This is a genomic window from Amycolatopsis sp. (assembly GCF_035546795.1).
In the GTDB taxonomy this organism is placed as follows: Bacteria; Actinomycetota; Actinomycetes; order Mycobacteriales; family Pseudonocardiaceae; genus Amycolatopsis_E.
In genome coordinates, this window is the sequence record NZ_DASZWC010000011.1 from 1 (window position 1) to 56221 (window position 56221).

57 protein-coding genes, 1 tRNA gene and 1 pseudogene (1 of these 59 cut by a window edge) are annotated in these 56221 nt (G+C 69.5%); 31 read left to right on the top strand and 28 right to left on the bottom strand.

Annotated elements, in window-relative coordinates:
* Positions 1-149 precede the first annotated feature (149 nt).
* The 6 genes from VHD82_RS08250 to VHD82_RS08275 all read left to right on the top strand — a co-directional run bounded on the left by VHD82_RS08250 (position 150) and on the right by VHD82_RS08275 (position 4344).
* Positions 150-566, top strand: a complete 417-nt coding sequence (locus VHD82_RS08250) for a hypothetical protein (RefSeq protein ID WP_325699000.1) — start codon at positions 150-152, stop codon at positions 564-566.
* A gap of 2 nt (positions 567-568) precedes the next feature.
* Positions 569-796 (top strand): hypothetical protein, encoded by a 228-nt coding sequence (locus tag VHD82_RS08255; RefSeq protein ID WP_325699003.1) that lies wholly within the window; start codon positions 569-571, stop codon positions 794-796.
* 22 nt (positions 797-818) lie between these two features.
* On the top strand, positions 819-1529 hold the full coding sequence (locus VHD82_RS08260) for a DUF2637 domain-containing protein (protein ID WP_325699006.1): 711 nt from the start codon (positions 819-821) through the stop codon (positions 1527-1529).
* 96 nt (positions 1530-1625) lie between these two features.
* A complete protein-coding gene (locus tag VHD82_RS08265) occupies positions 1626-2963 on the top strand; it encodes a replication initiator (RefSeq protein ID WP_325699009.1) in 1338 nt (445 codons plus the stop codon).
* Positions 2960-3136, top strand: coding sequence for a helix-turn-helix domain-containing protein (locus tag VHD82_RS08270; RefSeq protein ID WP_325699011.1), 177 nt, complete (start codon positions 2960-2962; stop codon positions 3134-3136). The genes VHD82_RS08265 and VHD82_RS08270 overlap by 4 nt, the downstream gene beginning before the upstream one ends.
* Positions 3136-4344, top strand: a complete 1209-nt coding sequence (locus VHD82_RS08275; protein WP_325699014.1) for a site-specific integrase — start codon at positions 3136-3138, stop codon at positions 4342-4344. Before VHD82_RS08270 ends, VHD82_RS08275 begins: the two co-directional genes overlap by 1 nt.
* A gap of 105 nt (positions 4345-4449) precedes the next feature.
* Here the strand turns inward: VHD82_RS08275 and VHD82_RS08280 are convergent.
* Positions 4450-4523 (bottom strand) — tRNA-Pro (locus tag VHD82_RS08280).
* A 143-nt stretch (positions 4524-4666) separates the two neighbouring features.
* On the opposite strand from VHD82_RS08280, the gene VHD82_RS08285 reads away from it, so the two are divergent.
* The gene (locus VHD82_RS08285; protein WP_325699017.1) at positions 4667-5899 is read left to right on the top strand and encodes a glycosyltransferase 87 family protein; all 1233 of its coding nucleotides are present in this window, start codon (positions 4667-4669) and stop codon (positions 5897-5899) included.
* A gap of 195 nt (positions 5900-6094) precedes the next feature.
* On the opposite strand, the gene VHD82_RS08290 is transcribed toward VHD82_RS08285, so the two are convergent.
* From VHD82_RS08290 to VHD82_RS08315, 6 genes are all read right to left on the bottom strand, one after another.
* Entirely contained in the window at positions 6095-7288 is a 1194-nt protein-coding gene (locus VHD82_RS08290; RefSeq protein ID WP_325699022.1) for a glutamine synthetase, read from the bottom strand.
* On the bottom strand, positions 7285-9006 hold the full coding sequence (locus VHD82_RS08295; RefSeq protein WP_325699241.1) for an IucA/IucC family protein: 1722 nt from the start codon (positions 9004-9006) through the stop codon (positions 7285-7287). The genes VHD82_RS08290 and VHD82_RS08295 overlap by 4 nt, the downstream gene beginning before the upstream one ends.
* A gap of 71 nt (positions 9007-9077) precedes the next feature.
* Positions 9078-10361, bottom strand: a complete 1284-nt coding sequence (locus VHD82_RS08300; protein WP_325699025.1) for a lysine N(6)-hydroxylase/L-ornithine N(5)-oxygenase family protein — start codon at positions 10359-10361, stop codon at positions 9078-9080.
* Positions 10358-11752, bottom strand: coding sequence for a pyridoxal phosphate-dependent decarboxylase family protein (locus VHD82_RS08305; protein ID WP_325699029.1), 1395 nt, complete (start codon positions 11750-11752; stop codon positions 10358-10360). Before VHD82_RS08305 ends, VHD82_RS08300 begins: the two co-directional genes overlap by 4 nt.
* A 145-nt stretch (positions 11753-11897) precedes the next feature.
* Positions 11898-12848 carry an LLM class F420-dependent oxidoreductase gene (locus VHD82_RS08310; protein ID WP_325699032.1) on the bottom strand — a complete coding sequence of 317 codons (951 nt, stop codon included), beginning with the start codon at positions 12846-12848 and terminating at the stop codon, positions 11898-11900.
* Positions 12845-14911: a S9 family peptidase gene (locus tag VHD82_RS08315; RefSeq protein WP_325699035.1), complete on the bottom strand. Its 2067-nt coding sequence runs from the start codon at positions 14909-14911 to the stop codon at positions 12845-12847. The genes VHD82_RS08310 and VHD82_RS08315 overlap by 4 nt, the downstream gene beginning before the upstream one ends.
* Before the next feature lie 173 nt (positions 14912-15084).
* On the opposite strand from VHD82_RS08315, the gene rocD reads away from it, so the two are divergent.
* Entirely contained in the window at positions 15085-16278 is a 1194-nt protein-coding gene (rocD, locus tag VHD82_RS08320; RefSeq protein ID WP_325699038.1) for an ornithine--oxo-acid transaminase, read from the top strand.
* 23 nt (positions 16279-16301) lie between these two features.
* The gene (locus VHD82_RS08325; RefSeq protein ID WP_325699042.1) at positions 16302-16868 is read left to right on the top strand and encodes a phosphatase PAP2 family protein; all 567 of its coding nucleotides are present in this window, start codon (positions 16302-16304) and stop codon (positions 16866-16868) included.
* Here VHD82_RS08325 and zapE read toward each other — a convergent pair.
* On the bottom strand, positions 16768-17784 hold the full coding sequence (gene zapE / locus VHD82_RS08330; RefSeq protein ID WP_325699046.1) for a cell division protein ZapE: 1017 nt from the start codon (positions 17782-17784) through the stop codon (positions 16768-16770). The genes VHD82_RS08325 and zapE overlap by 101 nt on opposite strands.
* 143 nt (positions 17785-17927) lie before the next feature.
* The gene (locus tag VHD82_RS08335) at positions 17928-18857 is read right to left on the bottom strand and encodes a GlxA family transcriptional regulator (protein WP_325699049.1); all 930 of its coding nucleotides are present in this window, start codon (positions 18855-18857) and stop codon (positions 17928-17930) included.
* Between the two features lie 72 nt (positions 18858-18929).
* On the opposite strand from VHD82_RS08335, the gene VHD82_RS08340 reads away from it, so the two are divergent.
* The 7 genes from VHD82_RS08340 (at position 18930) to VHD82_RS08370 (ending at position 25306) form a co-directional block, all read left to right on the top strand.
* Positions 18930-19586 carry an HD domain-containing protein gene (locus tag VHD82_RS08340; RefSeq protein ID WP_325699052.1) on the top strand — a complete coding sequence of 219 codons (657 nt, stop codon included), beginning with the start codon at positions 18930-18932 and terminating at the stop codon, positions 19584-19586.
* Positions 19587-19602: 16 nt separating this feature from the next.
* A complete protein-coding gene (locus VHD82_RS08345) occupies positions 19603-20013 on the top strand; it encodes a RidA family protein (RefSeq protein ID WP_325699055.1) in 411 nt (136 codons plus the stop codon).
* Between the two features lie 22 nt (positions 20014-20035).
* Positions 20036-20782, top strand: coding sequence for a pyrimidine reductase family protein (locus VHD82_RS08350; protein WP_325699058.1), 747 nt, complete (start codon positions 20036-20038; stop codon positions 20780-20782).
* A gap of 10 nt (positions 20783-20792) precedes the next feature.
* A complete protein-coding gene (locus VHD82_RS08355; RefSeq protein WP_325699061.1) occupies positions 20793-21305 on the top strand; it encodes a GNAT family N-acetyltransferase in 513 nt (170 codons plus the stop codon).
* A 6-nt stretch (positions 21306-21311) separates the two neighbouring features.
* Positions 21312-22385 carry an ATP-dependent DNA ligase gene (locus tag VHD82_RS08360; RefSeq protein ID WP_325699063.1) on the top strand — a complete coding sequence of 358 codons (1074 nt, stop codon included), beginning with the start codon at positions 21312-21314 and terminating at the stop codon, positions 22383-22385.
* Between the two features lie 73 nt (positions 22386-22458).
* Complete coding sequence (locus tag VHD82_RS08365; protein WP_325699066.1) at positions 22459-23985, top strand: alpha/beta hydrolase; 1527 nt, start codon at positions 22459-22461, stop codon at positions 23983-23985.
* Between the two features lie 55 nt (positions 23986-24040).
* Positions 24041-25306 carry a glycosyltransferase 87 family protein gene (locus tag VHD82_RS08370; RefSeq protein WP_325699069.1) on the top strand — a complete coding sequence of 422 codons (1266 nt, stop codon included), beginning with the start codon at positions 24041-24043 and terminating at the stop codon, positions 25304-25306.
* Between the two features lie 573 nt (positions 25307-25879).
* On the opposite strand, the gene VHD82_RS08380 is transcribed toward VHD82_RS08370, so the two are convergent.
* Complete coding sequence (locus VHD82_RS08380) at positions 25880-26908, bottom strand: MsnO8 family LLM class oxidoreductase (protein ID WP_325699073.1); 1029 nt, start codon at positions 26906-26908, stop codon at positions 25880-25882.
* A 50-nt stretch (positions 26909-26958) separates the two neighbouring features.
* Here VHD82_RS08380 and VHD82_RS08385 point away from each other — a divergent pair, with 50 nt between their 5' ends.
* Together VHD82_RS08385 and VHD82_RS08390 are read left to right on the top strand one after the other, a co-directional pair.
* Positions 26959-27849: an LLM class flavin-dependent oxidoreductase gene (locus tag VHD82_RS08385; protein WP_325699076.1), complete on the top strand. Its 891-nt coding sequence runs from the start codon at positions 26959-26961 to the stop codon at positions 27847-27849.
* Between the two features lie 36 nt (positions 27850-27885).
* On the top strand, positions 27886-28269 hold the full coding sequence (locus tag VHD82_RS08390) for a hypothetical protein (protein WP_325699079.1): 384 nt from the start codon (positions 27886-27888) through the stop codon (positions 28267-28269).
* 128 nt (positions 28270-28397) lie between these two features.
* On the opposite strand, the gene VHD82_RS08395 is transcribed toward VHD82_RS08390, so the two are convergent.
* Positions 28398-28622 (bottom strand): hypothetical protein, encoded by a 225-nt coding sequence (locus VHD82_RS08395; RefSeq protein WP_325699081.1) that lies wholly within the window; start codon positions 28620-28622, stop codon positions 28398-28400.
* A gap of 166 nt (positions 28623-28788) precedes the next feature.
* Entirely contained in the window at positions 28789-29205 is a 417-nt protein-coding gene (locus VHD82_RS08400) for a CBS domain-containing protein (protein ID WP_325699084.1), read from the bottom strand.
* A gap of 379 nt (positions 29206-29584) precedes the next feature.
* Between VHD82_RS08400 and VHD82_RS08405 the strand changes: the two genes are divergently transcribed.
* From VHD82_RS08405 to VHD82_RS08430, 6 genes and pseudogenes are all read left to right on the top strand, one after another.
* Complete coding sequence (locus VHD82_RS08405; RefSeq protein ID WP_325699087.1) at positions 29585-31687, top strand: catalase; 2103 nt, start codon at positions 29585-29587, stop codon at positions 31685-31687.
* 14 nt (positions 31688-31701) lie between these two features.
* Complete coding sequence (locus VHD82_RS08410) at positions 31702-31830, top strand: hypothetical protein (protein WP_325699090.1); 129 nt, start codon at positions 31702-31704, stop codon at positions 31828-31830.
* Positions 31800-32290: pseudogene (locus tag VHD82_RS08415) on the top strand (SDR family NAD(P)-dependent oxidoreductase); the annotation flags it as partial. The gene VHD82_RS08410 and the pseudogene VHD82_RS08415, both read left to right, overlap by 31 nt.
* Positions 32291-32445: 155 nt before the next feature.
* Positions 32446-33447: a Ppx/GppA phosphatase family protein gene (locus VHD82_RS08420; protein ID WP_325699094.1), complete on the top strand. Its 1002-nt coding sequence runs from the start codon at positions 32446-32448 to the stop codon at positions 33445-33447.
* Positions 33448-33485: 38 nt separating this feature from the next.
* Entirely contained in the window at positions 33486-33896 is a 411-nt protein-coding gene (locus VHD82_RS08425; protein WP_325699097.1) for a hypothetical protein, read from the top strand.
* 279 nt (positions 33897-34175) lie between these two features.
* Positions 34176-34592 (top strand): GAF domain-containing protein, encoded by a 417-nt coding sequence (locus VHD82_RS08430; RefSeq protein WP_325699100.1) that lies wholly within the window; start codon positions 34176-34178, stop codon positions 34590-34592.
* A 145-nt stretch (positions 34593-34737) separates the two neighbouring features.
* Here the strand turns inward: VHD82_RS08430 and VHD82_RS08435 are convergent, their stop codons facing one another.
* Positions 34738-35211, bottom strand: coding sequence for a MarR family winged helix-turn-helix transcriptional regulator (locus VHD82_RS08435; RefSeq protein WP_325699244.1), 474 nt, complete (start codon positions 35209-35211; stop codon positions 34738-34740).
* Between the two features lie 98 nt (positions 35212-35309).
* On the opposite strand from VHD82_RS08435, the gene VHD82_RS08440 reads away from it, so the two are divergent.
* Together VHD82_RS08440 and VHD82_RS08445 are read left to right on the top strand one after the other, a co-directional pair.
* Positions 35310-35636 carry a DUF6292 family protein gene (locus VHD82_RS08440; protein ID WP_325699103.1) on the top strand — a complete coding sequence of 109 codons (327 nt, stop codon included), beginning with the start codon at positions 35310-35312 and terminating at the stop codon, positions 35634-35636.
* 556 nt (positions 35637-36192) lie between these two features.
* Positions 36193-36399: an acyl-CoA dehydrogenase family protein gene (locus tag VHD82_RS08445; RefSeq protein ID WP_325699247.1), complete on the top strand. Its 207-nt coding sequence runs from the start codon at positions 36193-36195 to the stop codon at positions 36397-36399.
* Here the strand turns inward: VHD82_RS08445 and VHD82_RS08450 are convergent.
* From VHD82_RS08450 to VHD82_RS08500, 11 genes are all read right to left on the bottom strand, one after another.
* Positions 36387-37058: an isochorismatase family cysteine hydrolase gene (locus VHD82_RS08450; RefSeq protein WP_325699106.1), complete on the bottom strand. Its 672-nt coding sequence runs from the start codon at positions 37056-37058 to the stop codon at positions 36387-36389. The genes VHD82_RS08445 and VHD82_RS08450 overlap by 13 nt on opposite strands.
* A gap of 5 nt (positions 37059-37063) precedes the next feature.
* On the bottom strand, positions 37064-37555 hold the full coding sequence (locus tag VHD82_RS08455; protein WP_325699109.1) for a nuclear transport factor 2 family protein: 492 nt from the start codon (positions 37553-37555) through the stop codon (positions 37064-37066).
* Positions 37556-37567: 12 nt separating this feature from the next.
* The gene (locus VHD82_RS08460; protein WP_325699116.1) at positions 37568-39055 is read right to left on the bottom strand and encodes an aldehyde dehydrogenase; all 1488 of its coding nucleotides are present in this window, start codon (positions 39053-39055) and stop codon (positions 37568-37570) included.
* Positions 39056-39122: 67 nt separating this feature from the next.
* Positions 39123-39881 carry an SDR family NAD(P)-dependent oxidoreductase gene (locus VHD82_RS08465; protein ID WP_325699118.1) on the bottom strand — a complete coding sequence of 253 codons (759 nt, stop codon included), beginning with the start codon at positions 39879-39881 and terminating at the stop codon, positions 39123-39125.
* Complete coding sequence (locus VHD82_RS08470; RefSeq protein ID WP_325699121.1) at positions 39878-40366, bottom strand: pyridoxamine 5'-phosphate oxidase family protein; 489 nt, start codon at positions 40364-40366, stop codon at positions 39878-39880. The genes VHD82_RS08465 and VHD82_RS08470 overlap by 4 nt, the downstream gene beginning before the upstream one ends.
* On the bottom strand, positions 40356-41084 hold the full coding sequence (locus VHD82_RS08475) for an alpha/beta hydrolase (RefSeq protein ID WP_325699124.1): 729 nt from the start codon (positions 41082-41084) through the stop codon (positions 40356-40358). The genes VHD82_RS08470 and VHD82_RS08475 overlap by 11 nt, the downstream gene beginning before the upstream one ends.
* Positions 41077-42288 carry an acyl-CoA dehydrogenase family protein gene (locus VHD82_RS08480; RefSeq protein ID WP_325699127.1) on the bottom strand — a complete coding sequence of 404 codons (1212 nt, stop codon included), beginning with the start codon at positions 42286-42288 and terminating at the stop codon, positions 41077-41079. The genes VHD82_RS08475 and VHD82_RS08480 overlap by 8 nt, the downstream gene beginning before the upstream one ends.
* Positions 42285-43418: a CaiB/BaiF CoA-transferase family protein gene (locus VHD82_RS08485; RefSeq protein ID WP_325699130.1), complete on the bottom strand. Its 1134-nt coding sequence runs from the start codon at positions 43416-43418 to the stop codon at positions 42285-42287. Before VHD82_RS08485 ends, VHD82_RS08480 begins: the two co-directional genes overlap by 4 nt.
* Positions 43415-45025 carry a class I adenylate-forming enzyme family protein gene (locus VHD82_RS08490; RefSeq protein ID WP_325699133.1) on the bottom strand — a complete coding sequence of 537 codons (1611 nt, stop codon included), beginning with the start codon at positions 45023-45025 and terminating at the stop codon, positions 43415-43417. Before VHD82_RS08490 ends, VHD82_RS08485 begins: the two co-directional genes overlap by 4 nt.
* Entirely contained in the window at positions 45026-46411 is a 1386-nt protein-coding gene (locus tag VHD82_RS08495) for an MFS transporter (protein ID WP_325699136.1), read from the bottom strand.
* Between the two features lie 46 nt (positions 46412-46457).
* Entirely contained in the window at positions 46458-47699 is a 1242-nt protein-coding gene (locus tag VHD82_RS08500) for a CoA transferase (RefSeq protein ID WP_325699139.1), read from the bottom strand.
* A gap of 159 nt (positions 47700-47858) precedes the next feature.
* Between VHD82_RS08500 and VHD82_RS08505 the strand changes: the two genes are divergently transcribed.
* Together VHD82_RS08505 and VHD82_RS08510 are read left to right on the top strand one after the other, a co-directional pair.
* Positions 47859-48602 carry a dienelactone hydrolase family protein gene (locus VHD82_RS08505; protein ID WP_325699143.1) on the top strand — a complete coding sequence of 248 codons (744 nt, stop codon included), beginning with the start codon at positions 47859-47861 and terminating at the stop codon, positions 48600-48602.
* Entirely contained in the window at positions 48602-49447 is an 846-nt protein-coding gene (locus VHD82_RS08510; RefSeq protein WP_325699146.1) for an enoyl-CoA hydratase-related protein, read from the top strand. Before VHD82_RS08505 ends, VHD82_RS08510 begins: the two co-directional genes overlap by 1 nt.
* Positions 49448-49489: 42 nt before the next feature.
* On the opposite strand, the gene VHD82_RS08515 is transcribed toward VHD82_RS08510, so the two are convergent.
* From VHD82_RS08515 to VHD82_RS08525, 3 genes are read right to left on the bottom strand one after another with little or no spacing between them, the layout of a single operon-like run.
* Positions 49490-50614 (bottom strand): 2-methylaconitate cis-trans isomerase PrpF family protein, encoded by a 1125-nt coding sequence (locus VHD82_RS08515; RefSeq protein ID WP_325699149.1) that lies wholly within the window; start codon positions 50612-50614, stop codon positions 49490-49492.
* Positions 50615-50629: 15 nt separating this feature from the next.
* On the bottom strand, positions 50630-51511 hold the full coding sequence (locus VHD82_RS08520) for a fumarylacetoacetate hydrolase family protein (protein ID WP_325699151.1): 882 nt from the start codon (positions 51509-51511) through the stop codon (positions 50630-50632).
* Positions 51508-52563, bottom strand: coding sequence for a cupin domain-containing protein (locus VHD82_RS08525; RefSeq protein ID WP_325699154.1), 1056 nt, complete (start codon positions 52561-52563; stop codon positions 51508-51510). The genes VHD82_RS08520 and VHD82_RS08525 overlap by 4 nt, the downstream gene beginning before the upstream one ends.
* A 151-nt stretch (positions 52564-52714) precedes the next feature.
* On the opposite strand from VHD82_RS08525, the gene VHD82_RS08530 reads away from it, so the two are divergent.
* The 3 genes from VHD82_RS08530 (at position 52715) to VHD82_RS08540 (ending at position 55851) form a co-directional block, all read left to right on the top strand.
* The gene (locus VHD82_RS08530; protein WP_414637473.1) at positions 52715-54340 is read left to right on the top strand and encodes an FAD-dependent oxidoreductase; all 1626 of its coding nucleotides are present in this window, start codon (positions 52715-52717) and stop codon (positions 54338-54340) included.
* Position 54341: 1 nt separating this feature from the next.
* Positions 54342-54950 carry a PaaI family thioesterase gene (locus VHD82_RS08535; protein ID WP_325699159.1) on the top strand — a complete coding sequence of 203 codons (609 nt, stop codon included), beginning with the start codon at positions 54342-54344 and terminating at the stop codon, positions 54948-54950.
* 94 nt (positions 54951-55044) lie between these two features.
* A complete protein-coding gene (locus tag VHD82_RS08540; protein ID WP_325699162.1) occupies positions 55045-55851 on the top strand; it encodes a FadR/GntR family transcriptional regulator in 807 nt (268 codons plus the stop codon).
* 51 nt (positions 55852-55902) lie between these two features.
* Here VHD82_RS08540 and VHD82_RS08545 read toward each other — a convergent pair whose 3' ends face one another.
* A protein-coding gene (locus VHD82_RS08545; protein ID WP_414637474.1) for an NAD-dependent succinate-semialdehyde dehydrogenase crosses the window boundary here: on the bottom strand, positions 55903-56221 show its 3' end. Its footprint extends 1145 nt past the window's final position; 319 of the gene's 1464 nt are visible here — the last part of the coding sequence; its start codon lies beyond the right edge, outside the window — the gene reads right to left on this strand; the stop codon is at positions 55903-55905.

The following is a 56221-nucleotide window of genomic DNA, read 5'->3' on the forward strand; positions in this document are numbered from 1 at the left end:
CGCACCCCAATCCGCGTGCGGGCCGGACTGGTCACCGACGAGGACATCACCGAACTCGTCAACACCTGCACCCCGCACCACCCCGACGACCGCCCCGCCGGTGTCGTCGTCCCCTTCGCCGCCTGACCGTCCAGAAAGGACACAACAATATGACCGCCGCACTCACCCCGCTGGCGAACGTGCCCAAACTCGCCGCCACCCTCATCCGCTACGTGCGGGCCACCCCGGCCCCGGAACCGGCCACCGTGACCATCCACCCCGGACAGAACCAGGTGTCGCTCCAGCCCGCCTACAGCCCGGATCCGGTGCACGCCCTCGGGGCGCTGCTGATCTGGACGCACCGCCTGACCGGCGTGACCGGCGACTGGTGGCACACCACCGGCGGGGACCTGCACATCACGCTGACTGGCCGTGGCCCGCACGGCATCACCTTCTCCGTCTACGGCGGTATCCCTCACCGGGTGGTGCAGCGTCTCGTGCGGCTCCCGCGGGGGGAGCGCGAATCGGTCACCCCCGACGAGTTGTACCGCCTTGCCCTCGAACTCCGCACCCGACAGGAGGTCTGATCGTGATCACCCTCGCGTTCCTGTGGTCCTGGACCAAACTCACCGGACTCGCCGCGCTGGCCGTGGTGCTCGAACAGATCTTGATCCCCGGTTTCTGGGTGTTCGCCCTCGTCGCCGGGATCACCATCGGCCTGTGGGTCGTGATCACGGCCGCTCTGCTGCGTGAATGGCGTGCCCAAGCCGCCGGATACCACCACCAGCTCACCAGCATCCGCCGCGACCGCTCCTAACAAGACAAGGAGACCCCCGCCAATGTCCACAACAGACATCCGGCCCCGGCGACGGCCAAGCCTCACCGAGGTGATCCGGCTGGCCGTCACGATCATCCTGGGCGGCATCGGCGCGGCGGCGGGCTTCACCCACACCCACGATTGGGCCGTCCACAACGGACAAGCCGGATGGCTCGCGTGGGCCGACGCCGTGGTGATCGAGGGCATGGCCATCGTCGCCGGGTTCGAACTCCACCGCGACCACCACAACGCCAACCGTCGCCGAATCTCGTTCCCCGCCGTCGTCCTCGTCGCGGGGATCACCATCCAGATGGCCGCACAGGTCGCCCTCGCACCCCGCACCCCCGCCGGGTGGCTACTCGCCGCCATGCCCGCCCTGGGGTTCCTGGTCGTGGTCAAGCTCCTCATGCGCCGCGCACCCACCGACACCCCCGACACCACCCCGGCGGCCGCAGAGGCCACGTCGGAGCCCGTTCCCACCCCTGCGCAGCCCGAACCGGTAGCACCGGAGATCCGCCGGCCGAATCCGCAGCCGCCGTCCCCGGCGGAAGGCACCGCCGTCCTGCCGCGCGTGAAGCTCCCGGCCCCGATGGCCGAACGCGTTCACGCCTTGGCGGCCGAGATCCGGCACGCCGGACGGGACGTCACCCCGGCCGATATTCAGCGGGTCGTGAAGGTCCCCGATGACCTGGCCGCCCGGATCGTCGCCGATCTGGCCCCAGCCATCGCCTGACCGCCCGTTCGCATCCCCCGCGTGGGGCGGGAGTACGGCACCACCGCACTTCCGCCCCGCCTCGTCACGTCGTCTCACGGAAAGGAACGACCTCCGTTGCTGACGCTGGAAGACCGCATCACCCACCGCCTACGCTCCACCGACTACCAGGCTTGGCGCGCCAAAGTCCACCGCGTCCACGGCTGCGCCAAACCCATCCGCCTCACCGGAACCCACCGACTCGAAGACGCCACCGGGACCGCCCTGCACCACTTCGCCGGAGAGTTGTTCGTCCCGTGCGGGAACCGCCGCGAATCCGTCTGCCCGGCCTGCTCCGACCGCTACGCCGCCGACGCGTTCCACCTCGTGCGCGCCGGGCTTCTCGGCGGCACCAAAGGAATCCCCGAATCCGTCACCACCAAGCCGCGGGCGTTCGTCACCCTCACCGCCCCCTCATTCGGGCCGGTGCACGCCCGGCGAGTCACCACGCGCAGCAGGGTCCGCCCGTGTGGCTGCGGGGAATACCACCGCGAAGCCGACACCCGTATCGGCACCCCGATCGACCCCGACACCTACGACTACGTCGGCTCCGTGCTGTGGCAGGCCCATGCCGGGGTCCTGTGGCAGCGCTTCGTCATGCGGCTGCGGCGAGAACTCGCCAAACGGGCCGGAATCCGTGCCCGGGAGTTCGGCGAGGTGGCCCGAATCTCCTACGGCAAGGTCGCCGAATACCAGCGGCGCGGCCTCGTGCACTTCCACGCCATCATGCGCCTGGACGGCCCCGAAGGCCCCACCGATCCCGCCCCCGCGTGGGGCAGCGCGCAACTACTCGAAGATGCCGTGTACGCCGCAGCGGCGGCCGTCACGGTCACCACCGAACGCCCCGATGGAACACCCCTCGAACTGGTCTGGGGCGAACAGGTGGACGTGCGGCGTGTCCAACCAGGACTCTCGGCAGAGGTCGAAGACGACAACGGGCAGATCAGCGAACCCCGCCTCGCCGCCTACATCGCCAAATACGCCACCAAAGGCACCGGCAAAACCGAAGCAGCCGACACCCCGATCCGGTCCGAACTCGACATTGCCCGGCTGCGGGTGTCTGAGCATCACCGGCGGATCATCCAAACTGCGTGGGAACTCGGCGGCCTGGAATCCTATGTGGACCTGAACCTGCGGCGATGGGCGCACATGCTCGGCTTCCGAGGTCACTTCCTCACCAAATCCCGCCGCTACTCCACCACCTTCAAAGTCATCCGGGGCGACCGGGCCGCCTACCGGCTGGCCGAAACCCTCGAATCCCTCGGGCTCGCACCCGAGTCCGTGACGGTCGTCAACGACTGGCGTTTCCACGGCGCCGGATACCGCGACGACGCAGAACGCGAACTCGCCGCCGGAATCGCCCAACGCATCCGCGACGACCGCAAACACCGCTACAGCAAGGAGAACCAGCAATGAGTGAGAAGCTTCTGTCTATTTCGGACTTGTCCGAGTACCTCGGAGTTCCGAAGGGCACGCTGTACCAGTGGCGCACCAAAGGGTATGGCCCGCAAGGTCGACGGGTCGGGAAGTACGTCCGCTACCGCCCCGAAGACGTTGATGCGTGGATCGACGGGCAGGGGGCGGCCTGATGGCGCGCGCGTGGGTCTACGACCGGATGAACACCAAGGACTACCAGGACGCGGTGAAGCGAGCCAAAGCCAAGGGCCGTCAACCTCCGTCTCGGTGGCTGGTCCAGTACTACGACCGCACAGGGAAGCTGCGGTCCGAGGTCGCGGCCAACAAGACGAAGGCAGGAAATCGCCGGACAGAGCTGGAAAGCTCGCTCACGGCCGGGACCTATGTGGACCCTGCGGCTGCCAAGGTCACGGTCGGCGCGATGGCTGACAAGTGGCTGGATGCCCGGCACGACCTCAAGCCTTCGACGTGGTGGAAGTACCGGGGTCTCCTGGACAACCACGTCCTTCCGCGCTGGGGAACCTCGCCCCTGAGTGCACTGGAGCGGGAAGACATCGCGACCTGGGTGACCGACCTCCTCAAGCCGAAGGCCGAAGAGGGGAGTGGCCTGGGTGCATCGCAAACCCGCCACGCCTACCGGGTGCTCGCGATGGTCTTGGACTGGTGCGTCCCTCGTCGCATTCCGTCGAACCCCGCTCGTGGGGTGAAGCTGCCGATCCCGTCCGAGGCTGAGCACGTCTACCTGACCTACGACGAGATCGAGGCCCTGGCGGACGCGGCTGGGAGTCTGAAGACGAAGTACGACGTGCCGACCGCGTCGGCGGCCGTGAACCGCGCGATGATCCTGCTGCTGTCCTATACCGGCCTGCGGTGGGGCGAGGCCGCCGCACTGCGCATTGGCAGGGTGGACCTGATCAAGCGGCGGCTCCGGGTGCTCACGACCTTCTACGAAGTGAACGGCGTCCAGAGCGAGGGCCTGCCGAAGACCGGCAAGCACCGGACCGTGCCGATTCCGGCGTCCCTCGTGCCGGAGCTGAAACGGGTGATCAACGGTCGCACGGACAACGAGCTGGTGTTCCGCACGGCGCGGGGGCATTCCCTGCGGGCGAACAACTGGCGGGTGCGGGAGTTCAACGCTGCGGTGAAGGTCGCCAAGCTGACCGACAAGGGACTCACCCCGCACAAGCTCCGGCACACCGCTGCGTCGCTCTCGATCGCGGCCGGGGCGGACGTGAAGGTCATCCAGCACATGCTGGGTCACAAAGACGCGGCGATGACCCTGAACATCTACGGGCACCTGTTCCCGGATCGGCTGGACGAGGTCGCGGACGTGCTCGACATCCGCCGTAAAGCAGCCATCCGGAAGCGCCGCGCGGCCTGAAACGAGAACCGCCCCGGTGTGGCATGAATGTTGCATGCCCCGGGGCGGTTCTCTCGTTCTTCGCTTTTAGCAGCCCGTCTACCTGCGTAAACGTTCCGCTGACCGTCGGGACGACAGGATTTGAACCTGCGACCCCTTGACCCCCAGTCAAGTGCGCTACCAAGCTGCGCCACGTCCCGGCCGGCACCTCATCGCGTGAGGTGTTGCCGACAGCCTATAACGCCCCGTCAACGCGCGTTCAACCAGGGGCGTCCACGGCGGCTGCCTGCGGGAACGTACCGCGGCGCGGGGACGGTCACGCGACGCCCTAGAGTGTGGCGCGATGCGTAAACACCTGTGGGTCATCCCTGTGCTGTGCGCTGTGTGGCTGTTCTTCGCGTTCCGCGGGATGTTCACGGCCATGCCGACGCGGCCCCAGATCGACCTCGAGGTCTACCGCTACGGGGTCCAGGCGTGGTGGGACGGCCACGACCTTTACGGACCGCTCCCGGCGGTCGCCAACGGCGCGCAGTTGCCGTTCGTGTACCCGCCGTTCGCCGTGCTCATTCTGAGCCCGCTCGTGCTGCTCCCGTGGGACGCGGCGGTGGTCACGCTCTACGTCATCAGCACGCTGTGCCTCGGCCTCACGTTGTATCTCGTCTCCAGGGTGGCGGTGCCGCAGCTCGGGCGCATGGGGGGCTTCGTCGTCGCGTCGGTGGCGTTGCCGTTGACGGTGTTCCTCGAGCCGGTGTCGCAGACGTACCAGTTCGGCCAGGTCAGCCTGATCATGATGGCCCTCGTCGCCATCGACTGCCTCGCCGGGAAGACGCTCTGGCCACGCGGGTTCGGCATCGGGCTGGCCGCGGCGATCAAGCTGACGCCCGCCGCGTTCATCCTGTTCTTCCTGGTCCGCCGGGACTACAAGTCCGCGATCCGGGCGGGCATCACGTTCGCGGTGGCGGCGGGCATCGGGTTCATCACCGACTTCAAGGCCTCGGTCCAGTACTGGTTCAAGGGCGGGCTCTCCGGCGGCGGCGTCAGCGGCACGGCGTTCAAGACGAACCAGACGATCGAGGCCACGTTCGTCCGCATGGGCCTCCCGGGCGCGGCGGAGAAGGCGCTCTGGATCGTGGTGGTCCTAGCCCTGCTGGCGATGGTCGCGACGGCGATGCGGCGGTCCGGGCCCGCGCTCGCGCTGATGGCCAACGCGGGGCTGGCGCTGCTGGTCTCCCCGACGTCGTGGTCGCATTACTACGTGTGGGTCGCGCCGACGCTGCTGGTGATCATCGCGTATGGCGCGCGGCGGGCGTACGAGCGGTCGTGGCTGGCTGCGGCGTGGTTCGCGTGGGGCGTGTTGACGGCGGTGTTCTTCTGGCTGGCACCGTTCCACGACCTGCCGGACACGGACTTCCCGATCGTGCACATCCACTGGGACTGGCCGCAGCAGCTGTCCGCGGCGACGTATCCGCTGGTCGGGGTGGGTTTGCTACTCGCGTTCGCGATCCCGCGGCTGCGCAGCCCACGCCTGGAACCCGCCTTGCCGCCGAAGACCCCGGTCGGCGCCGGACAGCACTGAGGCGTAGTCGTCCTTGTGGTGCCCGCAGTCGCCGGCACCGCCTACCACGACGGAGACCCGCTCGCGCTTCAGCGGCAGGCATCCACCAGGCGCCGGCGGCGCGACGAATCAGTCGCAGGACATCACCTGGATGCTCACACGGGACGATCTCCACGGGTCGCTCTCGGTCAGGAACAACGACCGCTGGTGACCGCCTCACGCGCGCAGGACGCCGCGACGGCGCTGCCAATCCGTGACGGCATCACAGCCCTCATCGACCTCCGCGCGCAGCAGGGCGGCTTGCTGGGCGGCGAGTTCCTCACCCAACAACGAAGGCACCCGCTTTCCCAACGCCGCCAACGCCTCCCACGGCGTCGTGCACAGCGCACCCACCTCCTCGCCTGCCGGAGGCGGCGCAAGGCCCTCCTCGATTCCGGCGCGGCCGGCGGCAAGCAGGGCCGCGACGACGAGGTGCACTTGCGCATCGGCACCGGCGAAACGGAATTCCAGGCGTGACGAATCGCCGTGACCGGCCACGCGGACGGAACAAGTACGGTCGTCGACGCCCCATTTCAGGACGCGCGGGGAAAACGGCGCGGTCCGCAGCCGCACGTAACTGTTCCAGGTCGGGGCCCATAACGCGGTCAGTGCCCGGGCATCGCGCAGGACACCGGCCAGGAACGAATCCATGGGCGCGTCGCGAATCGACAAATGGACATGACAGGAATTGCCCTGCCCGGACTGCGGGGCCGCCAGGTAGCTTGCCGTGACGCCGTGCCGGGCGGCGACCGAACGGACGATCAGCTGCTGCAGCATCGCGTCATCACAAGCGGCCAGCGCGTCTCGGTGCCGCAGCACGATTTCGTATTGTCCGGGATGGCATTCGGCGCGGGCGGATTCGACGCCGAGCGGTTCCAGCGCCTCGCGCAGATCGGCCAGCAGCGGACGTAATCGCTCAGTGCCGCCGACGGCGTAGTCCACACCGTGCGCTGTCAGCGGCCCATCGGAATCCGACAGGACGAACTCGTGCTCGATACCGACCGAGGGTACGAAACCCAGATCCGCCAAGGCATTCAGCTGCGAGATCAGCACCTGCCGCGGCGCCGCCCGCACCGGTGAACCGTCGGGCCATCCGGCGTCACACACGACGCCGTGCACACCGTCGGGGAGTGCGACCGAACTCGCCAGATCCGGGCGGATGAGCAGGTCGCCGTAACCGCCAGAGTAATACGGCAGCGGCTCGCGCTCGGGTGTCCACGCGAAAACGTACGTGCACAGGCCGTAGCCGCGCTCCAGGACCTCCTCGTCGAAGAACCGGCGCGAGAGTTCCACCGCGGCGAACCGGGCATGCGGATCGGGAACCAGCAGCAGGACCCGGGAGGCCGAGTCCGGCAGGGAACGTGGTCTCACCAGGCACCGGCCTGGTCGGGGGCGTGCAGCGGGTTCGGCGCCCGGCCCCAGCGCACATCGAACTCGTCGTCCCGTTCCACCTTGTCGAAACCCTTGCCCGCCAGGTGTTCCCGGTTCAACGTGACCCGCTCGACCTCGGCCGCGAACAAGCGGCAGGCATCGAACCGGGTGGCGACGTCCGGGTTGCCCGCACGGTAGGCATGCACGATTTCCCTGACCAGTTCCCAGAATCGCGCCCGCGACAGGTCCACGTCGTCGAACAGGATTTCGGCCCAGAACCGCAGCTGCCCGGAGAACACCGAGCTGAACAGCGACTGCGCCAGCAGATGCGCGGGCCAGCGCAGCATTTCCACCTCGGGGTCGAGCGAGGCGTAGCACTCCAATTCCTCATCGAGCAGATCCACGCCCTGCGCGAAATCCTTGATCGCCACGCGCAGCGGACGCCCGCCGGCATCGACGATCAGGATCAGGTTCTGGCCGTGCGGGCAGAAACCGACGCCATAACGCAGCAACCACTGCAACAGCGGGGTCAGCGTCAGATCCAGCACTCGGGTGAGCCACTGCTCCGGTTCGAGACCGCTGCGCCGGATCAGCTCGGTGAGCACCGAGTTGCCGTCAAGGTCACGATACGGCAGGGCGGCGAACGAGATCGCCTGCTCGTCTTCGGCCAAAGTGGACAGCAGGGGCTCGCGCCACAGCGCACCGAGGGTCTCGTGGAACCGGTAGGGAAGTTCTTCCAGGTTCCCGAAAATCGGATGCCGGACGGATACGCTCGCCACCTCGCCGAGCAGTTCGAACCGGTACTGCTCGGACAGCAGCGGGTCTGCCGCCGAGACCTGCTTGAGCCAGCTCGTCACGGCAGGCCCGGCGAGCGTGGCCGCGGAGTCGAGCCCGCGATACACCAGCGTGTTCCGCACCGAGACGGCCGTCTTCACGTCACGACGACCCGGCCTGCTCACGTTCGCGAGCGTCCGGACAGTCTGATGTGGACGGTAGTGGTCGCGGCTGGGCCCGAGGTCGATGAGCACCCCGGTGGCCAGCTCCGCCGCGTAAAGAGTGCCGACGATTTCGTCGGCCTGCCAGGGATGTACGGGCAGCCACAGGTAGTCCGCCGGATCGCCGACCTCCTCGACCCGCTGGGTGAACTCCGTGCGCTGCTCGGCGTCGAGCTCGTCGAGCAGCAGTAGCTGCTCCCCCAGCTCCGCCACCGAGCGGAACTGCGCGTGGTCGCGGTGCACGGCGAACCAGCGGAGCTGGATGTCGGCACCGGATTCGGGCGCGTACAACGCCCTGTCCGCAGCGGAAAACCCGACGCGCCCCTTGTTCAGCACCAGCCGCGGATGCCCCGTCAGGTGCCCGTCCGCGAGGTTATAATCCATTGTGGACAGTTTCTGAGCCGATGGTGCGTCCTGCAGCCGGGTGGCCTCGTTCGCGACCGTGGACGTCAGCTCCGCCAGCACGTCGGCCAGCCGCAGTCCGGTGAGCCCGAGTACCGTGCGCGCGTCGACGACCAGGACCCGGGGGTCTTCGGCCGGAACTCCGTGCCGCAGCGCCGTTCCCGGCTGGACCGACCACGAGTCGAAGGCCCCGCGCCGGGCCTTGAACTCGTACGTCACGGACCCGGGCAGCACAAGCCGCCAGCCGCGATACGCGCCGGGCACCTCGTCCCCGGTGGGCTCGGGCTCGAACAGCCCCTCGTAGGAAAGCTCGCCGAGCATCTTGTGCAGGACCAGGGAACCGGCCTGCCGCCAGGCCTGTCCGTCGTCCAACTGCTCGTCCGGATTGGTGATCACTGCTCCTCCGTACTGCTCAGCCCGAACCGGGTGAACGCCGTGCGCGACGGCAACGGGTAGACCGCGCGCCCGCACACGCTGTTGACGATCGACGCCGCGCGCCACGCGGCCAGCCCGAGATCCGGCGCGCCGACGCCGTGGGTGTGCCGTTCGGCATTCTGCACGTACACCGAACCGTCCACACCGGACAGCCGCAACCGGAAATCCCGTTCGACGACCGGCCTGCCCCGCCCGTCGGTCTCGATGCGATCGGCGAGAGGGCCGAGCAACGTGTCCAGCGGCGTCTCGGCGTAGCCGGTCGCGCAGATTACCGCGTCGGCCCGCCATACGGCGGCGGTGCCCTGCTGTTTGTGGTGCAACTCCAGGGAGATCCGGCCGTCGTGCGCGCCGGCGACGACCTCGACCCCCGGGGTCAGCTCCACGTCGGGCCAGCCGTCGAGACTGCGGCGATACAGCTCGTCATGTATCGCGGCGATCGTGTCCGCGTCGATTCCCTTGTACAGCTGCCATTGCGCCGGCACCAGCTCGTCGCGCACCGGCTCGGCGAGCGCGTGGAAGAACCGGGTGTAGTCCGGGGTGAACTGCTCCAGCCCCAGCTTCGAGTATTCCATCGGCGCGAACGAGGGCGTGCGCGCCACCCAGCGCAGACCGCCCGGCACGGCGCGGTTGCGCAGCAGGTCGAGGAAGATCTCGGCACCGGACTGCCCCGAGCCCACCACGACCACCTCGCCGGCGGCCAGCAGCTTTTCGCGCTCGGCAAGGTAATCCGCGGAATGCAGTACCGGCACCGCCGGATCCGCCGCCAACGCGCGCAAGGATTCCGGCACGAACGGCGCGGTGCCGACTCCGAGCACCACGTTGCGCGCACGCACCGGCTCGCCCTCGGCCGGCTGCAACGAAAAGGACCCGCCGCCAAAGGAAACCGACTCGATCTCGACCCCGAAGTGGCAGCTGTCCAGTCGCTCGCCGGCCCAGCGGCAGTAGTCGTCGTACTCCGCGCGCGCCATGTGGAACTTCTCCGCGAAATAGAACGGGAACAGCCGCCCGCGCTCGCGCAGGTAGTTCAAAAAGGACAGTTCGCTGGTCGGGTCGACCAGCGAGACCAGGTCGGCGAGGAACGGCACCTGGATGGTGGCACCCTCGATCAGCAGCCCCGGATGCCACCGGAACTCCTTGCGCCGCTCGAACATCGCGACCCGCAGCCCCGGCACGCCGTCGGCCAGCGCGGCGAGCGAGAGGTTGAACGGGCCGATCCCGACCCCGGCGAGGTCCACCGTCACGAGGCGACCGCACCTTCGGTGAGGTCGGCGTGCGCGGCCGCCACGGTCGCGTCCAGCACGCCGAGGTAGTCCGCGACGGTCGCGTGTGGGTGCAGCAGGGTGAGCTTCAGCCAGACGTCGCCGGGCGGCATGGTGGCCCGGCCGACGATCGCCGTGCCCGCCTCCAGCAGTACGCGCCGTACCTGCGCCACATCGCCGGACCGCGGCCGGAACAGCACCGTGGACAGGGTCGGGCGGCCCCACAGCTCCAGCGACGGATGCCGCTCGATCGCCGACGCGACCTCCTGCGCGGTGCGGCAGCAGCGCTCGATCAGCTCACCCAGCCCGTCGGTGCCCAGCGCGCGCAGGGTGACGGCCATTCGGAAGGCGTCGGGCCGCCGGGAGGTGCGGATGGAGCGGCCGAGCAGGTCGGGCAGGCCGGCTTCGGTGTCGTCGTCGGCGTTCAGGTACTCCGCGCTCACCGACAGGGCCTGCAGATCGGCGGCTTCGCGGGCGGCGAACAGGCCGGCCGAGATCGGCTGCCAGCCGAATTTGTGCATGTCGAGTGCGACCGAGTCCGCCTCGGCCAGCCCGTCGAACAACGGCCGCAAAGCCGCGCTGCACAAGGCCAAACCGCCATACGCGGCGTCGACGTGCAGCCGCGCGCCGTGGGCGCGGCACACCTCCGCCAGCTCACGCAGCGGATCGATCTCGCCGGTGTTCGTGGTGCCGGCCGTCGCGACGACGACGGCCGGACCATCCAGCCTGCGCAACGCCTCGTCGAGCGCCGCGGGACGCATGCGTTCGCCGTCGCAGTCCACGACCAGCGGGGCCGGGAGCCCGAGCAGCCAGGCCGCGCGCGCGACGCTGTGGTGGGCGTTGCGGCCGCAGACCGGACGGACCGCGGGCTCCTTTTCCCGCGCCAGCAACAGACCGAGCAGGTTCGACTCGGTGCCGCCCGTGGTGACGACGGCGTCCGGCGTCGCCGCGTCCGGGTAGCAGAGCCGCGCGATCGAGGCGCAGAAAGCGCTTTCCACCTCGCTGGCCACCGGCGCCTGGTCCCACGAGTCCATCGATGGGTTCAGCGCGCTCGCCGCGACGTCCGCCGCCACCGAGACGGCCAGCGGCGGACAGTGCAGATGGGCCGCGCAGCCCGGTTCGGCCGGGTCGACCGAACCGGCCGCGAGCAGCGTGCTCAGCTCGGAAAGCGCTTGCTCGGCACCCACCCCGCGGGCGGGCACCAGTGACCCGGCCGCCGCCACCGCGGCGGCGACCGCGGCGGGACCACCCACGGGGCCGGGTGCCGCGCGCTCGACCGAACCCGCCGCTATTCCGTTGAGCACCAACGGAATCAGCTCCGCGAGCCGCTCATGCCCGTACCGCCCGCCGGCCAGCGCTGCCGAATCGCCCACTGATCACTCCCTTAGGTATGCCTACGCTAAGCCACGATACGGGCGCAGGTGGCCTAGGGATACCTCCCGCGCGGCACTTTCCCACCAAAGTGCCCCTCGCGGGCCCGGGAAAGAAGACTCTCCGGGACGAATGCACCCGCCCGGATCAACGGGGAGCGAGCGCCTCGATCTGCGGGCCGGGGTCGTCACCGGTGGGCAGCAGGGCGATGACCGGCGTGCTCAGGCCGTTGTCCACATAGGACTGGACGCGCTCGCGGCAGGCGTCCGGGTGCCCGTGCACGACGAGGTCGTCGACCACCTCGTCCGGGATCGCCGCGTTGGCCCCCTTGCGGTCCCCGGCCGCCCACAGCTCGTGCATCTTCTTGAGCTGCTCGCCGCGGCCGAGCCAGTCGTGGAACTTCGCGTACACCGGCACGGTCAGGTAGCTGCTGATGAGCATCCGGCCCAGCCCGCGCGCGGCGTCGGCGTCCTCGGTCGGGCAGACGAACAGCCGCGCCACCAGCTCCACGTCCGGCCCGATCTCGGCGCGCACCTTCGGCACGTCGGTCGGGGCCAGCCAGTTCGTGATCGCGCCGTCGGACTCCTTCGCGGCCAGCTTGAGCATGCCCGGGCGCAGCGCGGCGAGCATCACCTTCGGCGGCTTCGCCGGCACGCGCTCAAGCTTGAACCGGTTGACCGAGAACGTCGGGTAATCCTCGGTGACCTTCTCCCCCGCCAGCGCGGCGCGCAGGAATCGCAGCGTGTCCCGCGAGCGGCCGAAGGGCTCGGTGAACTCGGCGGCGTTCCAGCCCGACACGATCACCGGCGAGGACGTGCCGATGCCCAGCACGAACCGGTCCGGCGCCGCCTCGGCGAGGGTGGCCGCGCTCATCGCGAGCAGGCCGGGGCCGCGCGTGTAGATGGGCACGATCGCGGTGCCGAGCCGCAACTGCGGCGCCCACTGCGAAGCCAGCAGCAGCGGGGAAAACGCGTCGGTGCCCGCTGTTTCGGCCGACCACGCGTCGGTGTAGCCGAGGTCGGGCAGCCGCTCGATCAGCGGCCGGTGCTCCAACAGCGGGACGCCCGTCAGCGGGATCGTGATTCCCCAGCGCTTCACCGGTTCAGCTCCTTCTTGATCCACTCGATCTGCACCTTCATCAGGTTTTCGGCCACCTCTTCGGCCTGCGGGGTCATGTGCGTGGCGCCGACCAGCGGCAGGAACACGTGTTCCCGGCCGGCGGCCAGCAGCGCCGACGACAACCGCAGCGCGTGCGCCACGAACACGTTGTCGTCGGCCAGCCCGTGCACGATCAGCAGCGACCGCCGCAGGCTCGCGGCGTCGGCGAGCAGTGAGTTCCGCTCGTACGCCGCCGGATCGTCCTGCGGTTTGCCCAGGTAGCGCTCGGTGTAGTGGGTGTCGTACAACGACCAGTCCGTCACCGGCGCGCCCGCGACGGCGGCGTGGAAGACGTCCGGGCGGCGCAGCACGGCGAGCGCGGACAGGTAGCCGCCGTAGGACCAGCCGCGGATCGCCACCCGCTCCAGGTCCAGCTCCGGGTGCTCGGCGGCCGCGGCCGCCACGGCGTCCACCTGGTCAGCCAGGGTGACCTCGGCGAGTGCGCCGGCGACCTCCTTCTCCCACGCCGGACCGCGGCCTGGCGTGCCCCGGCCGTCCGCGACCAGCACGGCGAATCCCTGGTCGGCCAGCCATTGCGAGGTGAGGAAGGCGTTGCGGCTCTGCAGCACGCGCTGCGCGTGCGGCCCGCCGTACGGGTCGAGCAGCACCGGGAGCTTGTCGCCCGGTTTGTGGCCGGCCGGCAGCAGCAAGGCCGCGCGCAGGCCGCGTTCACCGAGGGTGAGCCACTGCGGACGCGGCACCAGGCCAGGGTCCACCGGGTAGGAATCGACCTTCGCGACCGGTTTTCCGTCCCGCAGCACGGAAACCTCGGGGCCGGCGTGCTCCAGGCTCCACGACGAAAGCACCGTCACCCGAGCGTTGCCTGCCCCGATGTGGATACCGTCCGAAGTGGACAGTCGGGTGACCGGGCCGGTGCGGTACACGTGGATCTGCGTCGGGTCTTCGTCGGAGGCGCTGAACAGCACCTCGTCGCCCACGTCGAGCACCGAGCGGACCTGTAGCCCCGGCTCGGTCACCGGCTGCCCGTCGATGATCAGCCGGTACGAGCCGTCGGCGGCGCTGACGTGCACCAGCCGCCCGTCGGTGGTCCAGGCGGGCACCCCCGGCACGATCTCGACCCACTGCTCGTCGGTCTCGGTGTGCAGCAGCTTGGTCTGCCCGGTCGCCGGGTCCACCGAGTGGATCTCCAGTTTCCGCTGGTCACGGGGCTGCACGGCGAGCAGCGGTGGTCCGCCGGCCGACCAGTGCACGGCGACGAGGTACTCCCAGTCGCCGCGCGCCACGTCCACACGCGTGCCGTCGAGGCCGAGGAACGCCAGCGACACCTCGACGTTCTGCGTGCCCGCCGCCGGGTACGCGACGGTGTTCACCGGCGTGTTCGGGTTCGCCGGGTCGGAAATGTTCCAGCGCGGCACGCCGGACCGGTCGGTGCGCTCGACGAGCACGCTCGCACCGTCCGGCGACCACCAGTAGCCGCGCGCCCGGCCGAGCTCCTCGCCCGCGATGAACTCCGCGAGACCCCAGGCGATGTCCTCGCCCTCCTCATCCGCCAGCACCCGGTCCTCGCCCGAGGCCAGCTCGATCACCCGCAGCCGCCGTTCGCGGACGTAGGCCACGTGCGTGCCGACCGGGTTCGGCCGCGGGTCGATCACCGCGCTGTCGACGAGCCCGGTGACCGCCCTGGTCTCCAGGTCGACGGTGAACAGCTTGCCGGACAACGAAAACGCGGCGATCCGCGATTCGGCGTCGGTCGCGTAGCCCACCACGCCACCGGCGCTCTCGCGGCTGCGCTCGCGACGGGCGCGCTCCTCGGGCGGCAGCTTTTCCTCACCCGGCAGCAGCTCGGCGGCGTCGACCACCTTCGTCTCCGCGCCCGACTCCAGATCCAGCTCCCACAGGCTGTTCCGCCGGTCGACGCCCGACTCGGAACGCAGGAAGAGCACCTTCCGCTCGTCCGGGCTGATCCGGAACTCTCTGGGCGTGCCGAGGGTGAAGCGCTGGGTGCGGGCCTGTTTGCGGAGAAAGGGAAGCTCGTCGGTCACTCTGGCACTCTTTCAGACGTGACGGACGGGAGCCAGCACCGCGGGCGCCCGGCGGATCCCGGAACGGAACGCGGCTCGTCTGGCCTGATCCGCAACGATTCACCGCCGACCGAGCCCAGAACGCAACGATCAGGGCCTCCCGGCGCCGCCCCGCGTGCTCCTAACCTGGTGTCATGACCAGCTTCATCGCGCTCGACGAACAGTGGAGCACGCACAACTACCACCCGCTCCCGGTCGTCATCACCGAGGCCGAGGGCGCCTGGGTGACCGACGTCGAAGGCCGCCGCTACCTGGACTTCCTGTCCGCGTACTCGGCGCTCAACTTCGGGCACCGGCATCCGGCGCTGATCGAGGCGGCGACGGCGCAGCTGGGCCGGGTCACGCTGACCTCGCGCGCGTTCCACCACGACCAGCTGGGCGCGTTCTGCGCGGAGCTGGCGGCGCTGACCGGCACCGAGATGGTGCTGCCGATGAACTCCGGCGCCGAGGCGGTCGAGTCCGCGCTGAAGGTGGCCCGCAAATGGGCCTACGAGGTCAAGGGGATTCCGGACGGGCAGGCCGAGATCGTGGTCGCCGGCTCGAACTTCCACGGCCGCACCACGACGATCGTGTCCTTCTCCACCGATGAGTCCGCGCGTGCCCACTTCGGCCCGTTCACGCCGGGTTTCGTCGTGGTCAAGTACGGGGATGTGGCCGCGCTGCGCGACGCGATCACCGAACGGACCGCGGCGGTGCTCTTGGAGCCGGTGCAGGGCGAGGCGGGCGTCATCGTGCCGCCGGACGGGTACTTCGCCGAGGCGCGGCGGCTGTGCGACGAGGCCGGCGCGCTGCTGATCGCCGACGAGATCCAGTCCGGGCTCGCCCGCACCGGCACGCTGCTGGCGCTGGACCACGAGCACGTGCGCGCCGACCTGTACACCCTCGGCAAGGCGCTGGGCGGCGGGATCGTGCCGCTGTCGGCGGTGGTCGGGCGGCGTGACGTGCTTGGCGTGCTGCGGCCGGGCGAGCACGGCTCGACGTTCGGCGGCAACCCGCTGGCCTGCGCGGTCGGGCGCGCGGTGATCGGACTGCTGTCCAGCGGCGAGTTCCAGCAACGCTCCACCGCGCTCGGCGCGCATCTGCACGGGCGCCTGGGCGAGCTGATCGGGCACGGGCTCGCGGAGGTTCGCGGGCGCGGGCTGTGGGCGGGCATCGACATCACCCCGGGCGGGCTGACCGGGCGGCAGGCGTCGGAGGCGCTCGCCGGGCGAGGCGTGCTGTGCAAGGAAACGCACGGGAACACGCTGCGGATCGCGCCGCCGCTGATGATCAGCGAGGAGGATCTCGACACCGGGATCGACGCGATCGCCGAAGTGGTGCGCCGCTGAACACGCGGGCCGCCGTCGCCGGTGTGACCGCGCCGGCGACGGTGGCGCTCGCTTTCGTGCCCTACGGCGGCGGGGTGCCGGCACATCAGAGCGTGCTGCTGGACCTGTTCGTGGCGCCCACCGAGCCGTATGTGCTCATCCCGCTGGTCGCGTTGATGACGGTCCTTTGTGGACTACAGCGGCAATGGCGGGACGCTGTCCTTTGTGTACTCGGCGCGGTGGTCCCGGTGCTGCTGAACACCTTCGTGCTCAAGTTCGTGTTCGCACACCACCTCGACGACTACCTGGCCTACCCCAGCGGGCACAGCGTCAGTCTCGTCGCGCCGCTCACGGTGCTGGTTCTTCTTGCCGGGCAAGGGATCGCGCGGGTGGTGACGTTCGTGGTCGCGGCCGTGGTGACGGTGCTCGCCGGGATCGGGCTGGTCGGCCTCGGCTACCACTACCCGCTCGACGTGGTGGGCGGCGCGTGTTTCGCCGTGGCCGCCGTGCTCACGCTTTCGCTGTTGCTGCGTCCCGCGCCAGCGCCGTCAGGCGGCTCACCGCGCGCAGGTACTTCTTCCGGTAGCCCCCCTGCAGCATCTCCTCGGTGAACAGCGCCGACAGCGGTTTCCCGGAGGCGAGCACGGGGATCGCGCGGTCGTAGAGCCGGTCGGCGAACGCGACCAGGCGCAGCGCCACGTTCTGGTCCGGCGCCGCGTGCACGCCACGCAGGTGCACCAGCGGCACGCCGTCGACGAGCCGGCCGTACTTCGACGGGTGGAGGCTGCCGAGGTGGTCGCACAGGGCGTCGAAGTCGTCGATCGAGGAGCCCTCGTGCTGCTCGGCCGAGGCCGCCAGGGCGGCGTCGTCGACCGGGGCGGGTGGCTCGGGCAGGCCGCGGTGGCGGTAGTCGGGGCCGTCCACCCGGACGACGGAGAACCGTTGGGACAGCGACTGGATCTCGCGCAGGAAGTCCTCGGCCGCGAACCGTCCCTCACCGAGCTTGTCGGGCAGCGTGTTGGAGGTGGCCGCCACGTGGACGCCCGCGTTGGTGAGCTCCTTCAGCAGCCGGGTGACCAGCATGGTGTCGCCGGGGTCGTCGAGCTCGAACTCGTCGATGGCGAGGATGCGGTGCTCCGACAGGCGTCGCACCGCCTCGGTGAACCCGAGCGCGCCGACGAGGTGGGTCAGCTCGACGAAGGTGCCGTACGCCTTGGGCGAGGGCGCGGCGTGCCAGGTGGAGGCGAGCAGATGGGTCTTGCCGACGCCGAACCCGCCGTCGAGGTAGAGGCCGAGCGGGCCGGCCGCGGCGGCGTTGCCGCCGAAGAGCTTGAACCGCTTCTTGGGCGCGTGGCCGCCGATGCGCTCGGCGAACGCCGAACAGGCCGTGACCGCCGCGGCCTGGCTGGGCTCGTCCGGGTTCGGCACGTAGGTGGAGAACCGGACAGCGTCGAACCGCGGCGGCGGCACGAGCGCGGTGATCAGCTCGTCGGCCCCGATCTCGGGACGACGGTCGGTCAGATGCATACGGCGAGGGTAGTGCGCTCTTCCCGGCGGCTCCCGCGTCCATCTCCTGGTGCGACGCAGGTCACCCGGTACGAAACAGAAGATCCGCGACGGCACAGGATTCCGGCGCGCGAAACACCTCGGCGTTTGACCCAGCACCGCCCTCAGCGCGTAAAAGCCCGCCGGTAAGCGGTTGGCGTGGTGTCCAGTGCGCGGCGGAAGTGCAGCCGCAGGTTGGCGGCGGTGCCCAGGCCGCACTCCCGAGCCACGCGATCCACCGACCGGTCAGTGGTTTCCAGCAGTTCCCGGGCGTGGGCGAGGCGGGCGTCGAGCAGCCAGCGCAACGGCGTAGTGCCCGTCTCCTCGGTGAAGCGGCGCAGGAAAGTCCGCTGCGACAGGCCCGCGTGCCGGGCGAGTACGCGCAGCGTGAGCGGCTCGCCGAGGCGGTGCAGGGCCCAGCCGCGGGTCTCGGAGAGCGACGCTTCACCGGCCACCGCGACCGGAGCGGGTACGTACTGGGCTTGCCCACCGTCGCGATGCGGGGCGGCGACGAGACCGCGGGCGATCTGGTTCGCGGGCATCGCACCCAGGTCGCGGCGCACGATGTGCAGGCACAGGTCGATGCCGCAGCACACCCCGGCCGACGTGAGCACCTCTCCCTCGTCGACGTAGAGCACATCGCGATCGACCGTGACCGCCGGGAAATCCCGCGCGAGGTCTTCGATGTGCTTCCAGTGGGTCGTCGCGTGCAGCCCGTCGAGCACGCCGGCCGCGGCCAGTGCGAAAGCGCCGGTGCAGATCGACACCACCCGCCGGCCACGGTCGCGAGCCTCGGCCAGCACGTCGAGCACGGCATCGGGCGGGCGGCCCAGCGGCTCGAACCCGGGCACGATCACGGTGTCGGCGTCGCGCACCCGCGCCAGGCCCCCGCGGGGCGCGAGGGTGAAACCGGCGGTGGTGGCCACCGTGGAACCAAGCGCGCACACGGTCATTTCGTACGGGGTCTCCGGGCGGGCACTGAAGATCTGCGCCGGGATCGCCAGGTCCATCGGGGTGACCCCGTCCAGCGCCAGCACGGCGACTCGATGCACCATGGCAAGATCCTAGCGAAACGAGGCAAATTTGCCACTCGCCAGGTCAGGGCCAGGACGGCCAGGCTGCAACGCATGCCCATCGAGACGACCACGGCCCTGCCGGGCACCCCACTTGCCGACGCGGTCGTGCACCTGATCCGGCCGGTGGAAACGCCTTCCGTGTTCAACCACAGCATCCGCAGCTACCTGTTCGCCCGGCTGGTCGCCACCCGCCTCACGCTGGTCGCCGGGCGCGACTACGAGGACGATCTGCTGTTCGCCGCCTGCGCGATGCACGACCTCGGGGTGGCGCGCGACGGACCGCACCGGCAGCGGTTCGAGGTCGAAGGCGCCGACCGGGCGGCCGAATTCCTTGTCGCCCAGGGAGTTTCCGCGGCGAAAGCCGACGAGGTCTGGCAGGCCATCGCCCTGCACACCTCCCCCGGCATCGCGGAACGCCGTGGCGCGCTGTGCCTGCTCGTCCGCGAAGGGGTCGCCGTCGACTTCGGTGGCCCACTCGGAGCGGGGCACGTCGAAGCCATCACCGACGAACAAGCCGAAGCCGTGCACGCCGGCTATCCCCGGCTGGACATGATCCGCTCACTCGTCGACGCGATCGTCGCCCAGGCCGCGAAAAGCCCGGGCAACGCGCCTCGCTACTCGATTCCCGGTGAATTCCTCCGCGAACGTGCCGCCTTCGGCCGGACCCGGCTGGAACACGCCTGCCGTTCGTCCCGGTGGGGCAACTGAAGAAAGGGAAAGCACCATGACCACCTACCCCGTCGAAGTCCCCGCGGACTCCGCGGTTTTCGGGGAAGGCACCAGCGCCTTCGCCCGGTTCGGCTATTCCGCCGCGGTCCGGGCGCACGACCACCTGTTCATCGCGGGGCAGATCGGCAGGCGCGCCGACGGAACCATTCCGGACACCATCGAGGAACAAGCGGAAAACGCGATCCTCCGGGTCGGGGAAATCCTGCGGCTGGAAAAACTCGATCTTTCCGCACTCGTCGACGTCACCAGCTATCACGTCGACATCCATCAGCACCTGCCCGGTTTTCTCGAAGCCAAGGCGCGCCTGGTCGAAGCCCCGTACCCGGCGTGGTCCATGATCGGCGTCAGCGGCCTCGCCAGCCCCGGCCTGCTCGTGGAGATCCGCGCGACCGCCGCGTACCGGTAGGCCATTCCCTACCCTGGTGATCATGCGGATGTTGTGGCCCTCCCCAGCCGACGAAGTCTCCGACGCCGACCTCGAGCGGCTCTACGGCTATCCCGAGCAGCTCGACAAGCCCTGGGTGCAGGTCAACTTCGTCGCCTCCGCCGACGGCGCCGCGACCGTGGACGACAAGTCCGAAGGCCTGTCCCACCCGGCGGACAAGCGGATCTTCCTCCTCGGCCGCGACCTCGCGGACGTGGTGCTCGTCGGCGCGGGGACGGCGCGCGCGGAGAACTACCGGGGCGCCCGTGCCAACGACGAGCGGCGGGACCGCCGTGCCCGGCACGGGCTCGCCCCAATCCCGCCGATCGCCGTGGTCAGCGGCAGCGCGCGGATCGAGCCCGACTGCCCGCTGTTCACCGACGCCGAGGTCCCGCCGATCGTCATCACTACCGAGCAGGCGCCGGCCGACCGCCGCAAGCCGCTCGAAGACGCGGGCGCCGACGTCGTCATCGCCGGGGAACAGATGGTGGAAATGCCGGTCGCGCTGGCCGAACTGGACCGCCGTGGGCTGCGCCGGGTGAACTGCGAGGGCGGGCCGCACCTGTTCGGCGAGCTGATCGCGGAGGACCTCGTCGACCAGCTGTGCCTCACCGTCGCCCCGGTGCTCGCCGGCGCGGGTGCGAACCGGATCGCGATGGGCCGCAACGCCAGCCTCGCCCGCCGGCTGGAACTGGCTTCGCTGTTGCTGGAGGACGATTTCACCATGTTCCGCTACCGCAAACGCGAATAGCCTTGGCGGTATGCCGGTCCACTCACCGCGCCTGGAGCTGGTGGAGTTGAGTCCCCAGCTGCTGTTGTGGATTGCCGACAGGGATCGCGAAGCGGTCGCGGCTTCGCTCGGTGTCTCGGTGCCCGCGGACTGGCCGGCGACAGTGCCCGCGAGAACGAATTTCAAGCTCCTGCGCGACGATCCGGCGAGCCGGCCCTGGCTTTCCCGCGGCATCGTGCTGCGCGAGGAGCGCACGCTGATCGGCGAGGTCGGCTTCCACAGCCCGCCGGACGAGCTGGCCGTGGTCGAGCTGAGCTACGAAGTCCTGCCCGGCTACCGGCGTCGCGGCTTCGCCGCCGAAGCGGTGCGCGCCCTGACAGACTGGGCATACGAGAGCGGAGACGCCGGCACCGCGTACGCCACGATCGCCGCCGACAACGCCGCGTCGATCGGGCTGGTGCGGTCACTGGGCTTCCGGCGCGGCGAAGGATGCGAAGAACCCGGCATCCTCTTCTACGAAAGCGGGCTCCCGCTGGCCCGCTGAGGCAGAATGGCGGCCATGCTGCACCCGCCGATCCAGCCGATGCTCGCCAGGGCGGTCAAAACCATCCCGGATGGCGGTGACCTGCTGTTCGAGCCGAAATGGGACGGCTTCCGCTGCCTGGTGTTCCGCGACGGCGACGAGCTGACCCTGCAGTCCCGCGCCGGCAAACCGCTCAACCGCTACTTCCCGGAGGTGCTGGCCGAGCTGTCGGCGACCCTGCCGGAACAGGCGGTGCTCGACGGGGAGCTGGTCATCGCCCGCGACGGGAGGCTGGACTTCGACGCGCTCACCGAGCGGATCCACCCCGCCAAGAGCCGCGTGACGCTGCTCGCCGAAGAGACCCCGGCCACCTTCGTCGCGTTCGACCTGCTCGCGCTCGGCGATGAGTCCTTTGTGGACGAACCGACCACGGCGAGGCGGGCCCGGCTGGAGAAACTGGCCGACGGCGGGGTGCACATCACCCCGGCCACCACCGACCCCGAGACCGCGCGGCACTGGTTCACGCTGTTCGAGGGGGCCGGGCTGGACGGGGTCATCGGCAAGCCGCTGAACGAGCCGTACTCGCCGGGCAAACGAATCATGGCCAAGTACAAGCACACGCGCACCGCCGATTGCGTGGTGTCGGGATTGCGCTGGCACAAGGACAGCACACCCGGAGACGCGGTCGGCTCGCTGCTGCTCGGGTTGTACGACGAAGCCGGGGTGCTGCACCACGTCGGCGTCGTCGGCGCGTTCCCGGTGGCCCGCCGCCGGGAGCTGGCCGCGGAGCTCGCCGGGCTGATCACCGACGGCGAGCACCCGTGGCTCGGGGACGCCGTCGTCGAGGGCCAGCGGCTGCCGGGCGGGATCACGCGCTGGCGCAGCACCGAGCACGAATGGGTGCCGCTGCGGCTCGAACGCGTGGTCGAGGTGGCCTACGAGCACACCGAGGGCGGTTATCCCGGCCGCTTCCGGCACACCGCGCAGTTCGTCCGCTGGCGCCCGGACCGCGAACCGTCCTCCTGCGGCTACGCCCAGCTGGACGAGCCCGCCCGATACGACCTGGAAGCAGTGTTCTCCGGTGAGGTCAGGACAGTCTGACCCGCTTACCCGCCGCTCACCGGCGCCATGCGAAGGTCAAGGCCGAACGCGTATCGAAGTGAGGGGACCCGTCTTGCGCCGCCGGCCTACCTTGTTCCTGCTCGCCGCGCTGGTGCCCGCCCTGCTCGCCGGCTGCACGGCGGGGCCGTCGCAGCGGCCCGCGGTGGTGGAGAACGACGAGCCCGTGGCGTCCGCGCCGGCCAGCACGAGCCAGGCCGTGCCGCTGCCGCCGCTCACCGAGCCGAAGTCCCCGTCGGTGCAGTGGACCGACTGTGATCAGCAGACGCGCGCCGCGCTCGACCCGCCCGCGGTCCCGGATTCGCTGAAGTTCAGCTGCGCCGACGTCTTGTCCGTGCTCGATGCCCCCGATCTGCCCGGCCGCGCGCAGACCCACATCGCGCTGCTGAAGGCCGGCACCGGCCCGATCCCGCTGGTGGTGCTCAACGACATCGACGGCGAGCCCGGCACGCTGTACGCCGCGCACCTCGCCGCCACCCTGCCCGCCTCGGTGCTGCAGCGGTTCTCCCTGATCGGGATGGACCGGCGCGGCACCGGCGACTCCGACGCGACGGCGTGCGTGCCCAGCGATGTCCGCGGCCAGCTGCTCAGCCAGGACCCGGCGACGACGGACGTGGAGACGGTGCTCGACGCCGCCCGCAAGGCCGGGCAGCAGTGCGCGATCGAGCTCGGTTCCACCCAGCAGGCGCTGGACAGCTGGCGCACGGCGGGTGATCTCGACGAGGTCCGCGACCAGCTCGGCGTGCCGAAGCTGAACGCCATCGCGCGCGGCGAAGCCTCCTCGGTGCTGACGGCGTACAGCAACCGGTTCTCCACGCACGTCGGCCGCTTCGTGCTGGACGGGATTCCGGACCCCTCCAGCGATCCCGCGACGGTGCTCGGTGAGCTCGCCACAGCTCAGCAGGCCACCCTCGACGCCTTCGGCAAGGCCACCGGCCAGGACGCGACGAGCACGGTCACGGCCTTGCTCGGGCAGCTGCGTTCGGCGCCGCCCGAGCTGTCGAACGGGGTGCCGTTCGCCCCGGGTGTGGCGCTCAACGCGATCCTCACCGGGCTCGCCGCCCCGGCGCGCTGGCCGGAGCTGGCGGAGGCGATCCGGGCGGCGCAGAGCGGAAACCCGACACAGCTGGCGAAGTTCGTCGCCCCGATGCTCAACGGCTCGCCGCTGGCGCCGTCGCGGTTCGACGGCGCGCTCGCCACTCTGTGCAACGACACCGCCACGAGGATGCCGGCGAACCAGATCGGCACCCTGACCGACAAGCTGCGCGCGCAGTCCCCGTTGTTCGGCGGCCTGGTCACGCAGCGGTTGTCGTGGTGCCTGCCCTGGCCGGGGCCGGCAGACGGGATGCCGTCGCTGGGCGTGTCCGGGCTGCCGCCCGTCCTGGTCACCAGCACGGCGACCGACCCGGTCACCCCGGCGAGCGGCACGAACCGGGCGGCCGGGCAGATGTCCTCGGCGGTGCGGGTCTCGTGGCAGGGCACCGGGCACGGTGCGATGAGTTCAGCCTGTGTGGGCGAGGCGGTGCGGGGCTTCCTCGTGGACGGGACGGTGCCCACCGACGGCACCCTCTGTCCTGCTTGAGGGGGCCGGTAGTCTTGGCCCTCGCCATTAGTCAAGTCCCACGCTGGGGGTAACCGTGTCGTCATCCGCCCTCGAGGCACCGGCCGCCGCGCCGAGCCCCGCGGCGCCGGAGAGACGCACTCTCAAGGCCGCGGTGTTCTGGCCGATCCTGGTCATCGGCGTGCTCGCCGGCGGCTGGTACGTCAAGCAGGTGCTGGCCGACATGGGCACCCTGATGCACCTCAAGGACCTCGGCGTCTACCAGATCGCCGGCCGTCGCGTGCTCGACGGCGTCTCGGTCTACGACACCCCGCTGCTGGGCAACACGCGCGGGGTGTGGGAGTTCGTGTACGCGCCCTTCGCGGCGCTGCTGTTCGTGCCGCTGGCGAAGCTGCACGGCGACGTGTTCACCTACGTCGGCGCATTCGGTGACTTCGTGATGCTCGCCGTCGCGGCGTGGGCGGCGCTGGCGCTGCTGAACTACCGCCGCGACCTGAAGCTGGTGGTCTTCAGCCTGCCGGTCGCCGCGCTGCTGCTGTGGACCGAGCCGATCCGCGAGACGATGGCGTTCGGCCAGATCAACATCCTGCTGATGACGCTCGTGCTGGTCGACATGGCGCTGCCGGATTCCTTCCGCGGCAAGGGCGTGCTCACCGGGATCGCGGCCGGGATCAAGCTGACGCCCGCGTTCTTCGTGCTGTACTTCCTGTTCACCAAGCGCTACCGGGCCGCACTGGTGTCCGCGGGTTCGTTCGTGGTCACCATGGCGATCGGCTTCCTCGCGATGCCGCACGATTCGAAGACGTTCTGGTCCGGTGCCTTCGCCGATCCGACGCGGGTCGGAGTGCCGGAGAACCCGTCGAACGAGTCGCTGCGCGGGATGTTCGCCCGCAGTGTCGGCATCACCGGCGGCTATCAGTTGCTGTGGCTGCTGGTGGTCGCGGTGCTCGCGGTGGCGTGCCTGCTGCTGGCCCGGCGGCTGTCGTTCGGCAACCAGGAGCTGCTCGCCGTCGTGCTGTGCGGGCTGGCCACCACCGCGGTCTCCCCCTACTCGTGGGTCCACCACTGGGTGTGGCTCGGCGCGCTGGTGATCTACCTGCTGGACGCGTCGCTGCGCCGCTGGGCCGTGCTGTCGTGGATCGGGCTGCTGCTCACGTTCGCGGTGTCCTCGGGCGGGGTGCTGCTGCTCTTCGGCGCGGACCAGAGCAGCCCGCTGACGTTCCCGTCGTGGGCGCACCTTGGCGTGGTGTACCACAACGGGTACATCTGGCTGACCGTCATCGCGTTCGTGGTGGTGGCGCTGCGGCTCAAGAAGCTGACGGCGGACCGAACCACCGGGTGAGCGCGGCCGGCACCGGCCCGCGCCACGTAACCGTCGGGCCGGATCAGCATCGGCTCGTCCCCGGGCAGCACGCCGACGCGGTCCTGCCGGCCGTCCGCCTGCGCGCCGACGAGCACCGGCCTGCGCTCGACGCCGTAGCTGTCCAGCAGGTCCGGCGGTGCCCAGCCCGCGACGGCCGTGGCGAGCTTCCAGCCAAGGTTCATCGTTTCCTGCAGACCGAGGTCGAGCCCCTGCCCGCGGCACGCGTGAACCGGATCTCCCGCCCGGCGACCCGGCTGACCGCGGCGGCCACCTGACTAGTTGAGCTCCCTCGCCGGACTGTCCTCAACTCAGCGCCGGATAGTGGCGCAGCTGAACGTCCGCGCCGCGCCGAGCGCTGCTCGCGCATCAGGACGTGCTGCTCGACCGGTGCATCGAGGTCCTGCACGGCGCCGTTCGACTACCCGCCGGGGGCGTGCGGCGCATCGGCGCTGTTGTGGTTCGTGATCGGGCGCACGGTCGAGGAACGGTCCCCGCCCTCGGCCGAGGAGGCACGCGAACTCCTTGACACGCAAAGACTTCCGGCAAGAAAGGTCAGCCGACGAGACCTTCGCCTACAGTCTCCGCGTCGTGTTCACCGGGCTCCGTGAGTTGCAGCCCGGCTAACCGGCGATAGGAGTCCAGCATCTCGCCACGGTCGAAAGTGCTTGTGGTGACCAGGATTTCGTCGGCGCCCGAGCGCACGACCAACCCGCCGAGCGCTCGGGCGACGTCGGCCTCGGTGCCGCGGATCTGCCCGCGCAGCGAATCGGTGAACACCCGGCGCTCGCGCTCGGTCATGTCCGCCGGGATCTCGTCGGCGGGGATCAGCGGCGGGAACACACCGTGCGTGCGCGAGTAGGCGGCCGACCACGCCTCGGGCAGCAGCAAGCGCTCGGCCTGCTCGGCGGTCTCGGCCACCGCGATGGTGGCGGACACGACGACGTAGGGATATGGCGACCACGACGAGGGCCGGAAGCACTCGCGGTAGCGGTCGATGGCGGCCAGCATGCGCTCCTCGCCACGAACATTGGCGATCACCAACGGCAGGCCGAGCTCGGCGGCGAGATCCGCGCCGGCTCCGGTCGCGAGCAGAAACGGCGGGATGCGCAGGCCCTCGGCCGGATACGCGTGCACGCCCGGATGTTCGGCCTGCGTGCCGTCGAGATAGCCGAGCAGCAGCCGGACCTGTTCGGCGAAGCGGCCGGCGTCGCCGGAGTCCCGGCCGAGCGCGCGGCGGATCCCGTCGGTGAACCCGACCGAACGGCCCAGCCCCATGTCGATCCGCCCCGGGTACACCGAGGCCAGCACCCCGAACTGCTCCGCGACCACGAGCGGCTGGTGGTTGGGCAGCATCACACCGCCGGTGCCGACGCGGATGCTCCGCGTCGCCGCCGCGACCGCCGCGGCCAGCACCGTCGGCGCCGAACCGGCGACCCCGGGCACGCTGTGGTGCTCGGACACCCAGAACCGGTGGTAGCCCAGCTTTTCCGTCTGCACGGCGAACTCGACGGTGTCCCGCAGCGCGTCGGCATGGCTCGCCCCGCGCCTGCTTCGCGACCTGTCGAGTACCGAAAGCCTCATACGGTGGTCAACACCGGCGCCCGCCCGGTGGATTCCCCTAGGCTCGGGTCATGCGCTTCGCGATCTCGATTCCGCAGTTCGTGGCCGACGGTGAGTTCGACCCCGCGGCCTTCCGTGCCTACGTCCAGCGCGCCGAGACCCTCGGCTTCCACAGCGGCTGGACGCAGGAACAGTTCCTCGGCACGTTCCCGCACCTGAACGCGCTGGAGACGATGGCCTACGCCGCCGCGTGCACCGACACCCTGCGGCTCGGCTGCGCCGTCTTCGTCACCCCGCTGCACAATCCCGTCCACCTCGCCAAGCACCTCAGCTCGCTGGACCAGCTCAGCCGCGGCAGGCTCGAGGCCGGGGTCGGCACCGGTGGCCGGGGCCGCCCGTTCGGCGCGTTCGGCATCACCGGCGAGGGCCTGGTCACCCGGTTCACCGAGGGCCTGCACGTGATGCGGGAGCTGTGGACCAAGCCGAGCGTCACCTTCGACGGGCGTTTCTGGCAGCTGGAAAACGCTTCGATGGAGCCGAAACCGTTCCAGAAACCGGGCCCGCCGGTGTGGTTCGGCGGCAGCCACCCCAACGCGCTCGCCCGCGCCGTGCGCCTCGGCGACGGCTTCTTCGGCGCCGGCTCCACCACCACCGCGAAGTTCGCCGAGCAGGTGGCCATCGTGCGCGAGGCGAACCCGGATTTCCCGATCGCCAAACGGATCTACATCGATGTGGACGACAACGGCGACCGCGCGCGCGAGCACGTCGCCGACGGCCTGGCCGCGATCTACGGCAAACGCGGCCTCGAAGCGGTCGCTGTCGCGGGCACGCCGGAGGACTGCGTGCGCGGCGTGCAGGAAGTGGCCGACGCGGGCGCCGAGTTGATCCTGTTCACCCCGGTACGCGACCAGGCGAACCAGATGGAACGGCTGGCCGCGGAGGTCATGCCTCAGGTGTCCTGACGGCGCTGGAGGCGATCCAGTCCTATCAGGACAGTGGTGGACTGGCGTTCACCCCGCCAGGGCCGTGGCGCCGACCCACGGGTGCTCGAGGTACTCGGGGCCGACGCGGTGGGGGCCGAGCACACGTTCTTCGCCCACACACCGGGGCCGGAGGAGGTGCGGGGCGCGCATTTCCCCTTCCATGACGACCTGCCGACGTGGGCCATGGACGGCGACGCCGATCTGTGCGTCACCAGCACCCGCAAGATGGGCGGTGGGCTGGGACAGGCTTCGGTGTTCCACCCGCAAGGCGAGCGCGTGACCGCCGAAGTGCTCAAACTCCGCGAAGACCTGCTGGGCACCACCAGCCCTCCGCGCTGCTGTTCGCGGCACTCGACGGCTGGCGCCGCCAGATGGTCGAGCACGGAACGGAACTGCTGACCACGGCGCTCGAACACGCAGTCACGGCACGCGCCGCGATCGACGCGATCCCCGGGCTGCGGGTGGACAAGGAGTTCCTCGGACCCCGCCTGACCTTCGCACACGACCACTCAAGGTCCTCATCGACGTCACCGGACTCGGCACCACCGGGTTTCCAGGCCGCCGGCTGGCTCGCCGACCACCACATCCACGTCGGTCTCGCCGACCACCGCCGCCCAGAGCACCCACACGCCGACACCGACGAGACCGTCACCCCGCTGCTCGACGCGCTGCGCGAACTGGCCGGCGCTGCCGAGATGATCAGCCCCCGTCCGCCCGGCGTCCCCCTGATCGCCCCCGGCCGAAGCCTTCACCGAACCGATCCTGCGTTACCTGCGCACCGGGCTCGACCCCCGTCCGCGTCGTCACCTGAGCCAAGAACAGGGCGAGAGCGCGATCAAGTAAAGCCACTGGTGCAAGAAATAGGGCGGAGACGAGTTCCTTGTTCTGTCCACAAGGGACAGGACAAGGGACTCGTGGTCAGTCGGTGGACAGTGCCTGGAGCAGGTCTCCGACCTTGGGGTCCTCGATGGCGCGAGCCACGTCCGCCTGCGCGACGATGCCGACGAGGTCGTGCCCGTCGATCACGGGGAGGCGGCGGACCTTGTGCTCGCTCATGGTCCGGAGGATCTCCTCGGCCTCGTCGTCCGCGCCGATCGTCACGGCTTCGCCCTGGGCCAGGTCACCGGCCCGGATCGCGCGCGGATCCTTGCCCGCGGCCAGCACCTGCACCACGATGTCGCGGTCGGTGAGCATGCCCTTGAGCCGGTTGTCCTCTCCGCAGATGGGCAGTGCCCCCACCGACAGATCCGCCATCCGGCGCGCCGCGTCGAGTACCGCCTCGCTGGACCGGACACACTGCGCGTCCTTGGTCATGATGTCGCGTGCCTTGGGCATCGTTTTCTCCTTCCCGCGCTGTTTGCCCTCGTTCTCGGCTACCCGGATCTCACCTGGGCAAACGAGCACGGTCACGCGGCGGCCAGCGCCATTTCCACCGCGGGGAAGGACGGCGGCGAGACCGGCCACGCTGATCGAACGCAGCGTCCACTCCGTCTTCGGCGGCGTCCAGCTTTTCGCGCGCTTTCGCCGGCGGGCCGTGGAACCGGTGATCGGCGTCCCACGAGGTCCGGTGCAGAACCCGGGCGTTTTCGTCGTCGAGACCGAGCACATACCCGCGCCGATACCGGCGAAACCCGGCGAGGTCCCTGTTTACCTGCGGCTGCGCCGGGTAGTTGAAGGACGAATAAGCCGGACGCAGCAACGAAAGAGGCAAATCGTGGCCGAACAACAACCCGACGCCAAGGACCGCCAGCTGGACGCACACCGGGTCGACATCAGCGACAGCGCCCTCACCACTCAGCAGGGTGTCCGGGTCGACCACACCGACGATTCGCTGACCGCCGGCAGCCGGGGTCCCACGCTGCTGGAGGATTTCCACGCCAGGGAAAAGATCACGCATTTCGATCACGAGCGCATCCCCGAACGCGTCGTACACGCGCGGGGTGCCGGGGCGTACGGCTTTTTCGAAGCCTACGACGACGGTCTCGCCGACTACACCACGGCCGAGTTCCTCACCAGCGGCGAGCGGATCCCCGTGTTCGTGCGGTTCTCCACCGTCGCGGGCTCCCGTGGATCGGCCGACACGGTGCGCGACGTCCGGGGTTTCGCGACGAAGTTCTACACCCGCCAGGGCAACTACGACCTCGTCGGCAACAACATGCCGGTGTTCTTCATCCAGGACGGCATCAAGTTCCCGGACTTCGTGCACGCGGTGAAACCCGAGCCGCCCAACGAGATCCCGCAGGCGCAGTCGGCGCACGACACGTTCTGGGATTTCGTCTCCCTGCAACCGGAGTCGCTGCACATGGTGCTGTGGCTGATGTCGGACCGGGCGCTGCCGCGCAGCTACCGGATGATGCAGGGCTTCGGCGTGCACACCTTCCGGCTCGTGAACGCCGAGGGCAAGGGCACCTTCGTCAAGTTCCACTGGAAGCCCGGACTGGGCACGCATTCGCTGGTGTGGGACGAATGCCAGAAGGTGGCGGGCAAGGACCCCGACTTCAACCGCCGTGACCTCTGGGACGCCATCGAGGCCGGCCAGTTCCCGGAATGGGAACTCGGCGTGCAACTGGTGGACGAAGCCGACGAGCATTCCTTCGACTTCGACCTGCTGGACCCGACGAAGATCATCCCCGAGGAGCAGGTACCGGTGCGCCCGGTCGGGCGGATGGTGCTGGACCGCAACCCGGAGAACTTCTTCGCCGAGACCGAGCAGATCGCCTTCCACACCGCCAACGTGGTGCCGGGTATCGACTTCACCAACGACCCGCTGCTGCAGGCACGCAACTTCTCCTACCTCGACACCCAGCTGATCCGGCTCGGCGGCCCGAACTTCTCCCAGCTGCCGGTGAACCGGCCGGTCGCGCAGGTCCACCACAACCAGCGCGACGGCTACGGCCAGCACGAAATCCACAAAGGACAGACGAGCTACTTCAAGAACAGCCTCGGCGGCGGCTGCCCGGCGATCGCCGACGCCGACACCTTCCGCCACTACACCGAAGCGGTGTCGGGCAAGAAGATCCGCGAGCGCAGCCCGAGTTTCCAGGACTACTACAGCCAGGCCACCCTGTTCTGGAACAGCATGTCCGAAGTGGAACAAGAGCACATCGTGGCCGCCTTCCGGTTCGAACTGGGCAAGGTGGTCGACAAGGACGTGCGCGCCAGGACCGTCACCGAGCTCAACCACGTGGACCACGACCTGGCCGTGCGGGTCGCCAAGGGAGTCGGCGTGCCGGAACCCGCCAAGGCGGCGGAAAAGAACCACGGCCGCACCTCCCCCGCGTTGTCCCAGCTGACCGCGCCCGTCGAGGGCATCGCCACGCGCAGGATCGCGGTGCTGATCGCCGACGGCGTCGACGCGAGCGGCGTCCGCAAGCTCACCGATGCGCTGACCGCGGAGGGCGCGATGGTCGAACTGCTCGCGCCCGCCGACGGCGAGGTCTCCGCGGGCAGCGGCGATCCGCTCACCGCCGACAGGCAGCTGAACACGATGGCGTCCGTGCTCTACGACGCCGTGGTCGTCCCCTGTGGTCCGAAAAGCGTGGAGGCACTGAGCGAGGACGGCTACGCGGTGCACTTCGTGACCGAGGCGTACAAGCACGCCAAGGCCATCGCCGCCAGCGGTTCGGGGCTCACGCTGCTGCGCCGTGCCGGCATCGAAACCCGACTGGCCGAGGACGAGAAAGTCGTGGTGGACAACGGAGTCGTGTCCACCACCGCCGCGGCCGACACCCTGCCGGACGACTTCGTGAGCGCGTTCATCGCCGAGGCAGGCAAGCATCGCGCCTGGCAGCGCCGCACCGATTCGGTGCCCGCCTGAACCCGGGAGGGATCATGCAGACCGCGGCCGAGGCGCGCGAAGGCGGTGTGTCGACTTACGTCCGCGGGCTCGATTTGACCGACCCGTCCACCGCGGGCGGTGTCATCGACCAGTGTGCTCGCAGCGCGCCGCCCGGCACCTGATCGACGCGGGCCGCGGCGGCCGGATCATCACGATCACGAGCGTGCACGAGCACGCCCCGCGCGTCGGCGCGGCCCGTTACTGCGCGGCCAAGGCCGGCGCCGAAGCGCTGACGACGGCCCACCGCAGGGAAAACGGGGCGAACACGGGCATCGCGCGGATCTTCAACACCTACGGGCCGCGGATGCGGCCCTTCGACGGCCGGATGGTGCCCACTTTCATCCGGCAGGCGATCGCGGGTTCCGGCGAGCAGACCCGCTCGCTGTGTTACGCGTCACCGGAAGGTCCTCTCCGCTGGCACACATCGACGCGGCCACCGACGATCCGCGCCGCCGGTGCCCGGACATCACGCTCGCCCGTACGGAACTGGGCTGGGAGCCGGCAATCGGCATGGCGGACGGGTTGCGCCGGACGGTCGCGTGGTTCGCCGGGCTGCTGCCGGAACAAGAGTCGCTTCGGTGAGTAGCGACGTCCTCGGCTTCTCGGCCGGCGGGCCGTTCCGGTTCGCGGTTACGGCCCCGAACTGCTCGACGAGATGACCAAGGCGAAGGTGGTGCACCTCGGCGCGGCGGGGTGGAAAACGTGTCAACCGCACCAAAAGCGGGTACTCACCCGCCATGCGACTCGCTGCTCTGGACATCGGCTCGAACTCCGCCCAGTTACAGGTGGTGGACATTTCGTCCGGGGCGCCGCCGCTTCCGGCACACGCGGTGAAGGAGCCGACACTCCTGGGTGAGGAATTGCAGGCGGACGGCAGCCTGAGCGAAGAAGGTGCACAACGTGCCGCCACGGCGGTGCGGCGCGCCGTGGAGTCCGCGACCCGGCTCGGCGTGGAGCAGCTGTACCCGTTCGTCACGGCCGCGATCCGGGACGCCACCAACAGGGCCGAGGTCATCGATCTCATCGAGGCCGAGTCCGGCATCCGGCCGCAGCACCTTTCGGGCGAGCAGGAGGCGCAGCTGACGTACTTCGCCGCACACCGCTGGTACGGCTGGTCGGCGGGCAGGCTGCTGCTGATCGACATCGGCGGCGGCTCGATGGAGCTCGTGCTCGGCCGTGACGTGGAACCCACGCTGGCCGTGTCGCTGCCGCTCGGCGCGGGACGGCTGACGCGGGCGTTCTGTACCACCGACCCGCCGAGACGCGGTGAGCTCAAGGCCATCCGGCGCCATGTCCGCGGCACGCTGTCGGAGGTGCTCGACAGGCTGCGCTGGGAAGGCACTCCCCGGCGGGTGGTCGCCACCTCGAAAACGTTCAAACAGCTGGCCCGGCTCGCCGGCGCGCCACCGCAGCGCAAGGGCCCGTTCGTCCGGCGCGAACTGACGCTGGCCGGTTTGCGTGAACAGATCCCGCGGCTGGTGAACGCCACCGCGAAGGAACGCTCGAAACTCCGCGGTATCTCGAAATCGCGCGCCCGGCAGGTGGTGGCGGGCGCGCTGGTGGCCGAAGCCACGATGGCGGCGCTGGACCTGCGATCGGTGGAGATCTGCCCGTGGGCGCTGCGGGAAGGCATTCTGCTGCGGCATCTGGAGGCCAACTCGGCGTTGCCGGAGCTGCCGCTGCAGGCCCTCACCCGCAACAGCGCCCCGGTTCGGCCGCTGCCCGTGACCGCTTCCTGAGCCGGTGCGCACTCCACAAAGGACTGGAAGGGAAAGTCATGGACGCACTCGAGTTGTTGCGCGACGATCACCAGCAGATGCTCGACCTGCTGGCGAAACTGGAGGCTTCGCCCACCGTGGCGCAGGGCAGCGAGTCCGCGGTGCTGCACGCCAGGAAGAACCTGGTGACCGAGGTCGTGATGGCCGAGTCCCGGCACGAGGCGGTGGAGGAGCACGACGGCCGCGCACACATCGAGTACGAGCAGAACGAGGTCTGGCCCCGTCTGCGGAATTCGGTCGGCAGCGAAGAGCTCGACGATCTGGGCGCCCGGATGGCGGCGGCCAAGAAGCACGCGCCGACGCGCCCGCACCCGGATACCCCGCCGTCCCCCGGCGCCCTGAACACCGTCGGCCGTGTCGCCGCGTTCGGCGACCGTATCCGCGATTCCCTGAGCCACCTCGGAAAGTAGGCCGGTCCACTCAGGACAGATCGCCGAGTTCGCCGTGCCGCGAAGTGAGTGTGGTGGCGAGACCGACGAGTTCGATGTCGAGGTCCGGCGTAGCAGGTCGAAAGCTTCGTCCGCGGTCAGGTTCTGGCGCGCCGGCGCCCCCAAGCCATCACGAGCCGTTCCCGACCACAGTACTCACGCCCGCTCGCAGTCGAACTTCGCCGACACTGGCCTTTCCGTCCTCGGCAAGGGGACCGTTGGCCCGCGGTGGAACGCCGCACATGCGGATCGGCGTCGACGATGCCTTCCTGCGCCTGCGGGCCCACGCGTTCAGCACCTGGCGGCCCCTGTTCGCCGTCGCCCGCGACGTGCTCACCAGCAAGCTCGTCGAACTGCTGCCGGCACAGCCCCTGGGAAGGCCCGTACCTGGACTGCATCGCGGCCGACGCACTTGTCACTGCCGACATCGCCGCCGAAGAAGAGCGCTGGCCCCGCTTCCTGCCGGCGGCCACCGGCGCCGGTTTCCGCACCGTGTACGCCTTCCCGCTGCGGCTGATGAACCGCGCCGTCGGCGGTCTCAACCTGTTCCACCGCGAGCGCACCGATCTCACGTCCTCGCAGCTGCAACTGGGCCGGGGGCTCGCCGTGCCGGGGCCGACCCAGGAACACGACCAGCGGCGCGTCGAACGCTCGCCTAGCAGACGCTCACGACACTGAACGACCGCGTGCACATCAGCCACGCCATCGGCATGATCGTCGGCACCCTGCGGATCCCGCCGGATGACGCGACGGCGCCCTCACGCCCGGCCAACTCGGCAAGGACTCCGAAGCCGGCTGACGGTTACGTGCTGCTCGCGTACGCCTACTTTCGGTCGGCTTGGCTGAGCGATTTCTTTGCTGTACGCAACTGTTCCTCGGTTGTTTCGGACGCTGCGGCTGCGAAGCGGGCGAAGGCCGTGATCACGGTGGCCCGGGTTTCGGCGTCGAGACGGTCGAGCACGGTGGCGAGCTCGCGTCTGCGGTCCTCGTCGACCCGGTTGACGAGGCGGCGCCCCTTCGCCGTCGGCGCGAGCAACGTCTCCCGTTTGTTCAGTGGATTTTCCGCCCGCTGCACCAGATCCATGGCGGCCAGCCGGTCGCAGGCCCTGGTGACCGTCGACGGGTTCAGCGCGAGTTCGTCGGCGACCCGGCCCATGGTGACGGGCGTGTGCCCGTCCACTGCCCGGAGTGTGCGGAACTGGGTGAGGGTGAGCTGCCCCGTGTTGCGTTCGACCGTCGAATCCGCGATCGCGACCATGGCCCGGAGTACCGCGAGCGCGCCGTCCACCGCAGTCATTTGCGTCACGCAAGCATAGTAGGCGGCAAAACCGGGTACAGCGACCTCGGGCCCGGTCCGCCCGGCGAACGCCGCGTCGGCCCGGTAAGGAGACATCGATGAAACCGGACTTCGGGTACGGGGAAACGGTGGCGCTGCGCGCGTACGTCGAATCCGTCGCCGAATTGCTGGGTGTCGAGCCGGCTGCGTCGTGGAGCGAGCCCGGAAACCCCGCCGTGGCCTACATCGCGCTGGCGGAGCGCTCTTCCCGCTATCCCGGCCGGCTGCTGATGGCGCAGTGGAACAGCGACACGGGGTGGTGCCTGGCGCTGGAACCGGAATGCGGTGAGGCGCCCGTCGTGCTGGCCGCGTGGCCGGAGCCCCGCCGGCCGGATCCGGCGGTGGTCGCCCGTCGCGTGCGCGAGGCGACCGCGGCAGGCAGGTAGCCACAAGCACCTTGGATGCACCGGATGAGGAGTTCTCATGGTGGAAACGGTCGGCGACTACCTGCTTCAGCGGTACCACCTGGCGTGTTCGCGGAGCACGCATTCGGTATCAGCATCGACGAAATCCAGCGCGAAAGACGCCCGGGGAACAAGCGCAGCCTCGGGTTTTCCCTGCCTGGTCAGAAGCGTATCCTGCCGACCTTACCCAATCACTTCAGGGCCTTGAAATCGGTGCTGGAAAATCACCCAGGCGGTGACTTCCAGCCCAAAGACTGCGACGGGATGGGCCTGTCCGCGCCACCACGGCATCGTCAGGTACACACGGACAATTCTGAACGTCGCCGCGACCAAACAACCATCGCAAACACCAGAAGGGATCTTGCGGACGGGACACGGCCCCACCGCTACTCATTCCGTCGGGTTCTCGCGTGTTGTAACTCGTTCCCGTCGCCCGGGTTTCGCCACATGATCTTGGTTTCCGGGACGGTGCCCGCACCACGACGTGCCAGACCCATCCGTAAGGGCCCTGACCAGGGTATCCACGGACCAATCGTGAATACAACCTCGCGAATCGGCTGCGCACAGGCGTGTCAAGGATTGCCTGCTGTCGCACGGGAACCACGGCTACGCCGGGGAACTGCCGTTCGAACAGCGCCTGCGCGACGTCATGGCGGTGGAGATCGCCGACGGCACCGCGCAGATCCAGAAGATCATCATCGCCAGGGAAAGGTGCGGCCGGGACTTCGTGCCCTACCCGCGCTGAACCGGTGTCCCGGCGCCGATCCCGGCGACCACCTGCGCGGTGGAGACCACGTGGCACCCGAGCCAACCCGCGACCGACAGCGCGGAAGCGTGGATCTCCTCACTGTTCGCACCGCACGCGTCATCCACAATGGACACCGAGTAGCCCAGGTCCCAGGCCGCCAGCGCGGACAGCAGGACACAGGCATTCGTGATCACGCCACAGAAGACGACATCGGTCACACCCGCGTTGCGGAGCAGGATGTCCAGGTTCCCGGTCCCGAATGCCGACGACCCGGCCTTGTCGACGACGGCCTCTCCCTGCCGTGGAACGAGTTCCGCCAGCACATCGAACTGGCGGGTGCCTCGTAGCGAACCGGAACGCCGGTGCAGGTCGCGGATGTGCGGCTGCGAATCGCCGTAGTCACCGAACTGCGCGCCGACCCGAGTGAAGACGATCCTTGCCCCCGCGGCCCGGAACGCGTCGAGCATCCGCGCCGAGTTGGGCAGGACGTCTCCGGCCAGCCGTTTCCAGTAATAGGCCAGATCGACTCCGTCCTCGGCGAACACTTTCGCCAGGCCGCCATCCGGGTCGGCGTCGAAGGTCGTCAGATCGACGACGACGAGCGCCGTGCGTGCCGGGTCCAACGATGTCGCAGCGGGGGTTAGCACCGTCTCCATCGCCTTCACCCTCCGTAGACGGCGTTCAGTTGCGCCGTGTCGTAGTACTCCTCGAAGGAAGCGACCTTGCCGTCACGGAACCGGAAGATCTGGACGTAGCGCCCCTGGTAGCACAGTTGCTTGTTGCCCCAGTAGGCACCGGTCCGCACGTCGATGTCGCTGTGCGAGCGCGTGACGATCGTGTCCGGGTCCGCGCCCGGGATGATCTCGTCGATGAACCAGTCGAAACGGCCGTGCATCTCGTCGTGGATCGGGTCCCAGAACGCCCGCACCGCGTCCCACCCCGAGTGCACGGTCACCGCGCAGTTCTTGACGTCCTCGGTCGCATACGGCGTGACTACCTCGGGCGCGTCCGCGACCCATAGCCGGTAGAAGCGCGCCTTGTCCTTCAGGTACAACGAAAAGAACTCGATGATCGTGTCGATGTTGCGGCGGGCGGTCTCGTCCGCGGTGGTGACCGGCGAGGCCAGGGTGACGCCATTGACCACGGTTTCCATGAGTCGCTTCTCCTAAGCCAGGTGGGAAGGGCTGCCTTCGAGAATCACGGTCTTGTTCTCCAGGTACGGGCGAAGCCCGTCGACCCCGCCTTCCCGGCCCAGCCCGGACTGTTTGAAACCGCCGAACCCGATCCGCATGTCGCTGCGGAAGACGTTGTGCCCCACCGTTCCCGACCGCAGGCGCCGGGACACCGCGTAAGCCCGGTCGACATCGTCGGTGAACACCGAGTTGTTCAGGCCGAAGATCGTGTCGTTGGCGAGCTCGATCGCGTGCTCCTCGTTGTCGGCGGGGATCACGCTCAGCACCGGGCCGAAGATCTCCTCTCTGGCAACGGTGGCACCATTGTCCACATTGGCCAGAACCGTCGGTTCGTAGAACCAGCCGCGGTCGAGTTCCTTCGGGCGGCGCCCGCCGGCGGCCAGCCGTGCGCCTTCGGAGACGCCCAGCCGGACGTAATGCTCCACTTTCTCCAGCTGGCGCCGGGTGGCGATCGGGCCCATGCCCGTCGCCGGGTCGAACGGGTCGCCGAGGCGCACCTTCCCGAACACCGCGGCGAGGGCGTCCACCAGCTCGTCGTGCCGGTCGCGGCGCACGATGATCCTGGTCAGCGCCGAGCACACCTGACCGGTGAGGAAACATGCGTAGCCGCCGATCGCCTCGGCGGCGGCGCCGAGATCGAAGTCGTCGAGCACGACCGCGGCCGACTTCCCGCCCAGCTCGAGGGTGACACGGGCGATCCGCCCGGCGGTGATTCCCGCGATCTTCCGCCCGGCCGCGAGGGAACCGGTGAAACTGATCTTGTCCACTCCGGGATGCCGCACGAGGCGTTCCGACGGCCCGCGATCCGCCGTCACCACGTTGAGCACGCCCGGCGGGAGCCCGATCTCCTCCGCGATCTCGGCCATCACATAACCCGACCCGGGTGCCTCCGGCGAACATTTCAGCACGACCGTGCAGCCCGCGAGCAGGGCCGGCGCGATCTTGTAGGCCATGATGTTCACCGCCGCGTTCCACGGCACGATCGCCCCGACGACGCCGACCGGCTCCCGCACGATCAACGCCAGTTCACCGCCGCCGGGCGGGTTGTCGAACCGTTCCTCGAACGGGAAACTCCCGGCCAGCCCGGCGTAGTACTCATACACAGCGCCGATCGTGCCCGCGAAGGCGTGCGCGACGGCGTGCGTGCTGCCCATCTCGCTCGGCCAGATCCGGGCGACGTCGTCCACCCGTTCGTCGAGTTTCGCCGCCATGGCACGGAGATAACCCGCCCGCTCCGCAGGGGACAGTCGCGGCCAAGGGCCCCGGTCGAACGCGGCGCGCGCCGCGGCGACCGCGCGATCGATGTCCGGTTCGGTGGCTTCCGCGACGCGGACGAACACCTCTTCGGTGGCGGGGTCGATCACCTCGATCCGCCCGCCCGCACTGGGGTCGACCCAGGCGCCGTCGAGGTAGAGACTGCCAGGGCGCGCGATCGGCGCCGCGGTCGTCGGGTGGGACATCATCGTCTCCCTCAGGTTGTGCTGTTCCGAAGCGCGGGGCCCGGAAAGACCAGGTGGTTCAGCTGCGTCACCGCACCATCCCCAGCCCGCCGTTGACCGCGATGATCTGGCCGTTGATGAACCGCGCCCCGTCCCCGGCGAGGAACACCATGACGGGCGCGAAATCGCGGTCCGGGTCACCGAGCCAGCCGCCGAGCGGCACCTTGGCGTACCGCTCACCGCGGTCCTTGGTGCCCGCGTCCGTCATCGGGGTCGCGATCGCCGGCACCACCGAGTTGACCCGGATGCCCTGGCGGCCCCACTCGTCGGCCACCGTGCGGGTCCACGACATCACCGCGCCCTTGGTCGCGGAGTAACCGGCCAGGCCGGCGATCGGGTTGAGCCCCGCGTCCGAGCCGAAGTTGAGGATCGCTCCGGTGCCGGCCTCGCGCATGACGGCGAACGCGGCCTGGTTCGTGTAGACGGTGCCGCGCAGGTTGATGCCGAACAGGAAGTCCAGATCGGCAGGGGTCAGTTCGTGCGCGGGTTTCGCCCGCTGCACACCGGCGATGTTGACCAGGACGTCGAGCCCGCCGAGAGTGGCCGCCGCGTCCCGCACGGCTTCGGTGACCTCGGTGTGGTCGGAAACGTCCACAAAGGAGAACCGGACCGAGCCCGGCCCGGTGCGGGTGGCCTCCGTTGCCACCGACCGGCCCGCGCTTTCCTTGATGTCAAAGGAAACCACCTGCGCGCCTTCGCGGGCGAACGCACGCACGGTGGATTCGCCCATGCCCTGTGCACCACCGGTGACGATGATCCGTTTGCCTTCGAGCTGCATCCCGGTCATGCCTTCCCCGCCGGCTGCGCGGCCCGCAGCTTCCGGTGGTCCCAGCTGATGATCCGCTTCGGGTGCACCACGATCACCGCGCGGTTGTGGATGCTGCGCTCGACGATCCGCTCGACATCCTCCGGGGAGTCGTCGGTGCCGCCGTGCCGGGTGCGGTACAGGTACTCGCCCACCGTCCACAGTGCCTCGTGATCGTCACGCACCTCGCCGTCGCCGATCAGCGTGAGGCCGCGCAGGTCGTAGTACTTCTCGCCCTCTTCACGCATGACGGTGACCCTGGGGTCGCGTCGCACGTTGACGACCTTCTGCGACTTCCGTTTCGCGAGGAACGCGACCTCGTCGCCGAGGAAGGCGTAGTACAGCGCGGTCGTGTGAATGTAGCCGTCGGGACCGATGGTGGACAGCGCCATCTTTCCCGTCGGGCGAAGGAAATCCCGCTGTTCGTCCAGGGTCATTTTGATCTCGGCACGCCGGTCAGCGCCCATGTTCGCTCCTTTCCACCGCCAGGCGCACCAGTCCGGCGAACTCCTCCGGACGGCGCCGGTGTGCGGCGTGATCACCTGCTTCGACAGTCTTCAGCCGGACGTCGGGGACCCGTTCGGCCAGCAGCCTCGCCGCACGCGCGTGCCTTTCGTCCGTTGCGGTCCCGTATGCCGCGATGACCGGAACCGGCACCCGTTCCGGCTCGAACGGTGGCAAGTCGTGGGCCGCGGACCACAGTTCGGCCGCCCAGGCCGGGGCCGAACGAAGGAATCGCTCACGACGGCCCGCAGGAAGCCGGTCCCAGGCCTCGCCGATGTGCCGGCGCAGAAAGCCCTCGGCCGCCGCCCGTGCTTCCGCCACCGGCGCGTCGCGGCGCGCGGGCAGTGCCGGGCCGGGCCACCACGGCAGCCAGGGCATCGGCGGTTCGTACACACACGCCGCGCGCACGAGCGCCGGTTCCCGCATGGCTGCCGACAGCGCGATGACGCCGCCCAGGCTGTGCCCGACCACCACCGAGGGCGCGCCGTCGAGCACCTTGAGCAGGTCGTCGACATGCCCTGGCAGATCCGGCGTACCGAGTTCCAGCGCGGAGCCGTACCCGCGCCGGTCGTAGGTGACCACCGTACAGTCGTCCAGAAGTGCCGCTGTGGCACGGAAACTCGCGGACGAGTCCATCGAGCCGTGCACGAACACCAGCCGCGCGGCCGAACGGTCAGTCACGCGGCATCCCCAGGCATTTCTCGGCGATCGAGTTGCGCACGATCTCGTCGGTCCCGGCGAAGATGTGCACCCCGGGTTCGCCCAGCAGGAACGAGTTCCACGAGAACGTGCCCCATTCGCCGGTGTCGGCGACCAGGCTCGGGCCCAGCACCCGGCTCACGAAGTCCGCCCCGGCACGCAGGTTCGCGCTCAGCGCGAGCTTCGACACCAGCGGTACCGGGTCGGTGCGCAGGAACGGCGTGGCGGCCTTGTCCGAGCCTTGCACGCCGAGCTGGCGGGCCGCCCAGAAGCCGGTCAGCACCTTCACCAGTTCCTGCCGGACGAGGGGATCATCGGCGACTCCCATGGCCCGCACCAGTTCCACGAACCGGGTGCCGTTGGCGATACCGGAACCGGACTTGCCCATCCCGCCGCCGATACCGGCCCGTTCCCTGGCCAGGATCTCGCGCACCACGTCCCAGCCCTGGCCGACCTCGCCGAGCAAGGCGGCATCCTCGACCACCGCGTCGTCCAGGTACACCTCGTTGAACGCCGCGCCACCGGTCATCTGGGTCAGCGGTACCACGCGCACGCCGGGCTGATGCATGTCGAGCACGAACGTGGAGAACGCGCCCTTGCCCCGCTCATTGCCGCTGCGGCAGAACACGATGCCGATGTCGGCCAGGTGCGCGTCGGACGTCCACACCTTCTGCCCGGTGATGCGCCAGCTCCCGCCGTCACGAACCGCGCGCGTGCGGGCCGAGAACAGGTCGGACCCCGCCTCGGGTTCGCTGAAGAGTTCGCACGCGACCAGGTCACGCTGCAGGGCACGGGGAACGGTGCGCCGGATTTCCTCGGTGGCGTATTTCAGCAGCACCGGCCCGATGACGTGGTCCAGCTTGAAATAGCTGTCGTTGGGCACGTCGAACTCGCGCTCCAGGCGCCGGTAGGCCCGCGCGTACTCGCCCGGCAGACCGCGGCCGCCGAGCTCCGGCGGCCCGGACAGCCAGCCGTACCCGGCGTCGAACCGCTTGCGCCGCCACTCGCGCGCCTCGGCGAGTCGTTCCCGTTCCTCCTCGGAATCGGGCTCCTCCCACAGGTCGACGCCGGTGTCCTCCCCGGCGCCCCATTCGAGCTTGCGGCGGGTGGGCGGGCGCGGCGGAAGGTGCTCGGCGAGGAAGGCGCGCGCGTCGCGTTCGAACTCCTCGACGGTCTGGCTGGTCATGCGATCACTCCCGAGGTACGGAGGGTTTCGATCTCTTCCGGCGTCCGGCCGATGGTGGCCAGCACGGAATCCGTGTGCTCACCGGGAAGAGGACGCCGGCGTGCGGCCGGTGGCGTGCGGCCGAACCGGGGCGCCGGGGCGGGTTCGGCGAACCCGTCGACGTCCACGAACGCGTCCCGCGCCCGGTGCGCGGGGTGCGCGACCGCCTCGGCCGGTGTGAGCACAGGCGCGAAGCATGCCTCCAGACCGTCGAAGGCCGCGCACCATTCGTCCCGGGTCCGCTCGGCGAAGGCCTCCGCGAAAACCTTCTTGCGCCTGGCCCACAGCTCGCGGTCGTACTGCGGGAAGGCGTCCTCGGCAGGGATCCCCAGCGTGGCGACGAGCTGCTCGTAGAACTTCGGCTCGATCGCGCCCACCGATACGTGACGGGCATCGCGGGTGCGATAGACCTCGTAGAACGGGGCCCCGCTGTCGAACAGGTTGGTGCCACGCTCATCGGACCAACGGCCCACCGAGCGCAGGTGGTGCACGACGGTCATCAGCAGCGACGCACCGTCCACACAGGACGCATCGACGACCTGCCCGCGCCCGGACGCCGCCCGCTCCACGAGCGCGGCGCAGACCCCGAGCGCGAGCAGCATTCCCCCGCCGCCGAAATCGCCGACGAGCGACAGCGGCGGGACGGGATCCTCCCCCGCCCGCCCGATCGGCTCCAGCGCACCGGCCATCGCGATGTAGTTGATGTCGTGCCCGGCGACGCCGGAGAGCGGGCCCTGCTGACCCCACCCGGTCATCCGGCCGTACACCAGCCGTGGGTTGGCCGCCAGGCACTCATCCGGGCCGAGCCCGAGGCGTTCGAGCACGCCGGGCCGGTTGCCCTCCAGGAAAACATCCGCCCCCGACACCAGATCCGCCACCAGATCCCGGCCCGCGGGCCGCTTCACGTCGATCACGACGGAACGCCGCCCGCGGCCGAACGAGTCCAGCTTGCGGGCCCGCTCCGGATCCCGCGCCGGCCGCTCCACGCGGACGACGTCGGCGCCGAGATCGGCCAGCATCATGGCGCAGAACGGCGCCGGGCCCTGGCCGCCCATCTCGACGACCCGGATGCCGTGCAGGGCGCCGGTCATGGCCGGTTCTCGTCGACGATGTCCTCCAGGCCGCGTTCGGTCCACTGCTGGAGCAGTTCGCGTTTGGCGATCTTGCCGACGCCGGACATCGGCAGCTGCTCGCGCCGGATCCACCACCGCTCCGGCACCTCGAACCGCGCGAGACGTTCCTTGCACAGCTGCGTGAGGTCCTCGATGGCAGGCAGGCCGGCATCGACCGGCGGCACGACGACCGCGCCGACGATCTCGCCGAGATCCTTGTCCGGCACACCGAGCACGCCCACGTCCGCGACAGCCGGGTGCGACAGCAGCGTGTTCTCCACGTTCGCCGACGCGATGTTCTCCCCGCCCCGGATGATGACCTCCTTGACCCGGCCGGTGACGTAGAGGTACCCCTCGTCGTCGATCCGGCCGAGGTCGCCGGTCGCGATCCAGCCGTCCTCGTCCTCGATGGGGCCCTCGCCGAGGTAGCCCTCGGGCACGTTCGGCGTGCGGCCCATGATCTCGCCGACGCCGTCGGAGTCCGGGTTCGCGATCCGCACCTCCACGACGGCCAGCGGTTTGCCGACCCGGCCGGGATGGTCGCCGATCTCCGACCCGGCTCCGGCCGCCAGCAGCCCGCCGGACTCGGTGAGCCCGTAGAGGCTGCCGACCCGTTCCTTGACCCCGGGGAAGGCTTCCCTGATCCGCTCGCGCAGGTTGGCAGGCACCGCGGAACCACCGAGCGGCACGGACTTCAGCGTCGAAGTGTCCCATTTGGAGAGATCGGGATGGTCGAGCACACGGGTGACCATGGTCGGGATGCTGCCCCAGGACCTGACCTTCTCCTCCTGGATCAGCCGCAGCACTTCCACCGGATCGAACTTCCCGTTCAGCATCACGATCTTCCCGCCCTGCAGCAGGGTCGCGCAACTGACCTGGACACCGGCGAGGTGGAACAGCGGGACCGTCTGCAGGCTCGTGGTGCCGACGTAGTCCTCGGGCAGCTCGTCGGGCAGGCGCCGGGTCATCGCCAGCAGGTTGTGCAGGTTCCCGATGATCGACCGCTGGGACATCAGGATGCCTTTCGGCGTCCCTGTCGTGCCCGAACTGAACATGATGACCGCGGGGTCCTCTTCGGACACTTCCGCCCCGGGAAGCACCGCCGGATCTCCCGCGTCCACAATGGAGCGCAACTCGGCGAAGGAGACCCTGGGCACGGAGTGCAGATCGCGGTCGGAGATCATCAGCTTCGACTCGCTCTTGCGGACCAGCGCGTCCACCTCGCGGTCGCTCCACCACGAGTTGCCCAGCGCGGTCACCGCGCCGAGGCTCTGCACCGCCCAGAACGCCACGACCCATTCGATGCTGTTGAACCCGAGCAGCAGCACCCGGTCGCCCTTGGTGACGCCATAGGCCGCCAGCCGGTTCGCCACCGCGGCGACAGCCTGTTCATGCTGCTCGAAGGTCAGCCGCCGGTCGCCCTGCACCAGCATCTCCCGCCCGGTCCACCGCCGTGCGCCGATGAGCAGGTCGCGCACCCGGTGCGGCCGGTCCTTGTACATCAGCGACGGGCGGCCGTGCACGGTTCCGCGCACCACCTCGCGACCCCACTTGATCTCCGGTGTGGACTGCGTTAGCGCCTGCATTCAGGAATCCTCTCGCACCTGCGCACTCGATTCGACTTTCCATTGTGGACTCCCGTGTCCGGGAAGTTCCTTGATCTCGTCGCCGGCCCCGGTCACGACGGCCATTTCCCGCGCGTTGGGCAGCAGCTTCCAGGCCACGAAAACCTCGCACAGCGCGACGACCGCGACGTAGTAGGCGGGAGCGACGCTGTTGAACGTGGACACCAGCCACGTGGCCACCAGCGAAGCGGTGCCGCCGAACAACGCGAAACCCAGCTGGTAGGGCAAAGCACTCGCCGACGCGCGGACGTCGACCGGGAACAGCTCCACGACCGCGAACCCGGCCGCCAGGTTCATCGGGTACACGAACACGATGTAGACGGCGATCGCGATCGTCGCCGCCACCGGCCCCTGCCCGATCAGCAGGAACGCGGGGACCGTCCAGACGGCGAGGCCCAGCGTCAGGCCACCGGCGAACATCTTGCGGGACAACCGATCCGAGAGCCGGCACAGGTAGTGCACCACCGGCATCGCGATCAGGAACGCCAGCGCGATCACCAGCAGCGCGGCCGACATGGTGTAGCCCTCGAACTTCACCATGAGGGTGACCATGAACCCGATCAGCAGGTATCCGGCCAGCGACACGATGCCGATCCACGCGAACAGCGTGAGCATCTCGCGACGCACCGTGCGGAACGCCTGCACGAGCGGGATGTGCCGGCGCCCGGTCCGCGCGACCTCGACCGCCGCCGCCTGGAACGTCGCCGACTCCCGCAGTTTCATCCGCAGGTACAAACCCAGCAGCCCCAGCGGGATGCCGATGAGGAACGGGACACGCCAGCCCCAGGAGTCCATCTGCCCCTTGGTCGTCACCGCGCTCATCAGCAACGACAGCAGCGCACCACCCATGACCCCGGCCATCACCGACAGCACGAGCCAGGAACCGTTGCGCCCGCGCCGGTCCACCGGCGAGTGCTCGATCACAAGCACGTACGAGCCGCTTTGCTCGCCACCAGCGGAGAACGCCTGTGCCAGCCGGCAGAGCAGCAGGAGCAACGGCGCAGCGACCCCGATCGCCGCGTAGCCCGGCAGCACACCGATGGCCGCGGTGGAGACGCTCATCAGCACGACCGCGATCAGCAGCGCTCGTTTGCGGCCCCAGCGGTCGGCGACGTGCCCGAACACGATCGCACCGACCGGGCGCATCACGAACGAACCGCCGTACACGGCAAAGGTGGCCAGCAACGCCGCCTGACTGCTGAAGGCCGGGAAGAACTGCTGCGAGATGGTGATGGCGAAGAACCCGTAGAGCGTGAAGTCGTAGAACTCGATGAAGTTCCCGATCGCGCCCGCCCGCGTGGCGCGTGCGCGTCTGCTCCTGGCCTCCGCGGAGGCGGGACTGGTCATGGTGATCCTCCGGGCTGTTACACGACGTCGGGTAAACGGGGGATGCTCAACTGTCCTTCTCGGACTTCACCGCGCCCGCGGAGTGCAGGGCGCGGATCTCCGCGTCGCCGTACCCGGCTTCGCGCAGGATCTCGTCGGTGTGCTCGCCGAGCCCCGGGGCATAGCCCCGCGGGCCGGTCGGCGCGTGTTCGAACCGGATCGGGTTGTTGGGAACCAGGTACTTGCCGTACTTCGGGTGGGTCAGCTCGGTGACCGCCTGGTTGGCGACCACCTGGGGGTCTTCGAGTGCGTCTTCGAGCCGGTGGATCGGCCCGCACGGCACGCCTTCGGCTTCCAGCTGCTCCAGCCACACGTGCGCGGGCCGCTTGTCGAACACGGTCTGCAGGCGGGCGCACAGCTCGTCGCGGTGCTCGATGCGGCCGGAGTTCGTGCTGTAGCGCTCCTCGTCGAAGTCACCGAACTCTTCGAGCATCGGCAGCAGCTTGCGCCAGAACTTGTCGTTGAGCACGGCGAGGATGAAGTACTTGCCGTCGGAGCCGGTGAAGGGCTGATACGGCACGAGCTGCGGATGCCCGCCGCCCTGCGGGCGGAACGGCACGCGGGTCTTGTCCCACGCCGTGATGTAGTTGGCGAACGAGGCGACCTGCCCGTCCAGCAGGTTGATGCTGATCTTGTCGCCGCGGCCGGTCCGGTCCCGCAGCCGCAGCGCGGCGCAGACACCGAAACCGAGGAAGTAGGAACCGACGAAGTCCGCGATCGGGACGCCCACCTTGACGGGGCCACCACCGACCTCACCGGTCACGCCCATCATCCCGCTCATCGACTGGGCGAGGATGTCCATGCCCGGCTGGTGGGCGCGCGGGCCGGTCTCGCCGAACGCGGTGATCGAGGCGTAGATGAGGCGAGGATTGAGCTCACGCAACGTGTCGTAGTCGATACCCATGCGCCGCACCGCGTCCGGCCGGAACGCGACGACGAAGACGTCGGCCTCGGCGATCAGCCGCCGCAGCACCTGCTGTCCGCCGGCACTCTTCAGGTCCAGCGAGATCGATCGCTTGCTGCGGTTGACACCGAAGAAGTAGGCGCTCTCACCGGGGTCGAACGCGCTGTCGACGTAACGGAAGCTGTCCCCGGCGAGCGGTTCGACCTTGACCACGTCGGCACCGAGGTCGCCGAGCATCGAGGTCCCGTAGGGCCCGGCGCCGATCTGCGAGAGGTCGACGACGCGGACTCCGGCCAGTGGCAGTGCGTCCTCGGCGGACAGGTCGGTGTGCAACGGACTGCTCATCTCCTACCCCTTGTTGTCGGGCGTGGCCGCGACGCAGGTTCACGCTATTGGTCAAACCATTAGAATCCAGCCGTAGCACGATGTCAACAGCTTCTGATGAACCCTCGCTTCGTGTTACGGTCACCTGAAAACTAATGGTTTGACCAAAGGACACCGCCTGTGACGGATCAGGTCGAAAGCAGATTCATCGAGGTCGACGGACTCCGCGCGCACCTGACGCTGCCCGCCGCCGGCACGCCACCGCGCGCCGCGACCCTGTTGCTGCCCATGATCACCGGGATCGGCAAGCGAGTGCGGGAGTTCGGTGAGTCGGTCACCGCCCGCACCGGAGCGCTCACCCTGGCCTGGGATCCCTGGCACGGCAAGTGCTCCGACGATACGGAGTTCGCCGAACTGCAGAGGCTGCACGCCGCGCTGGACGACGAGACGGCGTTGCACGAGCAGCGACGGCTGCTGGACCACCTGCGCCGGGAATTCGGCACGCCCGCACCGTCGGTGGCCGGCTGGTGCCTTGGCGGGCGGCTCGCCCTCATCCTCGGCGCGAGGACGCCGGAGTTGTCCGCGGTGGTCGCTTTCCATCCGACACTGCCCCTCGAACCGGAGCCAGGCCACAGCATCGACGCCATCGACGCGGCCGGCGCGATCGCGGCGCCGGTGATGGTGCACTACCCGGGCAAAGACTCCCTGGTGCCGTGGGAGAACTTCACCCGGCTGCAGACTGCGCTGCAGGGCCGCGACACCGAGTCGGCCACCATCGTCCACCTCTACCCGCGTGCCAAACACGGGTTCAGCGACGACCGGCGGCACGGCGAGCAGGTCAACGCGGACGCGTGGGCCGTCTCGTGGCCGCAGACACTGGAATTCCTCAAATCCACCGCGAACAGGAAGGGCAAGGACGCCTGATGGAGCTGAAAGTCACCAAGTACGAGATCGACGACGGCGTGGCGACGGTGTGGTTCCACCGGCCCGGCCGTGGCAACTCGTGGACCAGCCGCATGAACGCCGAGTACCGGTGGGTGATGGACACGCTCGACCGCGACCCTGGGGTCCGGGTGGTGGTGCTGACCGGTTCCGGCGACCAGTTCTGCGTCGGCGCCGACAGCAAGGCGCTGGACTTCTACACCGAGACCGACAAGGACTACACCGAGACCGTCGACCCGGCCGCGCTCGCGCAACCCGGCACGGGCGTGCACCAGGAGTTCGAACACGACCTGGTGTGGCACTGGGGCCTGCGGGTGCCGGTCATCGCGGCGATCAACGGCGCCTGCGCCGGGATCGCCGCGGCGATCGCGAGCTTCTGCGACCTGCGCTTCGCGGCCGAGGGCATCAAGTTCACCACGTCCACCCCGCGGCTCGGGCTGCCGTCGGAATACGGCCTGTCCTGGGTGCTGCCGCGGATCGTGGGCACCACGAACGCCGCCGACATCCTGTTCACCGGCCGGGTGGTGCGCTCGGAGGAGCTGATGCGGATGGGGTTCCTCAACGGGGTCTATCCGCGGGAAGGGTTTCTCGACGAGGTGTACCGCACCGCGCGGATGATCGCCGACCAGGTGTCGCCGGCGGCGATCACGTCCGCGAAGCGGCAGCTGTACGCGGATCTGCTGCACCACAGCGTCGGTGGCGCGATCGAACACTCCAAGGAACTCATCGGCGTGATGATGCGGCAGCCGGACTTCAAGGAGGGCGTGGCGGCTTACGCGGAGAAACGCCGCCCGCGCTTCGCCCCCGCTGTCACGCCCGGCACGTGACATGCTCGAGCCCCCGGCCCGCAAGCCGGGGGCTCGGCCACGTCAGACGTGCACGAATCCGGTGAACAGCCGTCTCGTCGTGCGATACGCCGTCGCGTACTGCGCACGGAACCCTTCCGGCGCCGAGGAATCCGCCACCACCGAGGCGTCCACCTCCAGCGGCCCTGACGGCGAACCCAGCCGCAGCGAGCCGCCTGCCCGGTGGTCACGCACCTGCCGGTGCACCACGGAACCCGGCAGCCGCGCGGCGATGGCCGTGCACAGGGCACCCGTGAGCGGCAGCGCGCGATGGGCCTTCCCGTTGGACCAGAACCGCACCAGCAGGTCGATCTCGTTCTCCGGTACTTCTTCCCCGGAGAGGGTGCGATAGGCCGCGGGCGGCGCGACCACGGCCACGAACGGGGTCATCCGCCGCTCGCCGGCGGCCCGCTCGTCCCCCGCCAGTCCCATCCGGACCGAACCCTCCCGGCGCAGCGACTCGACGCGCTCGGCCGTCTCCGCGTCCCCGTCGAGCGCTTCGGGCAGCTCGGTGGCGGTCAGGCCCAGGTCCGCGGCGTCGAGGAACACCACGGGGTTGCTCGCGTCCACGAGACTCGCCGCGACGGTCAGCCGCGTGGTCACCTGGCCCGCGGGGAGGAGCGCTCCGGTGGCCGCACCGCCTGGCTCCAGGAAATCCAGCCGGACCGGCGCTCCGGTGCCGGCGACTCCCTGCAACCGGTAGTCGCCCTCGGTGACACTGCGGCCGTCGCGCACCTCGAACGCCGCACGGATGATCTTGCCGGTGTTGACGTTGTGGACCCGCACCGAGGCTTCCCCCGCGACCGCCGGTACGAGCCCTTCGTCGACGGCGAACGGCCCGATGGCCGAGGACATGTTGCCGCAGTTACCCGTGTAGTCCACGGCCGGTGTGTCCACCTGCACCTGTGCGAACAGGTAGTCCACATCCGCGTCGGGACGTGACGGCGGCCCGACGACGCAGACCTTCGAAAGCGACGACAGGCCGCCGCCCATGCCGTCGAGCTGCCTGCCGTAGGGATCCGGGCTGCCCATCGCCCGCAGGAAGATCGCGTCGCGCTCTTCCCGGGCCTCGGGGAGATCCCGCTCGTGGAACACCAGCGCTTTGCTCGTGCCGCCGCGGATGAACGCGGCCCGGTAGTCAGCGGGCACGGGTCCGGCCTCCTTTCAGAACGGCCGCGGCGCGGGCGCGGCCTCGATCACGGTAAGCGACATCGCGCCGATCGTGTCGATCTCGATGGTCACCTCGTCGCCGGGAACCACCGGCCCGACCCCCTTCGGCGTGCCGCTCGCGATCACGTCGCCGGGCTGCAGGTCCACGACCGACGAGATGAGCTCGATCGCCTCCGCGACGTCGACGATCATGTCCTTGAGCGCGGCACCCTGCCGCTGCTCGCCGTTCACCGACAGCCGCGACGAGAGCACCGTGAGGTCCCCGACTTCGTCGGCCGTCACGAGATGCGGGCCCAGCGGAGTGAAGCCGCGGAACGACTTCCGCAGCGACCGCTCTTCCTCGAACTCCCCCGGCTCGATCCGCATCGTCAGGTCGATCAGGCACGCGTAACCGAAGACGTGTTCCACGGCCCGTTCCCGCGGCACGTTCCGGCCGTGGGAGCCGATGATCACGCCGAGCTCGCACTCGTGGTCGAACCGGCGCGACGATCCGGCGGGCAACGGAACCGGCTCCCCCGCACCGCTGACCGAACCGGCGGCCTTGAGGAAGAACCCGTTCTCCCGCGCCGTCCTGCCGCGTTTCGTGATCGCCCGCGAGCCGATCTCCCCGATGTGCGCGTGGTAGTTCGCCGGGATCGCGAACAGCTGTGGCGGCGCCGGGTTCGCGGCCCGCAGCACCACCGAAGATGCCGGTACCACGGGGAATTCCGCCAGATCCGCGAGCCTGCCGCTGACCCGCGGCCAGTTCCGGATCAGCCAGTTGACGCGCTGCGCCGGCCAGGACTCGAACTCGGCGGGCACGATCGCGGTGATGTCACGGATATCTTCGCCCTGCACGACGCCGACCCGGTAGTCGTCGAAAACGGCCAGCCTCATCGGACGATTTCCTCGTGGTAGACGTTCAGCGTCCGGTACACGGGACTGTCGTCGATCCGGAACAGCCTCGCCTCGGCGTCGTGTTCGTTCACGTGCCGCACCGGCGCCCACGGCGGGACCGCGAGGAAATCGCCCTTGCCCCAGTCGAAGCGCTCGTCGCCCACGAAGGACGTGCCCGCGCCGTCGATCACCCAGTACACCTTGCTGCCGCTGTGCCGGTGCGTGACACCCTGGAACCCCGGTCGCAGGGTCTGGGTCTTCATCGACATCGAGGGCAGCGCGGGACCGCCGCCCGCCGGGTTCTGATACTCCAGGATCACGTCGTCACACGGGTCCGGTTCCAGGCCCTTGGCCAGCTCCAGCGCCGCCTCGGCCTGCTCGCGCGAGTAGACCAGCAGCGGGTTGCGCCGCGGCGCGGGCGCGGCGCCGACCGGGCGCAGCAGCCCGGAACCGAACTCGCGCCAGGACTTCTCCGGCTGCTCCCCGACAGGCTGCACGTCCTCGGGGTACGGGTCGAAGAAGATGTTCTCCAGCTTGCGCATCAGCGAGACGTCGAGCACGTCGAGCCAGATCATCGGCTCGTCGCCGTGGTGCACGTGGTCGTGCCAGGCCCAGTTCGGGGTCAGCACCAGATCGCCCTCGTGCATCGGGTAGTTCTCGCCGTCGACGGTCGTGCGGCAGCCGCTGCCGTACATCACGAACCGGAAGGCGTCCGGGCTGTGCCGGTGCGCGGTGGCGACCTCGCCGGGGTTGATGTACTGGATCGAAGCCCAGAACGTCGGCGTGGTCCCGTATTCCAGGCCGGGGTTGGCCAGGCGCAGCGTGCGCCGGTCGCCGCCGGGGCGCAGGTCCAGCACCTCGCCGAGTTCGTGCAGGAACGCTTCGAGTTCCGCCCACCGCCAGTGCATCGGGCGCATCGGCGACTGGGGCACCCGCGTGAACAACGGCGGATCGTCGGGCTGCGCGATCTTCAGCCCCGACCGCGCGAGCTTGTCCCGCAGCCGCAGGCGGGCGGCCGTGTCGTCGACGGCTCGTGCCGCGGTGTCGGTCATCGCTTCCTCCCGGATCCATTGGTTTGACCATTTCAGTATGGTGCGCCGTTCCGGACCCCGTCAACATTGACGGAATCAAATGGTTTGACCATACTGCGTTCATCCGGTTCCACTCACGGAAAGGCACGAGCGCATGGTCCAACGAGTACCCGTGTTGATCGCCGGCGGCGGTCCCGTCGGCCTGGCACTGGCGGGTGATCTCGGCTGGCGCGGGGTGCGTTCCGTCGTCGCCGAGGTCCGCGACGGTTCGGTGTTCCAGCCCAAAATGGACATGGTGGGCATCCGCACCATGGAGTTCTGCCGCCGCTGGGGAATCGTCGGCGACGTGGAATCGGCCGGTTACAACCGTTCCTACGTCCAGGACTGCGCATGGGTGACCAACCTCAACGGCTACGAGTTCGGCCGCGAAGCCTTCCCCCCGCCGGAGCGCGAGAAGCCGCCGCCACAGAGCCCGCAGCACCGCGAGCGGTGCCCGCAGAACTTCTTCGACCCGGTGCTGACCCGGTTCGCCGGATCCACCGGGCAGGCCGACATCCGGTATCGCACGGAGCTCGTCTCCTTCACCGACCACGGTGATCACGTACGGGCCGTGCTCCGCTCCGCCGAGACGGGCGAGACATACGAGCTCGATGCCGACTACCTGGTCGGCGCGGACGGCGGCACGAGCACCGTGCGCACCGGGCTGGGCATCGAGATGAGCGGGGACGGCGCGCTCACCTACACCGCGAACGCGATCTTCCGTTGCGACGGCTTGGAAAAGCTGCACACCACGACACCGGGCTACCGGTATATCTTCATCGGCCCCGAGGGCACCTGGGCCACCCTGGTGGCCATCAACGGCCGTGATCAGTGGCGTTTCTCGCTCATCGGCGACGACACCCAGCAGGAGCCGACGGCCGAGGAGATGCGCGCGGCCATCGTGCGCGCCGTCGGCCGTGAGTTCGATTTCGAGATCCTGTCCGTGCTGCCGTGGGTTCGGCGGCAACTGGTCGCCGACAGCTACCGGAAGGGCCGGGTTTTCCTGGCCGGGGACGCCGCGCACCTCACCTCGCCGACCGGCGGGTTCGGGATGAACACCGGCATCCTCGACGCGGTGAACCTGTCCTGGAAGCTGGCCGCCCGGCTGCACGGCTGGGGCGGTGAGGCACTGCTGGACAGCTACGACTTCGAGCAACGGCCGGTGGCCGTCCGCAATGTCACCGAGGCCGGGGACAACCTCAAGCGCATGCTCGCGCCGCGGATCGCCCGCCCCGACCCGGCGCTGTTCGCCGACGACGACAGCCCCGCCACGCAAGAGGCGCGGAAACGGTTCGGCGACGACTACACCGCGATGATGAAGCGCGAATGGCACAGCATCGGCATCCACCTCGGATACGTCTACGAGGGATCGCCGGTGATCGTGCCCGACGGAACTCCGATCCCGTCCATGGCCGTGTCCAGCTACACCCCGTCGGCCCGGCCGGGATCGCGGGCGCCCCATGTCTGGCTGGACGGCGAGCGTTCGCTGCTCGACGAGTTCGGCCCCGGATTCGTCCTGCTGCGCTTCGACTCTTCGGTGGATGCCGCAGCGCTGCTGGCGGCGGCCGGGGAATCCGGTGTGCCCGCCCGGGTCGCCGACATCGACTCCGTCGAGGCCGCCGAGTTGTACGAGCGCAAACTGGTGCTGGTGCGCCCCGACGGGCAGGTCTGCTGGCGCGCGGACGAGGTGCCCGCCGACCCCGCCGCCGTTCTGCGACGGGTCACCGGACAGCCCGCGGCCGCCAAGGTGGGGGCCTGACATGGACGCCGAGCCCGAAACCGAGGCGGACAGCGTCCTGGCGGAATACGCGGCGGAGGCCTGCCGCCGGATGGCCGCCGGCCTGCTCGAACACACCGGCTCCGAGCTGCGATCCTTCCTCGGCGCGGAAACGGCGCGGCTGCGCGCCGCGCTGGACGATCCGGCCACCCTGGAACCCGCCGAGGCGCCCCACGACCCACCGAGGTTCAGCCGCAAGGGCCACGTCGTGATCAACACGAATCCGGTGACCAGCCACCGCAACGTCCTCGCCCCGCTGCTCACCGAGAAGTTCGACGGCGACTGGGCCATCGCCACCGTCGGCCCGCTGTCCCGCCAGTTCCAGGGGCCGCGCGGGAAGTTGCACGGCGGCTACGTTGGCGTGCTGCTGGACCAGGTGCTGTGGGACGCGGTGTTCCACCGGCTCGGAGCCGCCAGTTTCACCCGCACCCTGAACATCACCTACGAAAGCCCGGTCCCGCTCGGCGAGGAGCTCACCATCGAAGGCCGCGTCACCTCGGTCGACGGGCGCAAGACCTTCGCCGAAGGCGAGTTGCGTTGCGGCGACACCGTTTGTGCCCGCGCCGAAGGCCTCTGGGTTTCGCCACGATGAGCGGCTCGGCGCGCTTCCTGGCCGCCCGCGGACCGCGGTCGCTACACTGGCCGGGTCCAATGGTCAAATCATTAGCAACCGGGGAGGCCGGCAGATGACCGAGTCCGGCTCGTCACGCGCGATCACGGCCGTCAATCCGTGGTCGGAGCACGCAGGTGGCGACGGTTCCGCGCTGTTCACCAAGGTGCGCACCCGCCGTGGCTTCGAATACATCTACGACCAGATCAGGAACGCGGTGGCCGACGGGCGGCTGCGCCCCGGCGACCGGCTCCCCGCCGAACGCGAGATGGCCGAGATCTTCGGGGTCAGCAGGCAGGGCGTCCGGGAAGCCATCCGCGGCCTGGAGACGACCGGGCTCGTCGAGTCCCGTCCCGGGGTCACCGGGGGTGCGTACATCCGCGAGGGCGATCCACAGGTGGTGTCCCGGGCGCTGGGAGACCTGGCGTCGCTCGGCGCGCTCTCGTCGGAAGACCTGCTCGAAGCACGGATCCTGCTCACGTCCACCGTGGTCCGCCTCGTCGTCGAGCGCGCCACCGAGGAGGACTTCCAGCTGCTGGAAGAGGATGTGGTCGCCACCGAGCGACAGGCGAAGAACGCCGAAGTGGGATTCGAACGGACCGCACAGATCACCGAGTTCTACCGGATCCTGGCCAAGGCCACGCACAACCAGGTCCTGGTGGTCCTCACGGACTCGCTGGCCCAGATCGTGCATCTGCGGCTCAACCGGGTCGGGCCGCCGCCGAACAAGGACATCGGCAAGATCCGCCGCCGGATCCTCAACCGGCTGCGCGAGGGCGACGCGGACAAGGCGATCGCGGAGATCACCCGCCACCTGCGCCGGCTGGAGAAGGTGCTGGTCGCGGCCGAGAACGAACACGCGGCGGCCAACGGCTCACGCTGAGAACACAGGAAAGTGCCCTGGCTCCCCTCCGGGGGCCAGGGCACTTTTCGCTCAGAGTTGCACGGCGACGAACTTCGTCTCCAGGAACTCGTCGATTCCCTCCGAGCCGCCCTCGCGGCCCAGCCCGGACATCTTCGCCCCACCGAACGGCGCCGCCACGTTGGACACCGAACCCTGGTTCAGCCCGACCATCCCGGTCTCCATCGCCTCGGCCACGCGCAGGGCCCGCCGGTAGTTCTCCGTGAAGATGTAGGCCACCAGGCCGTAATCGGTACTGTTCGCGGCCGCGATGACCTCTTCCTCGGTGTCGAACGGAATGAGCGGGGCGACCGGGCCGAAGATCTCCTCCCGGGTCACCCGCGCGGTTTTC

Coding starts and splice junctions, on each gene's coding strand:
- VHD82_RS08250 (WP_325699000.1), top strand. CDS start 150: ATGACCGCCGCACTCACCCCGCTGGCGAACGTGCCCAAACTCGCCGCC.
- VHD82_RS08260 (WP_325699006.1), top strand. CDS start 819: ATGTCCACAACAGACATCCGGCCCCGGCGACGGCCAAGCCTCACCGAG.
- VHD82_RS08270 (WP_325699011.1), top strand. CDS start 2,960: ATGAGTGAGAAGCTTCTGTCTATTTCGGACTTGTCCGAGTACCTCGGA.
- VHD82_RS08275 (WP_325699014.1), top strand. CDS start 3,136: ATGGCGCGCGCGTGGGTCTACGACCGGATGAACACCAAGGACTACCAG.
- VHD82_RS08285 (WP_325699017.1), top strand. CDS start 4,667: ATGCGTAAACACCTGTGGGTCATCCCTGTGCTGTGCGCTGTGTGGCTG.
- VHD82_RS08295 (WP_325699241.1), bottom strand. CDS start 9,006: ATGCTCGGCGAGCTTTCCTACGAGGGGCTGTTCGAGCCCGAGCCCACC.
- rocD (WP_325699038.1), top strand. CDS start 15,085: ATGACCAGCTTCATCGCGCTCGACGAACAGTGGAGCACGCACAACTAC.
- zapE (WP_325699046.1), bottom strand. CDS start 17,784: ATGCATCTGACCGACCGTCGTCCCGAGATCGGGGCCGACGAGCTGATC.
- VHD82_RS08335 (WP_325699049.1), bottom strand. CDS start 18,857: ATGGTGCATCGAGTCGCCGTGCTGGCGCTGGACGGGGTCACCCCGATG.
- VHD82_RS08340 (WP_325699052.1), top strand. CDS start 18,930: ATGCCCATCGAGACGACCACGGCCCTGCCGGGCACCCCACTTGCCGAC.
- VHD82_RS08345 (WP_325699055.1), top strand. CDS start 19,603: ATGACCACCTACCCCGTCGAAGTCCCCGCGGACTCCGCGGTTTTCGGG.
- VHD82_RS08350 (WP_325699058.1), top strand. CDS start 20,036: ATGCGGATGTTGTGGCCCTCCCCAGCCGACGAAGTCTCCGACGCCGAC.
- VHD82_RS08355 (WP_325699061.1), top strand. CDS start 20,793: ATGCCGGTCCACTCACCGCGCCTGGAGCTGGTGGAGTTGAGTCCCCAG.
- VHD82_RS08360 (WP_325699063.1), top strand. CDS start 21,312: ATGGCGGCCATGCTGCACCCGCCGATCCAGCCGATGCTCGCCAGGGCG.
- VHD82_RS08380 (WP_325699073.1), bottom strand. CDS start 26,908: ATGAGGCTTTCGGTACTCGACAGGTCGCGAAGCAGGCGCGGGGCGAGC.
- VHD82_RS08385 (WP_325699076.1), top strand. CDS start 26,959: ATGCGCTTCGCGATCTCGATTCCGCAGTTCGTGGCCGACGGTGAGTTC.
- VHD82_RS08400 (WP_325699084.1), bottom strand. CDS start 29,205: ATGCCCAAGGCACGCGACATCATGACCAAGGACGCGCAGTGTGTCCGG.
- VHD82_RS08410 (WP_325699090.1), top strand. CDS start 31,702: ATGCAGACCGCGGCCGAGGCGCGCGAAGGCGGTGTGTCGACTTACGTC.
- VHD82_RS08420 (WP_325699094.1), top strand. CDS start 32,446: ATGCGACTCGCTGCTCTGGACATCGGCTCGAACTCCGCCCAGTTACAG.
- VHD82_RS08425 (WP_325699097.1), top strand. CDS start 33,486: ATGGACGCACTCGAGTTGTTGCGCGACGATCACCAGCAGATGCTCGAC.
- VHD82_RS08430 (WP_325699100.1), top strand. CDS start 34,176: ATGCCTTCCTGCGCCTGCGGGCCCACGCGTTCAGCACCTGGCGGCCCC.
- VHD82_RS08435 (WP_325699244.1), bottom strand. CDS start 35,211: ATGACTGCGGTGGACGGCGCGCTCGCGGTACTCCGGGCCATGGTCGCG.
- VHD82_RS08440 (WP_325699103.1), top strand. CDS start 35,310: ATGAAACCGGACTTCGGGTACGGGGAAACGGTGGCGCTGCGCGCGTAC.
- VHD82_RS08450 (WP_325699106.1), bottom strand. CDS start 37,058: ATGGAGACGGTGCTAACCCCCGCTGCGACATCGTTGGACCCGGCACGC.
- VHD82_RS08455 (WP_325699109.1), bottom strand. CDS start 37,555: ATGGAAACCGTGGTCAATGGCGTCACCCTGGCCTCGCCGGTCACCACC.
- VHD82_RS08460 (WP_325699116.1), bottom strand. CDS start 39,055: ATGTCCCACCCGACGACCGCGGCGCCGATCGCGCGCCCTGGCAGTCTC.
- VHD82_RS08465 (WP_325699118.1), bottom strand. CDS start 39,881: ATGACCGGGATGCAGCTCGAAGGCAAACGGATCATCGTCACCGGTGGT.
- VHD82_RS08470 (WP_325699121.1), bottom strand. CDS start 40,366: ATGGGCGCTGACCGGCGTGCCGAGATCAAAATGACCCTGGACGAACAG.
- VHD82_RS08480 (WP_325699127.1), bottom strand. CDS start 42,288: ATGACCAGCCAGACCGTCGAGGAGTTCGAACGCGACGCGCGCGCCTTC.
- VHD82_RS08485 (WP_325699130.1), bottom strand. CDS start 43,418: ATGACCGGCGCCCTGCACGGCATCCGGGTCGTCGAGATGGGCGGCCAG.
- VHD82_RS08490 (WP_325699133.1), bottom strand. CDS start 45,025: ATGCAGGCGCTAACGCAGTCCACACCGGAGATCAAGTGGGGTCGCGAG.
- VHD82_RS08495 (WP_325699136.1), bottom strand. CDS start 46,411: ATGACCAGTCCCGCCTCCGCGGAGGCCAGGAGCAGACGCGCACGCGCC.
- VHD82_RS08500 (WP_325699139.1), bottom strand. CDS start 47,699: ATGAGCAGTCCGTTGCACACCGACCTGTCCGCCGAGGACGCACTGCCA.
- VHD82_RS08510 (WP_325699146.1), top strand. CDS start 48,602: ATGGAGCTGAAAGTCACCAAGTACGAGATCGACGACGGCGTGGCGACG.
- VHD82_RS08520 (WP_325699151.1), bottom strand. CDS start 51,511: ATGAGGCTGGCCGTTTTCGACGACTACCGGGTCGGCGTCGTGCAGGGC.
- VHD82_RS08525 (WP_325699154.1), bottom strand. CDS start 52,563: ATGACCGACACCGCGGCACGAGCCGTCGACGACACGGCCGCCCGCCTG.
- VHD82_RS08535 (WP_325699159.1), top strand. CDS start 54,342: ATGGACGCCGAGCCCGAAACCGAGGCGGACAGCGTCCTGGCGGAATAC.
- VHD82_RS08540 (WP_325699162.1), top strand. CDS start 55,045: ATGACCGAGTCCGGCTCGTCACGCGCGATCACGGCCGTCAATCCGTGG.